Raw genomic sequence first — 55,612 nt, 5'->3', positions numbered from 1 at the left:
CATTTCCAGACGGCCAAAGGCTTGGCACACTAGGCGCCTCGTTCCAAGGATGCTGGCAGATGTACTACTACGAACCCGCCAAAGGCCACGGCCTGCCCCACGACCCATTCAATGCCATCGTCGGCCCGCGCCCGATCGGCTGGATCTCCTCACAGAGCCGTGACGGCCAGCTGAACCTCGCGCCGTACAGCTTCTTCAATGCCTTCAACTACATTCCACCGATCATCGGGTTCTGCAGCGTCGGGCGCAAAGACAGCCTGAACAACATCGAGCAGACCGGTGAGTTCGTCTGGAACCTGGCTACCCGCCCGCTGGCCGAACAGATGAACCAGAGCTGCGCGGCCGTTGCCGCCGATATCAACGAGTTCGAACTGAGCGGCCTGACTGCAGTGGCATCGAACATCGTCAAGGTGCCGCGCGTGGGCGAAACGCCAGTGGCCTTCGAATGCAAGGTGAGCCAGATCGTCCAGCTCAAGCGCGCCGATCAGGCACTGGTGCCGAGCTGGTTGATCCTGGGTGAAGTGGTGGCGGTGCACATTGCCGAACACCTGCTGAAGAACGGTATCTACGACACCGCTGCCGCCGAACCGATCCTGCGTGGCGGTGGCCCGGCGGATTACTTCGAGTTGGGCAACCTGTTCAAGATGGCTCGCCCACAGGCCTGATCACCAGATCAGTTCGCCTTCCTCGCCCACGCCCTGCAGGCGTGCGAGCTCGGCGCAGGCGGCTTCGTCAGCCGCCACGGCGCTTTTGAACACTTGCTCGTCGAGTACTTTGTGAAAGCGCGGTGCGCCGCCCATGCCCAGGGCCTTGACCGCGATGGCGGCGTTGTAGCCACCGCCTTCCACCGGGACCATCGCCGAAACCGCTTCGAAATGCGGGAATTCTCTACGTGCCATGTTGCCTTCCGCCTGTTGATCGAGGGGCGGCATTCTAACCGTGTTTCAATCGAAGGTATGCAAGTCGAGGCTGCTGACGACCTGCGCCTGGACCAGTTCGCCGAACACATTGAGGGTGGGCGAGGCAAAGTAGCCACTCATCGCCTGCTGATCCTGCCAGCTACCGCTGAGCAGCCACAGGTCGGCATCCGCCTGGGAGCGCTGCACGCTGAAGCTCAGGCAACCCGGGGTACGTAATGACGGCTCCAGCAGGTCGCGCAGGCGGGCGCCGAGTTCTGCGGAGCGACCGCTGCTGGCACGGATGAAAGCCAGATGGGTGACCGGTTGTCGTAGGGTCATTGCACGATCTCCTTGAAGCAAGCGGGCGGAAATACCAGGCTGCCAAGATTAGGGGCTGGCGCACGCGACGCGTTAGGCCATTACTGCACCGCGATTGCCTGATCCTGCAGCGCGGCAGGATCAGGCAATCGACGTGCAGCTTTCGACTAGCGCCTGTCATTGCCCAAACCTATGCTGCGTCGGTCAGCAGAGGAAAGCCATCATGACCACAGCCCCGTCCATCGACCCGACACTGGAAGTACAACGCCAGGAACTGGCCGACCTGATCCGCAGGCACGCCGGTGAACCCTTCGGCCCCGCCTCGGCCATCGACGACCTGTATCTGGTGCGCTACACCGAAAACGTCCGATCGGTGCCGACCCTGGCACAACCGGCGTTGTGCATCCTGGCGCAAGGCAGCAAGAGCCTGTTCCTCGGCGACGAGCAATACGCCTACGACCCGTTGCATTACATGGTGGTGTCGGTGACCCTGCCGCTGAGCGGCGTGAGGCTGGACGCCAGCCCGGAGCACCCCAGCCTTGGCTTGCGCATGGACCTCGACCCGGCCGAAATCAGCCAGCTGATCGCAGAGAGCGGGCCGATGCTGGTGCCCAACCTGCCCTCCGGTCGCGGCCTGTATGTGGAACGCACCGATCCGCAGTTGCTCGATGCGCTGCTGCGGCTGGTCCGCTTGCTGGATTCCCCGCGCGACATCGGCATGCTGGCGCCGCTGATTCGTCGCGAGATTCTTTACCGCCTGCTACGCGGGCCGCAGGGTTATCGCCTGTACGAAATCGCCTTGGCCAACAGCCAGACCCACCGGGTGAGCCAGGCCATCACCTGGCTCAACCAGAACTTTCAGCAGCCGCTGCGCATCGAGGACCTGGCCCGCGAGGTCAACCTCAGCACCTCGACCCTGCATCACCGCTTCAAGGCCGTGACCTCAATGAGCCCGCTGCAATACCAGAAGCAACTGCGCCTGCAGGAAGCGCGGCGGCTGATGCTCAACGATGGCCTGGAAGCGGCGGTGGCGGCCTACCGGGTGGGCTACGAAAGCCCTTCACAGTTCAGCCGGGAATACAGCCGGCTGTATGGCGCACCGCCGATTCGTGACGTCGCCCGGTTGCGGGCCAGCGCCGGCTGATCTAGCCCGCTACTGCCGCCTGCCACTGGTTCTGGTCGACCTGGATCAAGGTCGGCCCCTTGCGCGCCACCGCCTTGCCCAGCGCAGCCTGCAGCTGCACGACATCGGCCACGTGCGCGGCCTCGGCCCCCAGCGCCCGTGCCACGCCGATGAAGTCTGGGGTATGAATATCCACCCCGACCGGCTCGATCGCCCGATTGACCATGTACTTCTTGATTTCCTCGTAACCCTGGTTGTTCCACAGCAGCACGATCAGCGGCACCTGCGCCTCCACCGCGCTGGCAAGCTCTGGCAAGGTGAACTGCAGCCCGCCATCACCAATCAGGCAGACCGTCGGCGCACGCTCGGCCGCTTGCTCGGCGCTGCCCAGCCAGGCGCCCATCGCCGCTGGCAGGGCATAACCCAAGGTGCCGTAGCCGGTCGAAGCATTGAACCAGCGGCGCGGCTGATCCATGTCCAGGGTCAGGTTGCCGGTGTACACCGGCTGCGTCGAATCACCGACCAGGATGGCGTTGGGCAGGCTTTGCAGAATGCTGCTCAGCAGGCGCGTCTGGCTCAGCGTCGGCTGGTCCCAACCCGTTGCCAACGTGTCACGCAGGCGCTGCGCACGGCCAATGCCCCAGCCCTCGGCGTGCACCGGCGCGGGTAGCTGGCGCAACGCCTCGAGCAGGGACTGGGCAGCCAGTTCGGCATCCGCGACCAGCGCCAGCTCCGGCAGATAGTTGCGCACTGTCTGGTCCGGGTCGATGTCGATGCGCAGCAAGCTGCCGGGAATCTTGAAACCGCCCTTGAAGGTGACGTCATAGTCGGTCTCGGCCAGCTCGGTACCAATCGCCAGCACCACATCAGCTTCTTCCACCAGCTCACGGGTAGCCACCAGCGATTGGGTCGAACCAATCTGCAACGGGTGGCTGGCCGGCAGCAGGCCCTTGGCATTGATGGTCAGCGCCACCGGTGCCTGCAAGTGCTCCGCCAGCAGCGCCAGTGGCGCTCCGGCAGCCAGTGCACCGCCACCCGCCAGGATCAACGGGCGGCGGGCCATGGCCAGGCGCTCGGCCATGGCGGCTACGGCCTGGGGCGCGGCACCTGCGCGGGCACTGCGCACAGGACGGCCAGGCAGCAGATGGTCGGCGGGCTCGACCAGCACGTCCAGCGGGATCTCGATATGCACCGGCCGTGGGCGGGCGCCATCGAACACGGCAAAGGCCCTCGCCAGCACCTGGGGCAGGTCATCGGCGCTCATCAGCGTCTGCGAGAACGCCGCCACGCCCGCCACCAGCGCGGCCTGGTTCGGCAGTTCATGCAACTTGCCACGGCCCCCGCCCAGTTGATCGCGCGACTGTACGCTGGAGATCACCAGCATCGGGATCGAGTCGGCATAGGCCTGGCCCATCGCGGTGGTGATGTTGGTCATGCCCGGGCCGGTGATGATGAAGCACACGCCTGGCTTGCCGCGGGTACGCGCATAGCCATCAGCCATGAACCCGGCGCCCTGCTCATGACGCGGGGTGATGTGGCGGATCGACGAGCCCGCCAGGCCGCGGTAGAGCTCCACGGTATGCACGCCGGGAATGCCGAAGACATGGTCCACACCATAGCCTTCAAGGAGTTTGACCAGTACTTCGCCGCAGGTTGCCATCGGGTTTCACCTAAAATCTTGTTGGGGAGAATCGTGTTGCAATCTAGGCCCATTGGACCCAAGGCAGTGCTACCGCCACAAGGCAAAAAAACACATACTAGCCATGTCCTGTAATCATGGCTCAGCGCAATGAAACGGCTACCGCCCCTGCCCGCCCTCTACACCTTTCTGGTCACCGCCCAGCATTGCAACTTCACCCGCGCCGCGCAGCAGCTACACATCACCCAGGGCGCCGTGAGCCGGCAGATCGCTGGGCTTGAGGAACACCTGGGCTACGCGTTGTTCCAGCGTCAGGCGCGAGGCCTGAGCCTGACCCGCGAGGGCCAGGACTGGCTGCCACGGGTGCAGCAGATCTTCAGCCTTGTCGAACAGGGCGTGCGTGAAGTGGGTGGGCGCAGCGCTACCTTGCAGCTCAAGGCACCGACCTGCGTGATGCGCTGGCTGTTGCCACGGCTGATGGAGTGGCAAGCGCTGCGGCCGGACGTGCCGGTCGAGCTGACCACCACGGTGCAGCACGGTGTGGACTTGCGCCGTGAGGGGTTCGATGCCGCTGTAGTCTATGGCGATGCGCCAAACCACGGGCTGCGGGTGCGCAAGCTGTTCGATGAACAACTGACCCCGGTGTGCGCGCCTTCGCTGTTGAAGGGGCCCGTTGCGCTGCAACGGATCCAGGACCTCGCCCGCCACATGCTGTTGCATCCATCACGGGACGAGCATGACTGGCGGCTGTGGCTACAGGCAGCAGGCGTGGACCTGCAGGCGCAGGGGCCGAAACAGCATTTCGAGACGCTGGACATGGCGATGGCCATGGCTTCGCAGGGAACCGGGGTGGCGATTGGTGACTGGGCGCTGATTGCGGATGACTTGCGCGGGGGGCGGCTGTGCACGCCGTTTGCGCTGAAAGTACAGACCGGCAAGGGGTATTACCTGGTGAGTCAGGCCAAGGGCTTGCCGCCAGGCTTGTTGGAGTTGCTGGATTGGCTGGAAAACCGAGCCCGCCTTTGATGGCCTCTTCGCGGGCACGCCCGCTCCCAACGCAAAGTCTTCAAGACATGTGCCGAACCTGTGGGAGCGGGCGCGCCCGCGAAACAGACAACTCAGTAGCCGACGGTGAAACGCTGGCGTGAGTGCGCAGGCTTTTCCAGCTCATCGAGCATGGCAATGGCGAAGTCGGCAAAGGTGATCGTGCTTTTGCCATCCGCACCGATCAGCAGATGGTCCTTGCCCAGCTTGTAGTGCCCGCTGCGCTCGCCTTCGACGAATTCCGCCGATGGCGACAGGAAAGTCCAGTCAAGCGTCGTCTCCTGGCGCAGCACGTCGAGAAAGCGCACGCCGGCACTGGCTTCAGCCTTGTAGGCTTCGGGGAAGTCCGGGCTGTCGATTACACGGTGCCCGGAAGGCAACAGCAGGCTGCCCGCCCCTCCCACGACCAGCAGGCGCTTGACCCCGGCACGTTTGACCGGTTCGATGATGGCGTGAGGTTCGAGGGTGGAAAAGTGTGCTGCACTGAGCACCGCATCGGCCCCCGCAACCGCCTGCTGCAAGGCCGCGCTGTCCTTGGCATCCAGCGCCTGGATGGTGACACCCTCACGCCCCTGCAACTTCGACGGGTCGCGGGCGATAGCCACCACGCCATGGCCACGGCGCAGGGCTTCTTCAAGCAATTGGCTGCCGGCACGGCCGGTGGCTCCGATGATTGCGATTTTGCTCATGGATCGATTCTCCAGCAGTTGAACAACGAGTGCACACAGCTTAGTTGCCCGATCCATGACAAAAAATGCGATGCTCAGACATAGTTTGTTTCTGAAATCGGGCAAATCATGGACCGTCTCAACGCCATGCGCGTTTTCGTCACCGTTGTCGACCTGGGCAGCCAGTCGGCAGCGGCAGAGCACCTGCAGCTGTCGCGGCCTGTGGTGTCGCGCTACCTGGCCGAACTGGAGGACTGGGTTGGCGCACGGCTGATGCAGCGCACCACGCGCAAGCTCAGCCTGACCGCCGCCGGCCAGGAAACCCTGCCCCGCTGCCGACAGTTGCTGGAACTGGCGGGCGACCTGCAGGCCGCTGTGCAACAACCGGAAGATGCGCCAAAGGGTGCCCTGCGCATCAGCGTCAGTACGTCGTTTGGCCAGGCACAGCTGGTGAATGCGGTTGCCGATTATGTTCAGCGCTACCCAGCCGTGAAGGTTGAACTGCAAATGCTCGACCGCACGGTCAACCTGGTGGACGAGCGGATCGACCTGGCGATCCGCACCAGCAACGATCTGGACCCGAACCTGATTGCCCGGCGCCTGACCGTGTGCCGCTCGGTGGTCTGCGCATCGCCCGCCTACCTGCGCGAGCATGGCACGCCGCAACGGGTCGAAGAACTGAGCCAGCACAACTGCCTGACCCATGCCTATTTCGGCCACAGCCTGTGGCATTTCGAGGTGGGCGGCCAGCAGATCGCGGTGCCGGTGCACGGCAACATCAGCGCCAACGAGGTCATGACCCTGCAGAACGCGACCCTGGCAGGCGCCGGTATTGCCATGCTGCCTACCTACCAGGCGGCCACCGCCCTGCGCAGTGGCGCGCTGCAACGCCTGCTGCCCGAAGCACGGCCACGGGAGCTGAACCTGAACGCGGTATACACCTCGCGCAAGCATATGCCGGCAACCTTGCGCAGCATGCTGGATTTTCTGGTGCATCGGTTCAAGGACGAACCGGAGTGGGACCGCGACCTGTACTGACCTTCTCGCAGGTTCAGCTGCCGCCCGTCACTTGAGCGGCGCCACGCCGATCATTCCTCGACGCTCATGTACTCCTTGGCCCAGCGAATATAGTCCTCAGGCTGGGTGTAGGTGTGCGAAAGCTCAGTGGCGCTCAGGTTCTCGGACTTGTTCTGCTGGCCGCGCTGCAGGCGCAGGCAGTCATAGGTGGCCTTGATCGCGGCAAAGTAGGCGGCATGGCCATCGACCACGATACGCACGCCCAGGCGAGCGAGGCGCTCGTCGTCGCGCAGGGCAGGGTTGGCGTAGGTCACCAGCATCAGCGGCACGGTCAGGTGTTCGGCAATCTGCTCCAGCTGCTCGAAGTCCTTCACACCGACCATGCAGATACCGTCGGCACCCGCCTTCTGGTAGCTCTGGGTGCGGACGATGATTTCCTCGGTGGAGAGCACCCCGGCGTTGGTCCGGGCGATGACCGACAGCGACGAGTCGACACGCGCTTCCAGGGCCGCACGGATCTTGCCCACCCCCTCCTCGACCGAGATCAGGTCAGTGGACTTGCGCCCGAACTGGGCAGGCAACAAGGTGTCTTCGATGGTCAGCGCAGCTACACCGGCGCGCTCCAGTTCGATGACCGTGCGCATGACGTTGAGTGCATTGCCGTAACCGTGGTCGGCGTCGGCAAGCACCGGCAGTTGTGCCACGCGGCCAATGCGGGTGGCCTGCTCGACGAACTCGCTCAGGGTGATCAAGGCGAAGTCCGGTGCGGCCAGCACCTGCAATGAAGCCACCGAACCGCCGAGGATGCCGACTTCGAAGCCCAGGTCGGCAGCGATGCGCGCCGACATCGGGTCGAATACGGAGGCGGTGTGGTAGCAGGCCCCTGAAGCGAGCAGCTCGCGGAAGGCAAAACGCAGATCTTGATGGGAAGCCTTGGGCATGATCACTCCGCTTATATATGTAGAAATTGAACGGTTGCTACCGACCCCTGAATCGGGTCTACCTGACCTGTTCCAACCGTCGCCATCTGGGCGGTCATGCTCGACATGCAGGCAGAGGAATAAAAGGTGTGGGAGACAGTGGCCTGACAACCTGCGACAAATTGCTGCACCAAGCTGGTGCAGGCCGCGGCTTTCAGCCCCTGTGGCATACCAACGATATCACGCAGCCATGCTGCTCTGGATGAATGCGCCAATGCCGATCTTGCATAGGCGATGCAGATAGTACATAGGAAGCTACCTAACTCGGGTTACAATCGCCCTATCGCGTCACCCTTCCAGACAAGGTACTCCCGTGACAGCCGCCCTGCCCCCGACCGTCCTGCGCAACGTGCTGACCGCCCTGATGCTGGCGATCTTCCTTGGTGCCCTTGACCAGACCATCGTCGCCGTGTCGCTGCCGGCCATCTCGGCCCGGTTCAACGACGTCGGCCTGCTTGCCTGGGTGATTTCCGGCTACATGGTGGCGATGACCGTAGCCGTGCCGATCTACGGCAAGCTGGGTGACCTGTATGGCCGGCGGCGGATGATCCTTACAGGCATCAGCCTGTTCACCCTGGCCTCGATCGCCTGCGCACTGGCTCAGGACATGCAGCAGCTGGTCGTGGCGCGCGTGCTGCAAGGCATTGGTGCCGGCGGCATGGTGTCGGTGAGCCAGGCGATCATCGGGGATTTCGTGCCACCGCGTGAGAGGGGCCGTTATCAGGGCTACTTCAGCAGCATGTACGCCGTGGCCAGCGTGGCCGGGCCTGTGCTGGGCGGCTGGCTGACCGAATACCTGTCCTGGCGCTGGGTTTTCTGGATCAACCTGCCGCTGGGCCTGATCGCGCTGTGGGCGATTCGTCGCGCCCTGGCCGGCATGCCAGTGCAGCACCGCCAGGCCCGGGTGGATTACCTCGGCGCCGTGCTGCTGATTCTCGGCCTGGGCAGTTTGTTGCTGGGCATTACCCTGGTCGGCCAAGGGCAGCCCTGGACCGCCCCTCCCGTGTTGGCATTGTTCGCCTGCGCGGTGCTCGGCCTGGCCTTGTTCGTCGGCCACGAGCGTCGCTACGATGAACCGCTGCTGCCCATGGACCTGTTCGGCAACCGGGTGGCCGTGCTGTGCTGGGGGGTGATCTTCTTCGCCAGTTTCCAATCGATCTCGCTGACCATGCTGATGCCGCTGCGCTACCAGGGCATCACTGGCGCCGGTGCCGACAGCGCAGCATTGCACCTGCTGCCTCTGGCCATGGGCTTGCCCCTGGGCGCCTTCACCGGTGGCCGCATGACCAGCCGCACCGGGCGCTTCAAACCACAGATTCTGGCCGGTGCCGTGCTGATGCCCATGGCAATCTTCGCCATGGCCATCACGCCCCCTCAGTCTGCCTTGCTCAGTGCCGTGTTCATGCTGCTGACCGGTATCGCCTGCGGCTTGCAGTTCCCAACCTCGCTGGTGGGCACGCAAAGCGCGGTGCAAAGCAAGGATATCGGCGTGGCCACCAGCACCACCAACCTGTTCCGCTCGCTCGGCGGGGCCATGGGCGTGGCCTGCATGTCCAGCCTGTTGCTGGCGCTGCTGCAGCAAGGTGGTTTTGAATTGCTGGGCAACCCGCTGCTGGGGAGCCTCAAGGCCGGTGAGGCGGACCCGCTGACGCAGTTGAAGCTGCTGGAGACGTTCCGTCACCTGCTGCTGGGCAGTGCGGGGATCGCGCTGCTGGGGCTGCTGGCCGCCCTGGCGCTGCCGGACCGGCAATTGCGCGGCCGTTGAGGGCGGCGTAGCGGCTGAAAAGGTATTAATACCCACTTAATACGCAGGGGAAACACTTCCTCACAATCCTTAACAAAGTGTCATTTGCGCAACGCAGGGCTCAAGCGCAGCATATCCAGCCCGGCATCGACCCATTTTTCCGCGTCGGGCAGCAGTTCGAAACTGTCCGGCAGCAGCAACCAGCGCCCGATCAGGCCATCGACATAGGCGAACAAGGCCACGGCTGCTCGCTCTATATCCAGCTCCGTGGGTAGCTGGCCACGGCGCACGGCATTGGCCAATGCCAGCTTGATGCCCACATGGCAATCCAGTACTGCGCCTTGGCGCTGCTGGCGAATTTCACACATGTCATCGGTGAACTCGCACTTGTGATGCAGGATTTCATTGATACGCCGGGTACGGGCGTCCAGTACCAGCTCGTTGAGTACCTGCAGCAACAGCTTGCGCATGCAGCCGAGCGGGTCCAGTTCGTCTTCACTTTCGCTGGCCCGCGCCAGATGGTCATGGGTTTCATGCAGGCTGTCGAGCAGCGCCTGCACCAACTCCGCCTTGTTGTTGAAATGCCAGTAGATCGCCCCTCGGGTCACGCCCGCCAGTTCGGCGATGTCGGCCAATGTGGTGCGCGCGACGCCGCGCTTGTAGAAGGCCCTTTCCGCTGCCTCGATAATCTGGGCGCGGGTCTCCTGGGCTTCTTCTTTGGTTCGACGGACCATGGCAGTGCAACCTCATCTGGGCCCGCTGCGCTGTGCAGGCGGGGAAAACCGCCGGGGTCACCTCTGCAGGGTGACTCTCGGATGGGCTAATCAAGGGCTGCGGTAGTAGCCAAGTACTACCCAGCGGTATTTACAAACAACCGTGAATGTAAGTATATTCGTTAGTAAGCTATTTATCCACCGGATAGTTTTTTTCTGACAAGACTCTTCCATTACTCTTGAGCGTCTCCCTGCTCTTGCGACCCGAGGATCCTATGCAATTCAAGCCAGCCGTTACCGCTCTGGTTTCCGCCGTCGCCCTGGCAACCCTGCTAAGTGGCTGTAAGAAAGAAGAAGCCCCGCCCGCAGCGCAGGCTCCTCAGGTCGGCGTCGTGACCATCCAGCCACAACCCTTCACCCTGACCTCGGAACTGCCGGGGCGCACCAGCGCCTACCGCGTCGCCGAAGTGCGCCCGCAGGTCAATGGCATCATCCTCAAGCGCCTGTTCAAGGAAGGCAGCGAGGTCAAGGAAGGCCAACAGCTGTACCAGATCGACCCGGCCGTGTACGAAGCCAACCTGGCCAACGCCCAGGCCAACCTGCAGTCCACCAAGTCGCTGGCCGAGCGCTACAAGCAGCTGGTCAACGAGCAGGCGGTGTCGAAACAGGAATACGACGACGCCAATGCCAAACGATTGCAAGCCGAAGCTTCGCTGAAAAGCGCGCAGATCGACCTGCGCTATACCAAGGTCCTCGCACCGATCAGCGGTCGCATCGGCCGTTCCGCGTTCACCGAAGGCGCCCTGGTAAGCAATGGCCAGGCCAACGCCATGGCCACCATCCAGCAGCTCGACCCGATCTACGTCGACGTCACTCAGTCCACTGCCGAGCTGCTCAAGCTGCGCCGTGACCTGGAACGCGGCCAGTTGCAGAAGGCCGGCGACAACGCCGCCTCGGTGCAGCTGGTGCTGGAAGACGGCAGCCTGTTCAAGCAGGAAGGTCGCCTGGAATTCTCCGAAGTCTCGGTCGACGAGACCACCGGCTCGGTGACCCTGCGCGCGCTGTTCCCCAACCCCGACCACACCCTGCTGCCTGGCATGTTCGTGCACGCGCGGCTCAAGGCCGGGGTCAATGCCAACGCCATCCTGGCCCCGCAACAGGGCGTGACCCGCGACCTCAAGGGCGCGCCGACCGCGCTGGTGGTCAACCAGGAGAACAAGGTCGAACTGCGCCAGCTCAAGGCCAGCCGTACCCTGGGCAGCGACTGGCTGATCGAGGAAGGCTTGAACCCGGGCGACCGCCTGATCACCGAAGGCCTGCAGTACGTGCGCCCAGGTGTCGAGGTCAAGGTCAGCGACGCCACCAACGTCAAGCAGTCCGGCAAACCTGATCAGGCCAGCGCGGCCAAAGCAGACGCCAAAGCGGAGTAAACCATGTCGAAGTTCTTTATCGATCGCCCGATCTTCGCCTGGGTGATCGCCTTGGTGATCATGCTGGTCGGCGCCTTGTCGATCCTGAAGCTGCCGATCAACCAGTACCCAAGCATCGCGCCACCGGCCATCGCCATCGCCGTGACCTACCCGGGCGCCTCGGCGCAGACCGTGCAGGACACCGTGGTGCAGGTCATCGAGCAGCAGCTCAACGGTATCGACAACCTGCGTTACGTGTCGTCGGAAAGTAACTCCGACGGCAGCATGACCATTACCGCCACCTTCGAGCAGGGCACCAACCCTGACACCGCCCAGGTCCAGGTGCAGAACAAGCTGAACCTGGCCACCCCGTTGCTGCCGCAGGAAGTGCAGCAGCAAGGTATCCGCGTCACCAAGGCAGTGAAGAACTTCCTGCTGGTGATCGGCCTGGTGTCCGAAGATGGCAGCATGACCAAGGACGACTTGGCCAACTACATCGTTTCCAACATGCAGGACCCGATTTCGCGGACTGCCGGCGTGGGTGACTTCCAGGTGTTCGGTGCGCAGTACGCCATGCGTATCTGGCTCGACCCAGCCAAGCTGAACAAATTCCAGCTGACTCCGGTCGACGTCAAGACCGCGGTGGCTGCGCAGAACGTGCAGGTGTCCTCCGGCCAGCTCGGCGGGCTCCCGGCCATGCCTGGCACCCAGCTGAACGCCACCATCATCGGCAAGACCCGTCTGCAGACCGCCGAGCAGTTCGAAAAGATTCTGCTCAAGGTCAACAGCGACGGTTCGCAGGTGCGTCTGGGTGATGTTGCCCAGGTCGGCCTGGGCGGTGAAAACTATGCGGTCAGTGCCCAGTTCAACGGCAAGCCGGCTTCCGGCCTTGCAGTCAAACTGGCCACCGGCGCCAACGCCCTGGACACCGCCAAGGCCCTGCGCAAGACCATTGCCGACCTGGAACCGTTCTTCCCGCCTGGGGTGAAAGCAGTGTTCCCGTATGACACCACCCCGGTGGTCACCGAATCGATCAGCGGCGTGATTCACACCCTGATCGAAGCGGTGGTCCTGGTGTTCCTGGTGATGTACCTGTTCCTGCAGAACTTCCGCGCCACCATCATCACCACCATGACCGTACCGGTGGTGCTGCTGGGCACCTTCGGCATCCTTGCCGCTGCGGGCTTCAGCATCAACACCCTGACCATGTTCGCCATGGTCCTGGCCATTGGCTTGCTGGTGGACGATGCCATCGTCGTGGTGGAAAACGTCGAGCGGGTGATGTCCGAGGAAGGCCTGCCACCCAAGGAGGCAACCAAGCGCTCCATGGAGCAGATCCAGGGCGCCCTGGTGGGTATCGCCCTGGTGTTGTCGGCGGTACTGCTGCCCATGGCGTTCTTCGGCGGCTCCACCGGTGTGATCTACCGGCAGTTCTCCATCACCATCGTATCGGCCATGGGCCTGTCGGTGCTGGTGGCGCTGATCTTCACCCCGGCCTTGTGCGCAACCATGCTCAAGCCGCTGAAGAAAGGCGAGCACCACACCGCCAAAGGTGGCTTCTTCGGCTGGTTCAACCGCAACTTCGACCGCAGCGTCAACGGTTATGAGCGCAGTGTCGGCGCGATCCTGCGCAACAAGGTGCCGTTCCTGCTGGCCTATGCGCTGATCGTGGTCGGCATGATCTGGCTGTTCGCCCGCATCCCTACCGCGTTCCTGCCTGAAGAAGACCAGGGCGTACTGTTCGCCCAGGTGCAGACGCCGGCTGGCTCCAGTGCCGAACGCACCCAGGTGGTGGTCGACCAGATGCGTGAGTACCTGCTCAAGGACGAAGCCGACACCGTATCCTCGGTCTTCACCGTGAACGGCTTCAACTTCGCCGGTCGCGGCCAGAGTTCGGGCATGGCGTTCATCATGCTCAAGCCGTGGGATGAACGTTCCAAGGAGAACAGCGTGTTCGCCCTGGCCCAGCGTGCCCAGCAGCACTTCTTTACCTTCCGTGACGCGATGGTGTTCGCCTTTGCCCCGCCTGCGGTGCTGGAGCTGGGTAACGCCACCGGCTTCGACGTGTTCCTGCAGGACCGCGGCGGCGTCGGCCATGCCAAGCTGATGGAAGCGCGCAACCAGTTCCTGGCCAAGGCCGCACAGAGCAAGATCCTCAGCGCCGTGCGCCCGAACGGCCTGAACGACGAACCGCAATACCAGCTGACCATCGATGACGAACGTGCCAGCGCCCTCGGCGTGACCATCTCCGACATCAACAACACCCTGTCGATTGCCCTGGGTGCCAGCTACGTCAACGACTTCATCGACCGTGGCCGGGTCAAGAAGGTGTACATCCAGGGTCAACCCAACTCGCGGATGAGCCCGGAAGACCTGCAGAAATGGTACGTGCGCAACGGCGCCGGCGAGATGGTACCGTTCTCGTCCTTCGCCAAGGGCGAATGGACCTACGGTTCGCCGAAGCTGTCGCGTTACAACGGCGTCGAGGCCATGGAAATTCTGGGTGCCCCGGCCCCAGGCTACAGTACCGGCGACGCCATGGCCGAGGTCGAGCGCATTGCCAGTGAACTGCCAAGCGGCGTCGGTTTCTCCTGGACCGGCACGTCCTACGAGGAAAAACTCTCCGGTTCGCAGATGCCGGCGCTGTTCGCCCTCTCGGTACTGTTCGTGTTCCTCTGCCTGGCAGCGCTGTATGAAAGCTGGTCGATCCCGATCGCCGTGGTGCTGGTCGTACCGCTGGGTATCATCGGTGCACTGATCGCCACCAGCCTGCGCGGGTTGTCCAACGATGTGTACTTCCTGGTCGGCCTGTTGACCACCATCGGCCTGGCGGCGAAGAACGCGATCCTGATCGTCGAATTCGCCAAGGAACTGCATGAGCAGGGCCGCAGCCTGTACGACTCGGCCATCGAAGCGTGCCGCATGCGTCTGCGCCCGATCATCATGACCTCGCTGGCGTTCATTCTCGGCGTGGTACCGTTGACCATCGCCAGCGGCGCCGGCGCCGGCAGCCAGCACGCCATCGGCACGGGTGTGATCGGCGGCATGATCAGTGCGACCGTGTTGGCAATCTTCTGGGTACCGCTATTCTTCGTCGCAGTGTCGTCGCTGTTCGGCAGCAAAGAGCCGGAAAAGGACGCCACCCCTGAAACTCCACGTTATGAGGCTGGGCAATGACCAAGTCTTTGTTGTCCCTGGCGGTAACCGCTTTCATTCTCGGCGGCTGCTCGCTGATTCCTGACTACCAGACCCCGGAATCGCCGGTGGCTGCGCAGTGGCCGCAAGGCCCTGCGTACTCGCCGACCCAGTCGGCCGAAGTCGCCGCCGCCGAACAGGGCTGGCGCCAGTTCTTCCACGACCCGGCACTGCAGCAGCTGATCCAGACCTCGCTGGTGAACAACCGTGACCTGCGTGTGGCGGCGTTGAACATCGACGCCTACCGCGCCCAGTACCGCATCCAGCGGGCCGACCTGTTCCCGGCGGTTTCGGCCACCGGCAGCGGTAGCCGCCAGCGCGTGCCGGCGAACATGTCGCAAACCGGTGAATCCGGCATCACCAGCCAGTACTCGGCCACCCTGGGTGTCAGTGCCTATGAGCTGGACCTGTTCGGCCGCGTCCGCAGCCTGACCGAGCAGGCCCTGGAAACCTACCTGTCCAGCGAGCAGGCGCGCCGCTCCACGCAGATCGCCCTGGTGGCCAGCGTGGCCAACGCCTACTACACCTGGCAGGCCGACCAGGCCCTGTTCAAGCTGACCGAAGAGACGCTGAAGACCTACGAGGAAAGCTACAACCTCACCCGTCGCAGCAACGAAGTCGGTGTGGCTTCGGCGCTCGACGTCAGCCAGTCGCGCACCGCCGTGGAAGGCGCACGGGTCAAGTACTCGCAGTACCAGCGCCTGGTGGCGCAGGACGTCAACAGCCTGACCGTGCTGCTGGGTACCGGCATTCCAGCCGACCTGGCCAAGCCGCTGGATCTCGATGCCGACCAGCTGGCCGAAGTGCCGGCCGGCCTGCCGTCCGAGATCCTGCAACGTCGCCCGGACATCCAGGAAGCCGAGCACCTGCTCAAAGCGGCCAATGCCAATATCGGTGCGGCCCGTGCTGCGTTCTTCCCGAGCATCAGCCTGACCGCCAACGCCGGCAGCCTGAGCCCCGACATGGGCCACCTGTTCGCCGGCGGCCAGGGCACCTGGCTGTTCCAGCCGCAGATCAACCTGCCGATCTTCAACGCCGGCAGCCTGAAGGCCAGCCTGGACTACTCGAAGATCCAGAAGGACATCAACGTCGCCAAGTACGAAAAAACCATCCAGACGGCCTTCCAGGAAGTCTCCGATGGCCTGGCGGCGCGCAAGACCTTCGAAGAGCAGCTGCAGGCGCAACGCGACCTGGTGCAGGCGAACCAGGACTACTACCGCCTGGCCGAACGCCGCTACCGCATCGGTATCGACAGCAACCTGACCTTCCTCGATGCCCAGCGCAACCTGTACTCGTCCCAGCAGTCGCTGATCACCGACCGCCTCTCGCAGCTGACCAGCGAGGTCAATCTGTACAAGGCGCTTGGCGGTGGCTGGTACGAGCAGAGTGGCCAGGCCAACCAGCAGGCTTCGGTGGACACACCAAAGGGCTGATCGACCCGCAACAGCCTCAAGCCCAGCCTCGTGCTGGGCTTTTTATTGGCCACCATTAACCAACTGGAACATAGCGTTCGATTATCGCCCAATACCGTTTGCGGCGAATTGCCTCACCCTCCCCCAGCCCCGCACCATCCCCCACGCAACGCTTCGCACGTTCATCAAAGACCCGCACCTGCAGGCCGCATCCTGCCGAGTAGCGGGTCGCCCATAAAAACAAGAGATTTACGACAGATGAGCACTTCGCAACCCGCACGCCAGCTGCTGCCCGGCCTGTTGGCCATTTCTTGCGCCTTGCCCGTATACGCCGCCGACAATGGCGGGTTCCTGGAGGACGCCAAGGCCAGCCTCAACCTGCGCAACTTCTACATCAACCGCAACTTCGTCGACCCGGCTCATCCGCAAGGCAAGGCTGAAGAATGGACCCAGAGCTTCATCCTCGATGCCCGCTCCGGTTTCACCCAGGGCACCGTCGGCTTCGGCATTGACGTGCTCGGCCTGTACTCGGTCAAGCTGGACGGCGGCAAAGGAACCACCAACACCCAGCTGCTGCCCGTGCATGACGACGGCCGCCCCGCCGACGACTTCGGCCGCCTGGGCGTGGCCTTGAAAGCCAAAGTCTCGGAGACCGAACTGAAAGTCGGCGAATGGATGCCGGTACTGCCGATCCTGCGCTCGGACGACGGTCGCTCGTTGCCGCAGACGTTCCGTGGTGGCCAGCTCACCTCGAAAGAGATCGAAGGCTTGACCCTGTATGCCGGCCAGTTCCGCGGCAACAGCCCGCGCAACGACGCCAGCATGGAAGACATGTCGCTCAATGGCCGCGCGGCCTTCACCTCCGACCGTTTCAACTTTGGCGGCGGTGAATACACCTTCAACGACAAGCGCACCATGATCGGCCTGTGGGACGCCCAGCTCAAGGACATCTACCGCCAGCAGTACCTCAACGTGGTGCACAGCCAGCCATTGGGCGAGTGGACGCTGGGGGCCAACCTGGGCTATTTCTGGGGCAAGGAAGATGGCGCCGAACGCGCAGGCCAGCTGGACAACAAGACCGCCTCGGCGATGCTGTCGGCACGCTACAAGGGCAACACCTTCTACGTCGGCCTGCAGAAAGTCAGCGGAGACAATGCCTGGCTACGGGTCAACGGCACCAGTGGCGGCACCTTGGCCAACGACAGCTACAACTCAAGCTTCGACAATGCCAAGGAGCGCTCCTGGCAGGTACGCCACGACTTCAATTTCGTCAGCGTCGGTATCCCCGGCCTGACCCTGATGAATCGCTACATCAAGGGCGACAATGTCACCGCCGGTGGCGTGACCGACGGCAAGGAATGGGCACGGGAAAGCGAGCTGGCCTATGTGATCCAGTCCGGCACCTTCAAGGATTTGTCGGTGAAATGGCGTAATTCCACCATGCGCCGGGATTTCAGTACCAACGCGTTCGATGAGAACCGCTTGATCGTGAGCTACCCGCTGAACCTTCTCTGAGCCTGCTGGCCTTTTCGCGGATAAATCCGCTCCTACAGGTACCGCACAGCTTCCGAAAACGGTGCGGTACCTGTAGGAGCGGATTCATCCGCGAAAGGCCAGCAGCCCTCACAAATAACCAGTAGGCATAAACAAATCAAAAAACCTTCTTTGACGACATAAGAAACAATCGCTTAAATCGAACCCTGTTCCACCGCAGAGCCTCGACATGGACCTTCGCCAACTGCGCTACTTCATCGCCCTCACCGAATACCGCAGTTTCGTCCGCGCCGCCGAAGCCATGGGCATCACCCAACCCGCTTTCAGCCGGGCCATCCAGAGCCTCGAACAAAATTTCGGCTGCCCTCTGGTCGACCGCGCCAGCAAAGCCCTGCACCCTACTCCCGAGGGCCTGGTGGTGCTGCAGCACGCCCGCCGCCTGGTGCAAGGCGCCAATCAGCTGAGCAATGAAGTGCTGCAGATGACCAAGCTCGACGCAGGTGAACTGCATTTCGGCAGTGGCCCGGCCCTGGCCGTACGCCTGGTCCCGCAAGCACTGCAGCATTTCATCGCCAGCCACCCCGGCATCCGCACGGCGCTGATGGTGGACAATGCCGAGCGCCTGGGCCAGGCCCTGCGCCGCGAACAGATCGAGTTCTTCGTCGACGACATCCGCCCCTTCGAAGCCGACCCCAACTTCCATACCGAACCGCTCACCCCGCGCCCCGGGCTGTTCTTCTGCCGCCCCGGCCACCCGCTGCTGGCCAAGGACAGCCTGTCGACCAACGACCTGTTCGCCTACCCCTTGGCCAGCGCCCTGCTCGCCCCCGGCGTGCGCAAGCGCCTGGCCAACCTCAGTGGGCGCAGCGACTTCATCCCGCACCTGCAGACCGAGCACCTGGCGGTATTGCGCAGCGTGGTGCTGGCCAGCGATGCCGTGGGCACGGCCAGTGAAGAGGCCGTGGCCGAGGACCTCGCCAGCGGGCGCCTGGTGCGCCTGCACTGGCGCAACCTGCCACCGGCACTGGAAGTGCTGAGCGTGAGGTGTGGCGTGGTCAGCCGCAGCGGCTACCGATTGTCACCGGCGGCACGGGCCATGATCGAGACCTTGGTGGGGCTGGATGCCCCCCCTGCGCGCTGCTGCCATTCGCTAAGCTGATGATGGTGGCGGTCACGCCTGTTCTCGGCTATATCGAGGCATCGGCCATCCAGGGAGGCACAACAATGAAAAACCTCGTCGAACACCTGAGCCAGTACGCCAACTATCACCGTGATCCGCGCAACATCGCGACCCACTTCGTCGGCATTCCGCTGATCGTGGTGGCTGTCACGGTCCTGCTGTCGCGCCCCGGCTGGGACGTTGCCGGTATCTGGCTGTCACCTGCCCTGCTCGCCGCAGCCGCTGCCGTGCGCTTCTACCTGCGCCTGGACCTGCGCTTCGGCCTGGTCATGGGCCTGCTGCTGGGCCTGTGCCTGTGGCTCGGCCAGGCACTGGCCACGCAAACCACCGGCCTGTGGCTCGGCGCCGGGCTGGGTGCGTTCGTGGTGGGCTGGATCATCCAGTTCGTCGGGCATCATTACGAAGGCCGCAAACCGGCATTCGTCGACGATATCAGCGGGCTGATCATCGGCCCGCTGTTCGTGGTGGCTGAAGCGGCATTCATGCTGGGCCTGTGCCCGGCTCTGAAACAGGCCGTGGAAGCCAATGCCGGGCCGGTGGCCGTGCGCGGGGTTTAACCCCGCGACTCTACGCCCAGCTCATCCCACACCGACTCGGCCAGGTGGAAGGTGGCATTGGCTGCCGGGATGCCGCAGTAGATCGCGCTTTGCATCAGCACTTCTTTGATCTCGTCGCGGGTCACGCCGTTGTTGGCTGCCGCGCGCAAGTGCAGCTTGAGCTCGTCGTTGCGGTTCATGCCGATCAGCATGGCGATGGTGATCAGGCTACGGGTGTGCCGCGGCAGGCCCGGGCGGGTCCAGATGTCACCCCAGGCATGCCGGGTGATCATTTCCTGGAATTCGCCGTTGAAGTCGTTGAGCTTCTCCAGGCTGCGGTCCACATGGGCATCGCCCAGCACCGCACGGCGAACCTGCATGCCAGCGTCGTAACGTTGTTTCTCATCCATGGCCAAATCCTCAGCGAGCCAGCAGGAAGTCGAGCACGCGGCGGCTGAATGCCTCACCGATCTCGACGTTGGACAGGTGCGCGGCCGGGAACTCGGCGTAGGTGGCACCGATGATGCCGGCTTGCAGGAAGCGGCCGTGCTCCGGCGTGGTGACGACGTCTTCGGTACCGGCGACGATCAGCGTCGCCACCTGGATGCGACCCAGTTGCTCGCGGAAGTCGGCGTCACGCACAGCCGCGCAGTTGGCGGCATAACCTTCTGGGCTGGTTTGCGCCAGCATCTGGCAGATGCGCTGGGCTTCTTGCGGCTGGTGTTCGGCAAATGCGGGGGTGAACCAGCGGGCGATGGAAGCATCGCGCAGGCCGACCATCGCTTGCTGGCCACCCTTGAGCACGGTGTCGATGCGGGTGTTCCACACCTCGTCGTTGGCGATCTTGGCTGCGGTGTTGCACAGGGTCAGGCTGTGCAGGCGCGCGCCTGCATGGATACCCAGCCACTGGCCGATCAGGCCGCCCATGGACAGGCCGACGAAGTGCGCGTGCTGGATGTCCAGCGCGTCGAGCAGCGCCAGTACATCCCGGCCCAGTTGCTCGATGCTGTACGGGCCCTCGGTGACCTGCGAAGCGCCGTGGCCACGGGTGTCGTAGCGCAGCACGCGGAAGTGTTCGCTCCACAGCGGGATCTGGCTGTCCCACATGCCAAGGTCGGTGCCCAGCGAGTTGGACAGGACCAGCACCGGAGCATCGGCCGGGCCGTCGAGTTGGTAGTTCAGTACGCCATCGGCCAGTTGCAAGTGCGCCACAGCGGTCTCCTTCAGGCAATCAAACGTTGATGTTCGGCCACGGCGCGCGCCACCCAGACGCGCGCCTGGCCGAGGTAATGGGCAGGGTCGAGCAAGCGGTCGAGTTCGTCCGCGCTCAGTTCGGCGCTGACCTGCGGCTCGTCACCCAGTACGGCGCGCAGATGACGCTGTTCGGCCACGGCCCGCTGGCAGCATTGCTCCAGCAAGTGATGGGCGCGGTCACGGCCCAGGCGCTGGGCAAGCACGATGCTGACCGCTTCGGCCAGCACCAGGCCCTGGGTCAGGTCGAGGTTGCGGCGCATGCGCTCGGCATCCACTTGCATGCCTTCGGCGATCACCTGGGCCTGGCGCAGGGCACCAGAGACCAGGCAGCAGATATCCGGCAAGGTTTCCCATTCGGCATGCCAAAGGCCGAGGCTGCGCTCATGCTCCTGGGGCATGGCGGCGAACAGCGTCGACAGCAGGCCCGGCACGCGGGTAGCGGCGCCGATCAGCACCGCCGCACCCACCGGGTTGCGCTTGTGCGGCATGGTCGAGGAGCCACCTTTGCCCGGTGCGGAAGGCTCGAACACCTCCCCGGCTTCAGTCTGCATCAACAGGCTGACATCACGGCCGAACTTGCCCAGGCTGCCGGCAACCAGGCCCAGTACCGAAGCGAACTCCACCAGCCGATCCCGCTGGGTGTGCCAAGGTTGCTCGGGCAAGCTCAGCTTGAGTTGTTCGGCCAGCGCTTCAGCCACCGGCATGGCCTTGCTACCCAGGGCCGCCAGGCTGCCCGAAGCACCGCCGAACTGCAGCACCAGCAGACGCGGGCGCAGTTCCTGCAGGCGCTGGCGATGGCGAGTCAAGGCCCCGAGCACACCCGCCAGCTTCATGCCCAGCGTCACAGGCGTGGCATGTTGCAGCCAGGTGCGCCCCACCAGTGGCGTGTCGGCATGCAGCAAGGCCTGGCGAGCCAGGGTCTCGGCCAGCTTGCCGAGATCGGCTTCGATCAGCTCCAGTGCAGCGCGCAACTGCAAGACCAGCCCGGTATCCATCGCATCCTGGCTGGTGGCGCCCAGGTGCACGTAGCGTTCGGCTTCGGGCACACCACTGGCGATCACCTTGCCTAGCGCCTTGACCAGCGGGATCGCCGAGTTGCCGGCAGTGGCGATGGCATCGGCCAGGGCCTGCACGTCATAGCGCTCGGCCTGGCAAGCTGCCTCGATGGCCGCCACGGCGCTGTGCGGTACCAACCCGGCGGCGGCCTCGGCACGCGCAAGCGCGGCTTCGAAATCGAGCATGCCCTGCAGCCGGCCACGGTCGGAGAACACATCGCGCATGGCCGGCGCGGTGAAGTAGGCGTCGAACAATTGGTTGCTCATGCAACGTCCTTAATCATCGTGGTGCAGGTACTCCGCCTGCTTGGGCAGGCGCAAGCTGAACAGGAAAGCGATTGCCATCATGGCCGTCACGTACCAGTAGAACGTGTTTTCCATGCCCATGGTCTTCAGGCCCAGGGCCACGTACTCGGCCGAGCCACCAAATGCCGCGTTGGCCACTGCATAAGCCAGGCCCACGCCCAGCGCACGGACCTGCGGCGGGAACATCTCGGCTTTCACCAGGCCACTGATCGAGGTGTAGAAACTGACGATGCACAGCGCCAGGGTGATCAGCACGAAGGCCATGAACGGACTGCTCACGGTCTTCAGCGCCATCAGCAGCGGTACGGTGAAGAGCGTGCCCAGCGCCCCGAACAGCAGCATCGAGTTACGCCGGCCGATGCGGTCGGAGAGCATGCCGAAGAACGGCTGCATCACCATGTACAGGAACAGCGCGCCGGTCATCACGAAACTGGCGGTCTTCGCCGGCATCCCGGCCGTGTTGACCAGGTATTTCTGCATGTAGGTGGTGAAGGTGTAGAAGATCAGCGAACCGCCGGCCGTATAACCCAGTACGGTGATGAACGCTGCGGTGTGGTGACGGAACAGCCCTTTGATGGTGCCGGCGTCCTTGTCCTGGCGGGTTTCGGCGCTGCTGGTCTCGTGCAGCGAGCGGCGCAGCATCAGCGAAATCAGCGCGGCGATGGCGCCAACCACGAACGGAATGCGCCAGCCCCAGGCGCGCAACTCTTCATCGCTGAGCAGTTGTTGCATGATCACGACCACCAGTACCGCCAACAACTGGCCACCGATCAAGGTCACATACTGGAACGACGCGAAGAAGCCGCGCTGGCCGCGCAGGGCCACTTCACTCATGTAGGTCGCGGTGGTGCCGTACTCGCCTCCCACCGACAGGCCTTGGATCAGCCGGGCGAGCAGCAGCAGCGCCGGTGCCCAGGCACCGATGCTCGAATAGGTCGGCAGGCAGGCGATCATCAGCGAGCCGAAGCACATCATCAGCACCGAGATCATCAGGGAATTCTTGCGGCCATGGCGGTCGGCCAGGCGGCCGAACAGCCAACCACCGATCGGGCGCATGAGGAAACCGGCAGCGAAGACACCGGCCGTGTTGAGCAACTGGACGGTGGGGTCGTCGGAGGGGAAGAACGATGCGGCGAAGTAGATCGCGCTGAAGGCATAGACGTAGAAGTCGAACCATTCAACCAGGTTGCCCGATGAGGCCCCGACGATAGCGAAAATGCGCTTGCTGCGCTCTTCACCGGTGTAATAGGTTGAGGTCATGGTGTGTTTACTCCTGAGGGGTCACAGGTAAGTCTAGACATACCCGGTAACACACTCGTTCAGCTTGCGGGCTGGCAATTGGCCTTGTGTCGAAAGTGCCGGCCTCTTCGCGGGTAAACCCGCTCCCGCAGAGGGAGGCGTGGTTCCCCTGTGGGAGCGGGTTTACCCGCGAAGAGGCCGGCACTGATCACACGCGCTCGATGGCCAACGCCAGGCCTTGGCCAACGCCCACACACATGGTCGCCAGGCCCTTGCGGCCGCCGCTCTTCTCCAGCTGGTGAAGTGCCGTCAGCACCAGGCGCGCACCGCTCATGCCCAGCGGGTGGCCGAGGGCGATGGCGCCGCCGTTGGGGTTCACCTGCGGTGCATCGTCGGCCACGCCCAGCTCACGCAATACCGCCAGGCCTTGGCTGGCAAACGCTTCGTTGAGCTCGATCACATCGAAATCACTGACCGCCACACCCAGGCGCTCGGTCAGCTTGCGCACCGCCGGCACCGGGCCGATGCCCATGACACGCGGCGCAACGCCGGCGCTGGCCATGCCCAGTACCCGGGCCCGTGGGGTCAGGCCGTGTTTCTTCACCGCCTCGGCCGACGCCAGGATCATTGCCGCAGCGCCATCGTTGACGCCCGAGGCATTGCCGGCGGTCACCGTCTTGTCCGGGCCGTTGACCGGCTTGAGCTTGGTCAGCGCTTCCAGCGTGGTTTCCGGGCGCAGGTGCTCGTCACGCTCGACGATGGTTTCACCCTTCTTGTGGGCGATACGCACCGGCACGATCTCTTCGGCGAAGAACCCGGCGGCCTGGGCCGCAGCCGCCTTCTGCTGGCTGCGCAGGGCGAAGGCGTCCTGGTCAGCGCGGGACACTTTGTAGTCGTCAGCCACGTTGTCGGCGGTTTCCGGCATGGCGTCGACGCCATACTGGCTTTTCATCAGCGGGTTGATGAAACGCCAGCCGATGGTGGTGTCTTCCAGCTTCATGTTGCGCGAGTAACCGCTTTCGGCCTTGCCCATGACGAACGGCGCACGCGACATCGACTCGACGCCGCCGGCAATCACCAACTCCATCTCGCCGCTGGCAATGGCACGGAAGGCAGTGCCGATGGCATCCATGCCCGAAGCGCACAGGCGGTTCAGGGTCACGCCCGGCACGCTCTCTGGCAGGCCGGCCAGCAACAGGGCCATGCGCGCGACGTTGCGGTTGTCTTCACCGGCCTGGTTGGCGCAGCCGAAGAACACTTCGTCGAGCTCGCCCCACTGTACCGACGGGTTGCGTTCGATCAGCGCCTTCAGCGGCACGGCCGCCAAGTCGTCGGCACGCACGCCGGCCAGGGCGCCGCCGAAGCGGCCAATCGGGGTGCGGATGGCGTCACAGATAAATACTTCACGCATCAGGCTTCTCCTGCCAGGGGTGCTACGTTGAGCCCAGATTAAGGAGACAAAGGGGTCGCTTACAATTCGATAATCGACTATATGTGCGATTATCGAACTAAATGTTGCTCTGCTATCCATCACCGCTTACGGGGCCGCAGTGCAGCCTCGCCGGATCAGGTCGCGTCGGCGTGGCTCACCAGCCCTTTGACGATCACCCCCACCGTCGCCAGCGCCGCCGGCACCAGCAAGGCGGTCAGGACCTGCTCGAAGTTCCAGCCCAGGCCCAACAGCGTTGCACCACTCCAGGCCCCAAGGATGGCGCCGAAGCGGCCGATACCCAGCATCCACGATACGCCTGTGGCGCGGCCTTGGGTCGGGTAGAAGCGTGCGGCAAGCGACGGCATGGCCGACTGCGCGCCGTTGACGCACATGCCAGCCACCAGCACCAGGGTCGCGAGCACGGTGATATTGCCCAGGCTCTGGCCCACGGCGTAGGCAAACACCCCGGCCAACAGGTAGAAGATGCCAATGACCTTGTGCGGGTTGAAGCGGTCCATGGCCCAGCCTACCGCTACAGCGCTGAGCACGCCGCCGAACTGGAACAGCGCACCGATGAACGCAGCCTGCTCCATGCTGGCGCCGCTGTCGCGCATAAGCGTCGGCAGCCAGCTGGTCAGCAGGTAGACGATCACCAGGCCCATGAAGTAGGTCAGCCACAGCAGGACCGTGCCCAGGCCATAAGTACCCGAGAAGATCACCGCAAACACGTTGCGCGCAGCCACGGCCTTCTGCTCCGGCACGCTGAAGCTGGCCGCCTGGGCCACCACCGCCGGCGCGATCGGCGCCAGGGTCTTGCGCACCTTGTCGTTACCGCGGTTGCGCACCACCAGGAATCGCGCCGACTCCGGCAACCAGACCATCAGCACCACGGCCAGCAGCAGCGGCAACACGCCACCGACCACCAGCAGACTGTGCCAGCCGTAGGCCGGGATCATCTTCGCCGAGATGAAGCCACCGCCGGCCATGCCCAGGTTGAAGCCGCAGAACATGCTGGTCACCAGCAGCGACTTGAGGCGCTCCGGGGTGTATTCGGACAAGAGCGTGGTGGCATTGGGCATCCCCGCCCCCAGCCCTAGGCCCGTGAGGAAGCGCAGCACCAGCAGCTGGTCAACGTTGCTGGCATAGGCCGAAGCCAGGCTGAAACCACCGAACACCAGCACCGCACCGACCAGCACGCCCTTGCGCCCGAAACGGTCGGCCAGCGGCCCGGAACCCAGGGCACCGAAGACCATGCCGATCAATGCGGCACTCATTACCGGGCCGAGGCTGGCACGGTCGATCCCCCACTCTTGCGACAGGGCTGGCGCGATGAAGCCCATTGCAGCCGTGTCGAGGCCATCGAGGAAGACAATCAAAAAGCAGAGGATCACCACCCGCCACTGATAGCGCGACAGCGGTTGTTCATTGATGAAGGACTGAACGTCGAGAGTGTTCCCGACAGACTGTGGTTGGTTCATTGTTGTTATCCAGAAAGGGGGCACGGTCCGGCCACTGCACCAGGGTCAACAGTACAGGGCTTGATAGCGATGAAATGCGGCCTGAGTCAGCCTGGATACAACGGTACTGCGAACGGGTGCGGCCGCGGCAGTCGAGTGACAGTGGTCATGGGATGCGCCTCTTATGTTTTTCTTGTATCGGTCGGCTGAGCCGACCGTTGCGAGAGACATTAATCAGCGATCGGAGGAGGCGCAATTGACCCGGAGCGACACTGTGCGTTTATCGAACAGGAAACAGTGTCGCCAATGGCATCAGCCGAACAACTGATGACAAAGATCGCGGCTGGCCGCCAACAGGATCGGCAGGAAGCGTTGCTCCAGTTCACTGCGCGTCACCCGCCCGACGTGAGTGCTCACGTTCAGCGCCGCCAGCACCTGCCCGGACGCATCATAGATAGGCACGGCGATCGAGCGCAGCCCTTGTTCCAGTTCCTGGTCGACCACGCACCAACCCTGTTCCCGCACTTGCTGAATGCAGGCGAACAATGACTCCGGGTCATTCAGGGTACGACTGGTGCGCGCCTTGAGGTCGGCGCGGTCGAGGTATTCGCGCAGGCTGGTGTCGTCCATCGCCGCCAGCAGGATACGGCCCATGGACGTGCAATAGGCCGGCAACCGCCCGCCGACCGACAGGTCGACCGAAATCAGCCGCTCCACCGTAGCCGAGCGGGCTATATACAGGATGTCGTCGCCTTCGAGGGTTGCCATGTTGGCAGCCTCGTGCAACTGGTCGCTGATGCGGTCCAGGTATGGCTGGGCCGACACCGCCAGCGGTGTTGACGACAAGTAGGCGTGGCCCAGGGTCAACACTTTCGGCAACAGCGAATAGGTACGCCCATCGGTGGTGGCGTAACCCAGCTTGATCAACGTGTGCAGGCAGCGGCGCACGGCAGCCCTGGGGATTTCCGTGCGATGGCTGATCTGGGCGATGGTCAGGTGGCGCTTACGCTCCTGGAAGGCCTGGATCACCGCCAGGCCACGCGCCAGGGAGGTCATGAAATCAGGGTCACCGGTAAACGCCTGGATACGCTTGGCCGGCGAAGCCACGATCGGCGGTGCCAGCGCAGGTGCGCTCGGGCGGGCCGCTTCTGGGCTGGCAGTTTCGTTGGCCGTGGTTTCGTCGTTCATCGCTCACCTCAAATAAATCGCTGGCTCGTGCGATTATCGAACGAACGGCCGATAATCGCAATTGACCGCCGACAAATTTACTTATACCTTTCTCCTGCCACATGTGGCTTCTTTGGAGAGACTGGTCAGGTACCCACCGTAGAAGTCCCCAGGCAACGGCCTCGCCTCGTGCGGGGCCGTTTTATTTCTGCTTTTGGTTTAAAAAAAACAGTGAACTGCTGCAGGTATTGTTTGCTCAAAGTTTGTACGAACCGCCAAGGTTATTGAAACTTTGCACGCCATTGCATAAACAGCCCCTGTTTGACGATTTACTGATTGCTATAATCGATTCCGCTGGCCCGGATCGACACGCTGCCATGCAACCCTGGCCCGGTTTCGTTCGCCCACCAGCACGTCGCATGTATGGACAATTCGTCCTGTGCACAACACCCACCCACGACTACTCATTCAGGTATTACTGTGACGAAAGATGAACTGCGCGCAGAACTCGAGCGCCAGGCAGAACGTTACAAGGAAGTTTACGGTGGTGAAGTCACCACCTATGCCGCGCAACCGGAACCGGAACGCAAGCCGTGGCGCAAACGTGCCACTGTCCAGGACCAGGCGTTCAGCCAGGAACTGGAAAAAATGGAAAAGGAACTGCGCAGCGAGCAATCCTGATCTGCCCGCTGCACGGCCATCACGTCGCGGGCGCAGCGCCCTCGACGCGGCTTATCTTTACTGAAAAGCCGAGGATGAAATGGAATCACACAAATTTCATACAACCGTTTTAAGCCTGGTCGCTGCGGAATTTTCGCAGACTTTTGACGTTTTTCTGCCTTTTTCTCGTTTTTTTGTGGCATTTATTTCGCCAGATCTCGCCGCCTGCCAGGCTGAGAGGGCACTCACAACGCTGCCATCGGTCAGCAGTGGGTGCATCGATTGCCAAGGTTTTCTGGCATAATCCCGCCCCCCTATGACCGCCAGACAACCTTCATGATCGATTTATTCAGCGGACTGGATGCCTGGGTATTGGTGAGCCTGCTGCTCGCCCTGACCTTCGTGCTCGCATTCGAGTTCATCAATGGCTTTCATGACACCGCCAACGCGGTAGCCACCGTCATCTATACCAAAGCCATGCCACCTCACCTGGCCGTGTTCTTCTCCGGGGTGTTCAACTTCCTCGGCGTTCTGCTCGGTGGTGTCGGGGTGGCCTATGCCATCGTGCACCTGCTGCCGGTCGAGCTGCTGATCAATGTGAATACCGGGCATGGCCTGGCCATGGTCTTCTCGTTGCTGGCCGCCGCCATCACCTGGAACCTCGGGACCTGGTACTTCGGCATCCCCGCCTCCAGCTCGCACACCCTGATCGGCTCGATCCTCGGGGTGGGCCTGGCCAATGCACTGATCAACGACATCCCGCTGGGCGATGGCGTCAACTGGCAGAAGGCGATCGACATCGCCATGTCGCTGGTGGTCTCGCCGATCGCCGGCTTCGCTGTCGCAGCCCTGGTGCTCATCGGCCTGAAATGGTGGCGCCCGCTGTCGAAGATGCATAAGACGCCTGAACAGCGGCGCAAGCTCGACGACAAGAAGCACCCACCGTTCTGGAACCGCCTGGTCCTGGTGATTTCGGCCATGGGCGTAAGCTTTGTGCACGGCTCCAACGATGGCCAGAAAGGCATCGGCCTGATCATGCTGGTGCTGATCGGTATCGTTCCGGCCAAGTTCGTCCTCGACCTGAACAGCACTACCTACCAGATCGAGCGCACCCGCGACGCCACCTTGCACATGAGCCAGTTCTACCAGCGCAACGCCGCCACCCTCGGCGAGTTCCTGGCACTGGGCAAGGCCAAGTCGACCGACTTGCCGGAGCAGTTCAGCTGCAACCCGCAACAGACCGAACCGACCATTGCCGCCCTGCAGTCGTCGCTGCAAGGCGTGACCGACTACCATGCGCTGGATGCCGAGAAGCGTGTTGAAGTGCGCCGCTATTTGCTGTGCCTGGACGACACTGCGAAGAAAGTCGGCAAGCTGCCTGGCCTGGAAGCCCGTGAAAAGGCCGACCTCGAGAAGCTGCGCAAGGACCTGACCGCCACCACCGAATACGCCCCGTTCTGGGTGATCGTGGCCGTTGCCCTGGCCCTGGGCCTGGGCACCATGGTCGGCTGGAAGCGTGTGGTACTGACCGTCGGCGAAAAGATCGGCAAGCAGGGCATGACCTATGCCCAGGGCATGTCGGCCCAGATCACCGCAGCCTGCGCCATCGGCATGGCCAACGTGTTCGCCCTGCCGGTGTCGACCACCCATGTACTCTCGTCCGGCGTTGCCGGCACCATGGTCGCCAACAAGAGCGGCCTGCAGGGTGGCACCGTGAAGACCATCCTGCTGGCCTGGGTCCTGACCCTGCCGGCCTCGATGGGCCTGGCGGCCGGGCTGTTCTGGTTAGCCTCCAAGGCACTGGCCTGAGTGATCCTGCTGTACTGAAAAAGGCCCAGTGGGAGCGGCCTTGTGTCGCGAAAGGGCCGCTAAGCGGCCCCAGCAATTTGTGCTGTAGCATAGATCCTGGGGCCGCTGCGCAGCCCTTTCGCGACGCAAGGCCGCTCCCACAAAAGCCGCGCTGCCTTCACTTCTTCTTGCCCCCCAGCAACGACCCCATCAACCCGCGCACCAACTGCCGCCCCAACTGGTTGGCCGCCTGGCGCACCGCCGACTTGATCGCCTGCCCCGCCGCACTCTGCAAAAAGTCCCCTGCCTTGTCGGCGAAACTCTCTTCATCCGCTTTCGGCACCGGCACCGGCTCCACCGCTTCACCTTTGCGCTGAGTCAGCATTTCATAGGCCGACTCCCGATCGATCGCTTTGTCATAGCGCCCCAACAAGGGGGAAGCCGCAATCAACGCACTGCGCTCCAGCCCACTCAACGGCCCGATCCGCGATTGCGGTGGCGCGATCAGCACCCGCTGGACCATCGCCGGCGTGCCCTTGTCTTCCAGGGTGCCCACCAATGCCTCGCCAATCCCGAGTTCGGTCAGCACCGTCAGGCTGTCGAACGCCGGGTTGGGGCGAAAGCCATCAGCCACGGCCCTGAGTGACTTCTGCTCCTTGGCGGTAAAGGCGCGCAAGCCGTGCTGGATACGCAAACCCAGCTGGGCCAGGACACTGTCGGGCAAGTCCCCCGGCGACTGAGTGACGAAATACACGCCAACGCCCTTGGAGCGGATCAACCGCACCACTTGCTCCAGACGGTCCTGCAGCGCCTTCGGCGTGCCATTGAACAACAGGTGGGCCTCGTCGAAGAACAGCGCCAGTACCGGCTTGTCGGCATCACCGCGTTCCGGCAACTGCTCGAACAACTCGGCCAGCAGCCACAGCAGGAAGGTCGCGTACACCTTCGGCGCCTCATGCACCAGCCGGCTGGCGTCGAGCAGGTGGATACGCCCGCGGCCATCGGCATCCGGCCGCAACAGGTCCTCCAGTTGCAGCGCCGGTTCGCCAAACAGCGCCTCGGCCCCTTGCTGCTCCAGCGTTGCCAGCCGGCGCAGCAAGGCCTGAGTCGAGCCAGTGGTCATCAACGCACTGTCTTCGCCGAGCAGTTGCGGATTGTCCTTCAGGTGCGCCAACAAGGCCTTGAGGTCTTTCAGGTCGAGCAGCAGCAAGCCTTCGCGATCCGCCACCTTGAATGCCGCATACAGGGCGGCCTGCTGGCTGTCGGTCAACTCCAGCAGGTTGCCAAGCAGCAGCGGGCCCATTTCGCTGAGCGTGGTCCGCAACGGGTGGCCGGACTGCCCCGCCACATCCCAGAGCGTTAACGGATACGCTTTGGGGGTATGCCCAAGCCAAGGCATGCCAGCGATCCGCTCGGCCACTTTGCCTTGTGGCGCGCCTGCAGCACCCAGGCCGCACAGGTCGCCTTTGACGTCTGCCGCGAACACCGCCACCCCGGCATCGCTGAACACCTCCGCCAGGTGCTGGAGCGTCACGGTTTTGCCAGTACCCGTAGCACCGGCGACCAGGCCATGGCGATTGGCCAGGCGCATGGCTTGCTGGACTGGCTGACCGCTTGGGTCAGCACCTACAACTATGGTCGAAGTATCCGACATCTCTCTCATCCCCCGCTCAAGCTTTGGCTTAATTCGGCCGATACCATTGGGTGATATTCGCCTTAATAGACAGGAGCAACCGAAAAGGACTTTTCGGGATGTTGCACTGTTTGCAGCGATACCGTGCGAACGCCCGATAAAACCTTAGCGGAATCGATTACGCCATGAACAAAAACCTGCGTTTCAGCCACAAGATCCTTCTGGCTGCATCATTGATCGTGATACTCGCCTTCAGCCTGTTCACCTTTTACAACGATTACCTTCAGCGTAATGCGATCCGCCAGGATCTGGAGAATTATCTGGCTGAAATGGGCGAGTCCACTTCGACCAACATCCGCAACCTGTTCGATGGCCGAATCAAACTGGTCGAAAACCTGGCGCAGAACATTGCCCAGCAACCGGCCAGCGCTGAAACACTGATGGGCCAGAATGCCCTGATCTCGAGCTTCCTCACGGTCTACCTGGGCAAGGTCGATGGTGGCTTCAGCGTGCGCCCTGATTCCAAGATGCCCGATGGCTACGACCCACGCACCCGCCCCTGGTACAAGGACGGCATGAACGCGCAGGGCACCATTCTCACCGAGCCGTACATCGACATGGCCACCAACAAGATGGTCATCGGCATCATCAGCAAGGTTTCCGCCAGCGTCGGCGTGGTCGGTGGCGACCTTGCCCTCGATGGCCTGGTACAGATCATCAACTCGCTGAACTTCGGCGGCATGGGTTATGCCTTCCTGGTCAACGACCAAGGCAAGATCCTGGTCCACCCGGACAAGGATCTGGTGATGAAGTCGCTGTCGGACCTGTTCCCACAGGACACGCCGAAACTGTCCGGCGCGCTGACCGAAGTCAACGCCAACGGCCAAGCCCGGCTGCTGACCTTCACCCCGATCAAGGGCCTGCCCTCGGCCAACTGGTACATCGGCCTGTCGGTGGACAAGGACAAGGCCTTTGCCATGCTCAGTACCTTCCGCACCTCGGCGGTGATCGCCACGCTGGTGGCGGTGGTGATCATCATCGGCCTGCTCGGCCTGCTGATCCGCGTGCTGATGCAGCCGCTGCTCACCATGACCCGGGCCATGGAAGACATCGCCGAAGGTGAAGGCGACCTGACCAAACGCCTGAGCATCCACAGCGATGACGAGTTCGGCATCCTCGGCAAAGCCTTCAACCGCTTCGTCGAACGCATCCACGGCTCGATCCGCGAAGTGTCGTCGGCGACCGAGCAGGTCAATGAAGTGGCCCTGCGCGTGATCAGCGCCTCGAATTCATCGATGGCCAACTCCGACGAGCAGTCCAACCGCACCAACAGCGTCGCCGCAGCCATCAACGAACTCGGCGCCGCTGCCCAGGAAATCGCCGGCAATGCCGCTCAAGCCTCGCAGCACGCCAGCTCCGCACGCCTGCTGGCCGAGGAAGGCCAGCAGGTGGTGGAGCGCAACATCGCCGCGATGAACCGCCTGTCCGACCTGATCGTCACCTCGAGCGCGCACATCGAGACGCTCAACAACAAGACCGTGAACATCGGCCAGATCCTCGAAGTGATCACCAGCATTTCCCAGCAGACCAACCTGCTGGCGCTCAATGCTGCGATCGAAGCGGCCCGCGCCGGTGAGGCCGGGCGTGGTTTCGCCGTGGTTGCCGACGAGGTACGCAACCTGGCGCACCGCACCCAGGAGTCGGCACAGCAGGTGCAGACCATGATCGAGGAGTTGCAGGTCGGCGCCCGCGAGTCGGTCGATACCATGAGCCAGAGCCAGCGCCACAGCCAGGACAGCATGCAGATCGCCAACCAGGCCGGCGAGCGCCTGGACAGCGTCACCGTACGTATTGGCGAAATCGACGGCATGAACCAGTCGGTGGCCACTGCCACGGAAGAGCAGACCGCAGTGGTCGATTCGATCAACATGGACATCAACGAAATCAACATGCTCAACCAGGAAGGTGTCGAGAACCTCCAGGCCACCCTGCGCGCCTGCTCGGACCTGGAGCAGCAGGCCACCCGCCTGAAGCATCTGGTCGGCAGCTTCCGGATCTGACCGTCAGACCGCGTCGCCTGCTTCGCGGCTGAAGCCGCTCCTACAGGATTGGGCAATTCCCTGCAGGAGCGCGGCTTGAGCCGCGAAGAATCCACCCCTGCCCTGCCGCCCAACCCGATCGAACAAACTATCCTTCTGGTAGGTCAACCTTTAGGCGCGTCATCGCCAGATGACAAACCCGAAGACGATCCCGGAGGGATGCTGATCGTGCACATCGCCGACATCACCATGTTCTACGCCCCGGCCAGCGGTGGCGTGCGGACTTACCTCGACGCCAAACACCATCGCCTCGACGCGCTTGCGGGCGTACGCCACAGCCTTCTGATCCCCGGCCCCAGCGCCAGCCATGCCGATGGCATCTACCAAGTCCCTGCACCGCCCCTGCCTTTCGGAAACGGCTACCGCTTCCCGGTGCGCCTGGCGCCCTGGTGCAACGTGCTGCGCAGCCTCAAGCCCGACCTGATCGAAGTCGGCGACCCTTACCTCACCGCCTGGGCGGCGCTGGAAGCCCGGCGCAAGCTCGACGTGCCAGTGATCGGCTTCTACCACTCCGACCTGCCACTGCTGGTGAGCAACCGCATGGGTAACTGGTTCACACCCAATGTCGAAGCCTATGTGAGCAAACTTTATGGCAATTTCGACCGAGTGCTGGCGCCGAGCCTGGTGATGGCCGACAAACTGCGCCGCCTCGGCGTGCGTGACGTGCACGTACAGCGCCTGGGTGTCGACCTGCAGACCTTCCACCCTGACCGGCGCGACCCGCAACTGCGGGCCCAGCTGGGCATCGCCGATACCAGCCGCCTGCTCATCTATGCCGGGCGTGGCTCACGGGAGAAGAACCTGCCCGTGCTGCTCGAATGCATGCAACACCTTGGGCAGCCCTACCACCTGTTGCTGGTCGGCTCGAACATGCCGGCCAGCGTGCCCGGGAACGTCACCGTCATCGACCATTTCCGCCCGCCGCAAGAAGTTGCCCGGCTGATGGCCAGCGCCGACCTGCTGGTGCACGCCGGCGACCAGGAAACCTTCGGTCTGGTCATCCTCGAAGCCATGGCCAGTGCCACGCCGGTGGTCGCGGTTCGCGCCGGGGCGTTCGGCGAGATCGTCAACGAACAGTGTGGCCGCCTGTGCCCGGCCAACGATGGCCGGGCCATGGCCTTGGCGGTGCGCGAAGCGTTCGAAGCCGGCGTGCGCAAGCTGGGTGCCCAGGCTCGCCGCCATGTGGAGCAACATTATTCATGGGACAACGTGGTCTCCGGCCTGCTGCAACACTACCAGGCAGTGCTCGGCCACCAACCTCAGGTCCGCGCCCATGGCTGAGGCCGCTATCGCCTCGGGCAGCCTGATGCTGGTGCTGCACGATGTGGCGCCCGAGACTTGGCCGGACTACCAGCCGTTCGTGCAGGCCGTGGACGAGAGAGGTGACGTGCCAATGACTTGGCTGGTGGTGCCGGACTTTCATCACCGCAACCCGCTGACCCGCTCACCCACCTTCTGCCGCCTGCTCGAACGGCGCCTGGCGCGGGGTGACGAGTTGGCCCTGCACGGCTTTTACCACGCCGACGATGGGCCCACCCCGCGCAGCCTCGGCGAGTACTTCATGCGGCGTATCTACACCCACGAAGGTGAGTTCTATGGCCTGGACCAGGCGCAAGCCCTCCAGCGCCTGGAACGAGGCCTGGCACTGTTCGCCGGGCAAGGCTGGCCGGTGGCCGGCTTCGTCGCCCCGGCCTGGCTGATGAGCCAAGGCACCCGGCAGGCCCTGAGCCAGCTCCCCCTGCGTTACACCAGCACGCCCCAGCACCTTTACCGCTTGCCGGACTTCACCGCGTTCGAGGCGCCGGGGCTGGTATGGAGCGCACGCAGCGCGTGGCGCCGGGGGCTGTCGAAGGTAGTCTGCGACTGGCAGTGCCGGCGCTGGCGCAGCGCTGACACCCTGCGTCTGGGTTTGCACCCTGTCGACATGCGCCACCGCTCATCGCGCAATTACTGGCTGCGCACCCTCGATCACTTGCTGCAGCAAGGCCGCGAGCCACTGACCAAGTCGGCGTGGCTGGAGCGCCAGGTGAGCGCATGAACCGCTTCGGCTGGCTGGCCCTGGCACTGGCCGGCGCCCTGCTGGTGCCGGCATGGCTCGGCGGCGACGAACTGCTGCCCAGGCTGGCGGCCTTCGACACCCGGTTATTGCTGGCCCTGCTCGGCATGATCCTGCTGTGCTGGGTGATCAATGCCATGCGCCTGCGACTGCTGCTCGGCCAGCAGGCGGCGCAGCTGGGTCGGGTGCGCAGCCTCGGCGTGGTGATGGCCACCGAGTTCGCCATCTGTACCACCCCAGGCGGCAGCGGCGGGCCGATCACGCTGATGGCCCTGCTCGCTCGCGACCGCATTGGGCCGGCTCGCAGCGGTGCGGTGTTCGCCATGGATCAGTTGAACGACCTGCTGTTCTTTTTCTGCGCAATGCTCGCGATCGCCGGCTATGCGCTGTTCCACAGGCTTGGGCACAGCCAGCAAAGCATGCTGCTGGGCAGTGCGCTGCTGCTGTGCGCTGCCCTGGCCATCATCGTGGTAGTGCTACGTTATCGCCGGGCGCTGATGCGCTTCAACGGGCGCCTGCTGCGACGCCTGGGCATGCCTGGCAAACGCAGACGCCGCTGGGCCCGCAAGGTCTTGCATTTCATCGATGCGCTGGCACAGACCTGGCAGTTGCCAAAACGCACCCTGGCGCTGGTGTTCACGCTCACCTGCCTGCACTGGAGCCTGCGCTACAGCGTGCTGTACCTGGTGCTGCAAGGGCTGGGGGTGGAGCTGTCGTGGATCCCGAGCTTCCTGGTGCAGATGCTGGCGCTCAGTGCCGGCCAGTTCAGCCTGCTACCCGGTGGCGCCGGTGCCGCCGAGCTGACCTCGGCCAGCCTGCTGACACCGCTGGTGGGCAGTTCGACCGCCGCCGCGGCGATCCTGGTCTGGCGGGCGGTCACTTACTATTTTTATCTGCTGGCGGGGGGGCCGGTGTTTTTCTGCCTGCTGGCGCGTCCGTTGCTGGAGCGCTGGCGGCGTCAGGCGGGTTGAGCTGGCGCCACAATTGGGCGGCATCGGGGAAGTCGGTACCGTCGTCGTCGCTCAAGGCTTCGGGGTCGTAGCGGGCCAGGCAGCCTTCGCCGAGGGTGGGGGGAGCTGAAGCGGTGGGTTTATTGCGCTTGGCCATGAATCCCTCCCGTTGAAAACGAGGGGCCGCTGCGCAGCCCCACTCAGATCAGTCGAATACCACTGTCTTGTTGCCATGCACCAGCACGCGATCTTCCAGGTGATAGCGCAGGCCACGGGCCAGCACCATCTTCTCGACATCACGGCCGAAGCGGACCATGTCTTCGATGCTGTCGGCGTGGCTCACACGCACCACGTCCTGCTCGATGATCGGGCCGGCGTCCAGCTCCTCGGTCACGTAGTGGCAGGTTGCACCGATCAGCTTCACGCCACGCAGGGCTGCCTGGTGATACGGCTTGGCGCCGACGAACGACGGCAGGAAGCTGTGGTGGATGTTGATGACCTTTTCGGCATAGTCCTGGCACAGTTGCGGCGGCAGGATCTGCATGTAACGCGCCAGCACCACCACGTCAGCCGCGTGCTCCTGAACCAGGCGCGACACTTCGGCAAAGGCCGGGGCCTTGTCCTTGGGGTCGACCGGCACGTGGAAGAACGGAATACCGTGCCACTCGACCATGCTGCGCAGGTCGTTGTGGTTGGAAATCACACACGGGATCTCGCAGTCCAGTTCATCGGTATGCCAGCGGTGCAGCAGGTCAGCCAGGCAGTGCGATTCGCGGCTGGCCATCAAGACCACACGCTTCTTCTGCGCCGAGTCGGTAATACGCCAGGTCATGGAGAACTCTTCGGCGATCGGCGCGAAGGCCTCGCGGAAAGCCTCGATACCGAATGGCAGCGATTCGGCGCGGATTTCATGGCGCATGAAGAACCAGCCGCTCTGTTCATCAGAGTGGTGGCTGGCTTCGTTGATCCAGCCATTGTACAAGGCCAGGAAATTACTGACTTTCGCCACGATGCCAACACGGTCGGGGCAGGCGATCACCAGACGATAGGTGCGCATGAATTAAGACTCCAGAACTTCGCAAAGGCGCTCATTCTAGCGGCCCGACCAGAAAAACGCAGTAATCATCGCGCCCGCCGGCCGTGACATGCCCGGCCGCCCTGGCCGTGAGCCCGGCGGCTACAGCCTGATGGCAACCAGGGCAAAGTGCAGGGGCCATATGTAAATTTTTCTTAATCTTGAGATGTTTTGTCACAGGGTTAATAACAGTTAAGTACTGAATAATATGTTTACTTGAGAGTATCGCCTGTCTATTATTGCCTCACACATTTCTGAACACGCATTAAAGGAACACTCCATGTCCCTGATCAACGAGTACCGCGCTACCGAAGAAGCCATCAAGGAACTTCAGGCCCGCCTGGCCAACCTGTCGCAGGATGACAAGCTGAAGAAAGAACTGGAGTTCGAAGGCAAACTGCGCAACCTGATGGGCGAATACTCCAAGTCGCTGCGCGACGTCATTGCCCTGCTCGACCCAGAGTCGAAACTGAGCAAAGGCCCACGCGGTGCAGCGAAACCTGTTGCTACCAAGCGTGCGCGCAAGGTCAAGCAATACAAGAACCCGCACAACGGTGAAGTGATCGAAACCAAAGGCGGCAACCACAAGACCCTGAAAGAATGGAAAGCCAAATGGGGCGGCGACGTGGTTGAAAGCTGGTCGACCCTGCTGGACTGATTGTCCGCCGCAACGCGCTACATATACCAACAAGAACGCCGGCATGATGCCGGCGTTTTTGTTTGTTCACTCGACGCTGATGGCAAACTGCTCAGCCAAGTTGCGGGCATGCGCCTGCCACGCCTCCAACACCCGCCGTCCGGCCTCGTCGGCGTTGGCCCAGGCGCTCAGCCTGGCCTGCTCGAAATCCCCCAGCGTGTTCGGGGCGCCCCACTGCGGGTCGCTCAGGCGTTGCTGGCAGAAGCCATACCAGCGTTGGCGCTCTTCGCTGTTCAAGGTCTCCGGGAAGTTACGGGCGCGATACCGGAACAGCAACTCCGGCAGGCGCGGATCATCGAACATCCAGTGGCCATGCGCTAATTGGGCAGGGTCCAGCGTGCGAACTTGCTCGCACAAGCGACGGTCGCGATCACCGACGAAACCGGCATACAACTGCTGTTCCGGGTCTTCCACCGCAGCGAAATCTTCCTGGCCATAGATAAACTCCAGCTTGTCTTGCCACAGCGCCTGTTGTTTAGCCAATTGTTCAGCACGTGATTGCAGCAGTGGCAAATCGATGCCCAGTCGCTGCTGATCGGCAGGGCGCAATACCGAAAGCGGAGCCACTACCGGGCAGCGATTGATCTGCACCAACTTGAGCGGAACCGGTAATTGCCCCTCGGACAACTCCTCATGCCGCGTGTACAAACGCTCGCGCAGTACCTCGGCACTTTCCCTTATTAACGGTAGGGTTTCCTGATGCAGGTCGCACACAATCAGTGCATTGCGATTACGCGGGTGCCAGGCCAACGGCAAGACCACGCCCAGATAATTACGCGCCGCAGAAAAGCGCCCGGATATATGCACCATCGGCTGCAACAGGCAGATCTGTTCCATCACTTTGTGCTTGCTGCGCAACTGGAACAGCCATTCGTACAACTTGGGTTGTTTCTGCCTGATCAGGCGTGCCAGAGCAATGGTGGCCCGTACGTCGGAAAGCGCTTCATGGGCATGCCCGTGGTCGATGCCATTGGCCTGGCTGAGCAATTCCAGGCGCAGGCTGGTGCGCCCGTCCTGTTGTGGCCAGACGATCCCCTCCGGGCGCAGGGCATAGGCAGTGCGCACCACGTCGATCAGGTCCCAGCGGCTGTTGCCGCCCTGCCACTCGCGGGCATAAGGGTCGAAGAAGTTGCGGTACAGGCTGTAGCGGGTGACTTCGTCGTCAAAACGCAGGGTGTTGTAGCCGGCGCTGCAGGTGCCGGGGCGGGCCAGTTGCGCGTGCACCCGGGTCATGAACTCGGCTTCGCACAAGCCCTGCCTGGCGAGTTGCTCGGGGGTGATGCCAGTGACCAGGCAGGCCGCCGGGTGCGGCAGAATATCGTCCGAGGGGCGGCAGTAGAGGTTGATCGGCTCTTCGATCTCGTTGAGTTCGAAATCGGTGCGCACACCTGCAACCTGCAGCGGCCGGTCGCAGCGCGGGTTGATGCCTGTGGTTTCGTAGTCGTGCCAGAAGATGCTGGAAGTCACGGGGTCGTCCTGTTTCAAGGTCGACCGATTCTAGCGGAGACAGGCTCAGGCGGAAGCGTTGGCGGGGCGGAAACTGAAATAGTCGCGCAGCGAGCGGACGAATTCATCGTATTCGCGCGGCGCCTGCAACAGCATGAAGCCAGAATCGTAGTGGCCCGGGGTCTGGTCTTCCCGGCACCACAGGCAGCTGGCGGTCAGGTTGATGAACTGAAAACCGCCACCCGCCAACGGCAGGCGCAATTGCAGTTCGAAGTCCGGCCCGACCAGCACAGGTAGCGAGCTGATCAGCATGATGCCGTCTTCGGAGGCATTGCCCAGCTGACCGATCGGCTGATCGGTGAAACGGTTGTAGACCGTCAGCACACAAGGCAACTGATGGCGTTCGATATGGCGCTGGATGAACATGATTGCGAGTGCAGTCCTGTACCTGATGCCAGGAATGCGAGGTACTGGCGGTTGCTGTAACGACTGAGTTACAGATTAGCGCAGCAGCCCGGGCAAATCCCGTGAAATTAAAGACACCTTGGTGTTAACGCCAAGTGGGGGTAGTCACCGGGTTGGCCACCGCCGCTTCCCCACTCCGGTAGTGACCGAGCTTCTGCAGGGTCTCCAGCCGCGCCTTGGCGCGATAGGCGTATTCATTGCCCGGGTACTGCTGGATCAGGTACTCGTAGGTTTGCGCGGCATCCACATAAAGCATGTCACGCTCAAGGCACTGACCGCGCAGCAGCGACACTTCCGGGTGGATGAACGGCCGCGCACGGCTGGTGCGGTCGACCTGCGACAACTCCAGCATGACCTTCGAACAATCGCCCCGGTCATAGGCGCGGTAGGCGTTGTTCAGGTGGTGGTCCATGGACCAGCGGGTGCAGCCGACGGTGCTGGCCGCCAGGGCAATGATGATCAGGGCGCGCATGGGGTATCTCCTTTGATGCCAGTGTATCGGCCATTGCCGGCAAATCTTCACAGCGTTTTGCAAGGATACTCCCGCCCGTTCAAATGCCACCCTGCATCGGTCGCAGGTAGTGCAACGGAACAATGACTACAGCGTAATTGAGGAGTAGCCTTTCGCTGCGCTTCACTATAGGAGTCTGTGCATGAGCATCCGCCGTACCAAAATCGTCGCCACCCTTGGCCCCGCCAGCAACTCGCCGGAAGTGATCGAACAGCTGATCCTCGCCGGCCTGGACGTGGCACGCCTGAACTTCTCTCACGGCACGCCGGACGAGCACAAGGCACGCGCCCGCCTGATCCGTGACATCGCCGCCAAGAACGGCCGCCATGTCGCACTGCTGGGCGACCTGCAGGGTCCGAAGATCCGCATCGCCAAGTTCGCCAACAAGCGCATCGAACTGAAGATCGGTGACAAGTTCACGTTCTCTACCGCCCACCCGCTGACCGAAGGCAACCAGGACATCGTCGGTATCGACTATCCCGACCTGGTCAAGGACTGCGGCGTCGGTGACGAACTGCTGCTCGACGACGGCCGTGTGGTCATGCGCGTCGAGACCGCCACCGCAGATGCCCTGCACTGCGTGGTGATCATCGGTGGCCCGCTGTCGGACCACAAAGGCATCAACCGCAAAGGTGGCGGCCTGACCGCTCCGGCCCTGACCGAAAAAGACAAGGCCGACATCAAGCTCGCCGCGGAAATGGACCTGGACTACCTGGCCGTCTCGTTCCCGCGTGACGCCAGCGACATGGAATACGCCCGCAAGCTGCGTGACGAATCTGGCGGCAGTGCCTGGCTGGTGGCCAAGATCGAACGCGCCGAAGCCGTTGCCGACGATGAAACACTCGACAAGCTGATCCTCGCCTCCGACGCCGTCATGGTTGCCCGTGGCGACCTGGGTGTGGAAATCGGCGACGCCGAGCTGATCGCCATCCAGAAGAAGATCATCCAGCACGCCCGCCGCAACAACAAGGCGGTGATCGTCGCGACCCAGATGATGGAGTCGATGATCCAGAACCCGATGCCGACCCGCGCCGAAGTGTCCGACGTGGCCAACGCCGTACTCGACAACACCGATGCGGTGATGCTGTCGGCCGAAAGCGCCGCAGGTGCCTACCCGATCGAAGCCGTACAGGCCATGGCGCGTATCTGTTCCGGTGCCGAAAAGCACCCGACCAGCCAGAAGTCCAGCCACCGCCTGCACACCACCTTCGAGCGCTGCGACGAAAGCATCGCCCTGGCGGCCATCTACACCGCCAACCACTTCCCGGGCGTGAAGGCGATCATCGCTCTGACCGAAAGCGGTTACACCCCGCTGATCATGTCGCGCCTGCGTTCGCACGTGCCGATCTTCGCACTGTCACCGCACCGCGCCACCCAGGCCCGCGCCAACATGTTCCGCGGCGTCTACCCGATTGCCTTCGACCCGGCTTCGCTGCCGGCCGACAAGGTCAGCCAGGCGGCCGTCGACGAGCTGCTCAAGCGCGGCCTGGTGGAGCAAGGTGACTGGGTAATCCTGACCAAGGGTGACAGCTACCACACCATCGGTGGCACCAACGGCATGAAGATCCTCCACGTCGGTGACCCGCTGGTGGGCTGATAGCCTTTGAGGCCTCATCGCGGCCTGCGGTCGCGATGAGGCCCGCACAGGCACCACACACACTTCAGGCATGCTCGACGAACACATCGGCAAACACCTGCCCCCGCGGCACCCCGGCAATGAACAGCCGCCGGGCAAACCGCTCGACACGCCCCGGCGCCCCGCACACCAGCGCCACTGTCTGCCGCGATGACGGCCGCAACCCCGCCAGCGCCTCCTCCATCTGCTCCGCCAGTACCAGCTCGACCGTCACGCCCTGCAGTTGCATCAGCGACTCAGCCATGTAGTGCCCAGCTTTGTCCCGCGCCACATGCACTACCCGGATCTCCGCCTGATGCCCCTGGCGCAACGCTTCGCGCAAGATGCCCCATAACGGCGCCAGGCCAGTGCCCGCTGCCAGCAGCCAGAGCGGCCGCGCCTGCCAGTCCGGGTCGTAATGCAGCGCCCCGCCCCGCAACTCGCCCAGGCGCAACTCGTCGCCCACCTGCAGCCCACGCGCCTTGTCGCAAAAGGCACCGGGATGCTGGCAATCGATATGAAACTCGAGGAAGTCATCCTCCCCCGGCAAGCTGGCAAGTGAGTAAGGCCTGGCAACAGCGCCATTCCACAACACCACATGCTGCCCCGCCTGATAACGCAGCGCCCGCTCCGGTCGCAGCCGCACGCGCAGCACGTCGCCAGACCAGTCCACCGCGCACACCTGTGCCGGCACCCCGTCCTGCTGTGGGTCGAACACGGCCACACGCAGGTCCTCTACCACCTGGCACTGGCAGGCCAGGCGCCAGCCCAGGGCATGCTTGTCGAGCGCCAGGGCCTCTGGCAAGGCATCCGCCGGCTGCCCTTCCAGGCAATGCACCAGGCAGGCGTGGCAACTGCCGGCACGGCAGCTGTAGGGCACATTCAGCCCGGCACCGTTGAGGGCATCGAGCAGGTTGCTGCCGTTCGGCACCGCCCAGCGGCGCTCGCCCACGCAAAGTTCGGGCATGGTAAGTCTGTCTCCGTCGATCATCGAGTCACTGTATGCCAAGCGCGCACCGGCAGCAAAAAGGATGCCTGCCAGCTGCCGACCATGGTCCTGACCACACGCAGGTGTTTCGCGCGGTGAGGCGCGCTATACTGCCGCGCCCTTTTGCGTCGGCCAGCCTGCCGGCGCGCCTTGCAAGGCGCTTCGACACGCTGGTCGGCACCGTCGAGCGTCTTTTTGAATGTTCCCGTCTTTAAGAGGAGCGCGCTGCATGACCGTGATCAAGCAAGACGACCTGATTCAGAGCGTCGCCGACGCCCTGCAATTCATTTCGTACTACCACCCCGTCGATTTCATCCAGGCGATGCACGAGGCCTACCTGCGTGAAGAGTCGCCTGCGGCACGCGATTCGATCGCCCAGATCCTGATCAACTCGCGCATGTGCGCCACTGGCCACCGCCCGATCTGCCAGGACACCGGTATCGTGACCGTGTTCATCCGCGTGGGCATGGACGTGCGCTGGGACGGCGCCACCATGAGCGTCGACGACATGATCAACGAAGGTGTGCGTCGCGCCTACAACCTGCCTGAAAACGTCCTGCGCGCTTCGATCCTGGCCGACCCGGCCGGTGCCCGCAAGAATACCAAGGACAACACCCCGGCCGTCATCCACTACTCCATCGTCCCTGGCGACAAGGTCGAAGTGGACGTTGCAGCCAAAGGCGGCGGCTCGGAGAACAAGTCGAAGATGGCCATGCTCAACCCGTCCGACTCGATCGTCGACTGGGTGCTGAAGACCGTTCCGACCATGGGCGCTGGCTGGTGCCCGCCTGGCATGCTCGGCATCGGCATCGGCGGTACCGCCGAGAAGGCTGCGGTCATGGCCAAGGAAGTGTTGATGGAGTCCATCGACATCCACGAACTGAAAGCCCGTGGCCCGCAAAACCGCCTCGAAGAGATCCGCCTGGAGCTGTTCGAGAAGGTCAACCAGCTGGGTATCGGTGCCCAGGGCCTGGGCGGCCTGACCACCGTGCTCGACGTGAAGATCATGGACTACCCGACTCACGCCGCCTCGCTGCCGGTGTGCATGATCCCGAACTGCGCCGCCACCCGTCACGCCCACTTCGTGCTCGACGGCAACGGCCCGGCCGAGCTGGAAGCGCCGTCGCTGGACGCCTACCCGGAAATCGTCTGGGAAGCCGGCCCAAGCGCCCGTCGCGTCAACCTCGACGACATCACCCCGGAAGAAGTCGCCAGCTGGAAACCGGGCGAGACCATCCTGCTCAACGGCAAGATGCTCACCGGTCGCGATGCGGCCCACAAGCGCATGGTCGAGATGCTCAACCGCGGTGAACAACTGCCGGTCGACCTCAAGGGCCGCTTCATCTACTACGTCGGCCCGGTCGATCCAGTCGGTGACGAAGTGGTAGGCCCTGCTGGCCCGACCACCGCTACCCGCATGGACAAGTTCACCCGCCAGATCCTTGAGCAGACCGGTCTGCTGGGCATGATCGGCAAGTCCGAGCGTGGCCCGACCGCGATCGAAGCGATCAAGGACAACAAGGCCGTGTACCTGATGGCCGTTGGTGGCGCTGCCTACCTGGTGGCCCAGGCCATCCGCAAGTCGAAGGTCCTGGCCTTTGCCGAACTGGGCATGGAAGCGATCTACGAGTTCGAGGTCAAGGACATGCCGGTGACCGTTGCTGTCGACAGCAACGGTGAGTCGGTACACATCACTGGCCCTGCCCTGTGGCAGAGCAAGATTGCCCAGAGCCTGGCCGTCGAAGTGAAGTAAACCTGATGCAGTGGCGTCGCCTGCTATGCGGGCAACGCCGCTCTCACAGCAGCCTCTCGAACTGCTCCGGCCAGTCCCTGCGGGTAAACACCTGCCCTTCCCGCCTCACTCGCCGCACTTGCTCAAGATCCACCTCACACACCAGCCACCGGCTGCTCTGCGGGCTCAACGTCTCGCTCAACGCGACCACGCCGTCCCCCGGCATCCCGTGATCCGGCGGAACGAACAGCCCAGCCCGGCCAATGTTCTCATCCAGTGCCGGCGACCAGGGCGCCCCCCCTACCGTCGGGCTTTGCAACACGGCTACCTGGTTTTCCAATGCCCGTGCCTGTGCGCCAATGCGCACCCGGTGGTAACCCGCCTCGGTGTCGGTACAGCTCGGCGCCAGGATCAGGTCGGCACCCCCTTCGGCCAGGCGCCGCGCCAGCATCGGGAACTCGTTGTCGTAACAGATCAGGATGCCCAGGCGCCCAAGATCAGTGTCGAACACCTGCAGCCCCTCTCCGGCGGCAATGCCCCACTGCTCCCGCTCGAAGCGGGTCATCATCAGCTTGTCCTGATAACCGAGTTTGCCCTTGGGACCGAACAGCCAGGCCCGATTACGGTACTGCCCATCAAGGTCGAGCACCGGCAAGCTGCCCGGCTGCAGGTAGACGCCCCAGCGCCGGGCAAGCCCTTCGCACAGCGCCAGCCACGGCTCGATGAGCGGCTGGATGCCGGCGATCGAAGCCTGGAGATCACCCCGCTGCTCGGCCGGCAACTGGCCGCTGAGTACCAGCCCGGCGTATTCCGGCAACAGCAGCAACCGGGCGCCCGCTTCCACCGCCTCCGCGCACAACGCCTGCAGATGGTCGGCATAGGCATCCCAGGTTTCATGCAACCCGATTGCGTACTGGCAGGCCGCGAGACGGATCAAATCGGCAGCTCCTTGGTCCAGAACGACAGGATCTTTTCCGAGCTTTCCTGCTCGTCCAGGTCCCGCCAGGCATAGCGGGTGCGCAGGGAGGGGTCGTGCAGGAAGCCACGATTGCGCCAGAACCCATGCAGCGGCTTGTAATCCGCAGGCCGACGCGGGTGTCCTCCCGGTCGCTCGACGGCACAGAACGCGCAGAAGTCGAACTCGGCCAGCTTGTGGGCATAGGATTCGCGCTCGATGAAAAAGCGCACGCCCAGGCCGCGGCCACGGTATTCGGGCAGCACCAGCGACTCGCCGAAGTAGTAGACGCTCGCCGGGTCGCGCCCCAGGGCCAGGAACGGCTGCTGGAACTCCGGGGCTACGTCCACCAGCGGCAGGGCGGTCGAGGCGCCAATGACCTGGCCCTCATCCAGGGCCAGCACCACCAGGCTGCGCCCGGAACGGGCATAGCTGGCCAGGTAGTCGGCCTCGTACTCCGGGGTACCGTCGTACAGGTAGGGAAACTCGCGAAACACGGTCAGGCGCAGGCGAGCGAGGTCATCGATGTAAGGCGCGATAGCGGCGCCGTGCAACAGGCGTATTTCCATGCTTGGCGGTCGTTTTGTCGATGTGGATGACGCGCTCGGCTAAGCCGGGCTTGAGGGGAAACCCTATCATCCGAGCCAACGCACCGCCTTTTCCCTACACGACAGGTATTGTTCCATGACCGCTACCGAACTGGTAAATGCTTACTACGCAGCCTTCAATGCTGGCGACATGCCTGCCTTCCTGGCACTGCTCAGCGAAGACGTGATCCACGACATCAACCAGGGCGAGCGGCAGATGGGCAAGGCCAGGTTCGCTGCGTTCATGGACAAGATGAACCGCTGCTACCGCGAGCGCCTGGCCGACATCGTGGTGATGCAGAACGCCGACGGCAGCCGGGCGGCTGCGGAGTTCACCGTGCATGGCCAATACCTGGCCGACGACGAAGGGCTGCCGGCAGCCAATGGCCAGACCTACGTGCTGCCGGCGGGGGCCTTCTTCTACATTCACTGCGGCAAGATTGCCCGGGTGACCAATTACTACAACCTCAACGACTGGGTCGAGCAAGTCGGTTAAGCGATACGGGTGCCCAGTACCTTGAGGAAAGCGGCCAGCCATGCCGGGTGCGCCGGCCACGCCGGCGCGGTCACCAGGTTGCCATCGACGTGCGCCTGGTCCACCGCGATATCGATGAACGTGCCACCGGCCAGGCGTACTTCCGGCGCACAGGCCGGATAGGCACTGCACTGGCGCCCTTCCAGCACACCCGCTGCCGCCAGCAACTGCGCGCCATGGCACACTGCGGCAATCGGCTTGCCCGCCTGGTCGAACGCCCGCACCAGTTCCAGCACCCTCTCGTCCAGGCGCAGGTATTCCGGCGCACGGCCACCCGGGATCAGCAACGCGTCGTAACCCTCGGCCCGCACCCGCACGAAATCATAGTTGAGGGCAAAATTGTGCCCGGGCTTTTCGCTGTAGGTCTGCTCGCCTTCGAAATCATGAATCGCCGTGCGCACGGTCTGCCCCGCGACCTTCTCCGGGCACACCGCATGCACCGTGTGGCCGACCATGCTCAGTGCCTGGAACGGCACCATGGCTTCGTAGTCTTCGACATAGTCGCCCACCAGCATGAGAATCTTCTTAGCCGTCATCGCACCCACTCCTTCGATTGCCTTGGACAGTCACTGCACGATAGCCGCTCTCAGTCGCGTCGGTCGAGCAAGTTGACCACCAGCCGGTCCAGCCAGCCCCATACGCGCTGCTTCACCCGTCGCCACAGCGGGCGGGCATGCCAGTGGTGAAGGTCGACCACCTCGCTCAAGGCGAAATCGCGCTCGAAGCTGGCCTGCACGGCAGCCGTCAACGGCGGGTCCAGGGCCTCGATGTTGGCCTCCAGGTTGAAGCGCAGGTTCCAGTGGTCGAAATTGCACGAGCCAATACTGACCCAGTCGTCGATCAGCACCATCTTCAGGTGCAGGAAGCACGGCTGGTATTCGTAGATGCGCACCCCGGCGCGCAGTAAGCGGGGGTAATAGCGATGCCCGGCATAACGCACAGAAGGGTGGTCGGTGCGTGGCCCGGTCAGCAGCAGCCGCACATCGACGCCCTTGCTGGCGGCGCGGCGCAACGACCGGCGCACGCTCCAGGTCGGCAGGAAATAGGGCGTGGCCAGCCACACCCGCTGTTTGCCACTGTTGATCGCCCGCACCAGCGAATGCAGGATGTCCTGGTGCTGACGGGCGTCGGCATAGGCCACGCGGCCCATGCCTTGGCCCTGCGCCGGTACCTTGGGCAGGCGCGGCAGGCCAAAGCCTTCAGCCGGGCGCCAGGCGGTGCGGCGGTTGTTGGCTTGCCACTGGCGATCGAACAGCAACTGCCAGTCGCTCACCACTGGCCCTTGCATCTGCACCATCACTTCGTGCCAGGCGCTGGCCGGCTCACCTGGCGTCCAGAACTCGTCGGTGACGCCCGTGCCGCCCACCACCGCCCAACGTTCGTCCACCAGCAAGAGCTTGCGATGGTCGCGGTACAGGTTGCGAAATCCCCGCTTCCAGCGCAGGCGGTTATAGCAGCGCAAGTACACCCCGGCTTCCACCAGGCGCTGGCGCAACGCTGCGGTAAAGGCCAGCGAGCCATAGTCATCGAACAGGCAGCGCACGCGTACCCCACGCAAAGCCACCTGCTCCAGCGCCTCCACCACAGCCTCGGCACACGCACCCGCCTCGACCAGATACAGTTCGAGGTCGACCTGAAACTCGGCGCCCATGATCGCCTGGAGCATGCGCGGAAAGAACTCGGGGCCGTCGATCAGCAGTTCGAACTGATTGCCACCCCGCCATGGGAAGACCGGCCCCGACATGTCAGCGGGCGTTGAAGATCAGTACCGCATTGACCGGTACCGACGGGTTGATGGATTTCAGCTTGGCGAACGTGCGCAGGCTTTCCAGCCCCGGCAGCAGGCCGAAGTCCGAGGCCCGCAATACCAGCGGTTCGAGGGTCACCACCTGAAAGCGCCGCTCATCCAGGCGAGTGGCCAGCAACAGCGCGTTATAACTGTGCGACTGGCCATGCAGGGTGACCGTCAGCGGCAGGCGCAGCTCGATTTGTGCGCCATCGGCCAGGTCGTTGATCGGCCGCAGGTCGATCTGCGCCTTCACGTTCGCCTCGGCGAAGCGCTGTACCTCGAACAGCTTGTCGCGCATCTGCTCGTCACGTAGCGGGATGCCGCTGCTCACCGAGTCCATCTCGATACGCAGCGCTGCCGCACCTTTGCGGTCGACGCTGCCGTGCAAGACCAGGAAGCGATGCACCTCGGCAGTGTCACCGTTCTTGCCGGTGACGAACGACAGGCGTGAGGACTCGCCATCGAGGTGCCAGTTGGCGTGGGCGGGCAGGCACAAAGCCAGCAGCAGGGCAGGCAGGATACGGGGCAGCTTGAACATGGCAGGTCTCGTGAAACTTGACCGCCAACCTTACCCGCCCGTCCTCATGGCAGCAAGCGGCAGCCCGCCTGCGCGCCCTGCCAGGCCGCCTGGTTGCGCTGGCCAAGGCCTTCGGCGCGGACACGCCGTTGTGGGCCGTCTTCCTCCAGCCGGCTCAGGGGCAACCATTGCTTCACATATCCCCGGCAATAGGCTTCGTCGAAGCCCATCACGAAGCGGCACGAGCAATACTCCTTGGCCGAATAGGCCGAGAGGATGCCCGGGAAGTCCGCCAATGCCTGGCGCTCCAGCCATGCCCAGCCAAGCAAGGCGACGATCATCAGCAACAGCACGCGCTTCATGCGCCCTCCCTGGTCAGGGCTGCGAGCACCCGCTTGAGCAGTTCGTTGTGGCGGTAGCTGCCGTCGCGGTCATCGGCATAGCGCACGATCACCAGCTTCTGCGACGGCACGATATACAACGCCTGGCCCCAGTGGCCGAGCGCCGCATAGGTATCGGTCGGGGCGTCGGGCCACGGTGTCGGGCTTCCTGCCAGTGGCAGGTTGAGCCACCAGTGGCCGCCCGGGGTGGGTTCACCGGCTACTGCGGCGGCCTGGGTGAACGCTGTGCGGTTGAACGCAACCCAGCTTGCTGGCAACAGCGGGTGCCCTTGCCAGCGACCATCGCGTTGCATCAACAAACCGATGCGCGCCAGGTCGCGGGCACTGAGGTAGAGGTAGGAAGAGCCGACGAACGTGCCCGCGCCATCACGCTCCCATACCGCGCTGTCGATGCCCAACGGGGTGAACAGCGCTTGCCAGGGGTAGCCGGCATAGGTACTGGCATCGAGCATGCCGCGCAGTGCGGCAGCCAGCACGTTGCTGTCGCCGCTGGAGTAGAGAAAGCGCTGGCCAGGCTTTTCGGCACTGGCGCGGGCAGCGGCATAGGCCGCCATGTCGTCGCGCCCGCGGGTATAGAGCATGGCCACCACCGAAGACTTCAGCGGTGCGTACTCGTAGTCTTCCTGCCACTCCAGGCCGCTGGCCCAGTGCAGCAGGTCAGCCAGCTGCACATCAGGGTGGGCCTGCATCGGCGGGTAGAAGCGTGCGGCCGGGTCGTGCAGCTGAAAGCGGCCTTCACCCTGGGCCACGCCGAGCACGGTGGCCAGCACGCTCTTGCTGACCGACCAGGTCAGGTGCGCGGTATTGGCGGTGGTGGGGGCGGTGTAGCGTTCGTGGAGGATGCGACCGTCACGGATGATCAACAAGGCGTCGGTGCGGATGCCGCTGCGCTCGCTGGCGTTGCGCTCCGGGAAAGCGTAGGCATCGACGGCTTGCCAGTCGAGGGCAATGTCGTCGACTGGCCAGTCCGGTTCCGGCCAGACCTCGGCCCAGGCAGGGCACACAGCTAATGCAAGGCTCAGAAGCAGTGCTTTCATCGTTATCGCCCAAGGAGGGCTGCGAAGCGGCCCCAGAATCTGAAAGATCCCCCAGTTTTTCAGGCTTTCATGACAGCCCTGCTGCCAACCAGGCCTTGGCCAGGCGCTTTTCCCGCGCCGCAGTGGCCAGTGCCAGCACCCCCTGATCGCGCTGCCAAAGTTGCGCCCACTGCTCCGGCCCTGCCAGCAGCGCCTTGTCGACTGCCCCGCGCAGCTCCTGAAACTGCGAAAACAATCCCCCCAGCAGCAGGTGGCAGCCGACGCTGTCAGGGCACTGTCGGCTACCCTCGGCGCATGCCGCCAACAGCGCCAGTAGACGCAGGCGCAGCTCCTGCGGCCAGCCACACTCTTGCCCTACCCCGTAAAGCCAGGCGGTCAGCGCCGCGAGCACGTACAAGTCTTCCAGCGAGCGGAACGGTTTGACGTAAGCGTCCCAGCCATCGCCAGCCAGCAGCTCGCACGCCGCGTCCTGCAAGTGCAGGCGACCATGCCCGACTTCGGGCATCAGCGGCAGGGTCGGCAATGCATCCAGCGTAACCCCGGCCTCCCCCGGGTAGACCACCGCCAGACTCAACCGCGGCGCTTCACCCAGCGCTTCGCTGCGTGCGGCCACCAGCAGCCACTCGGCATCCAGGCCGGCGGTGACGAAATCCTTGGCGCCATTGAGGCGCAAACCGACCAGCCGGGTAAGCATGTCTGCCGGGCGCACGCTACGCCGCTCGGTGGCGCACAGCGCACCCAGGCTGGCCGGTGCACTGGGCCAGAGCACGCGCAAGGCAGCCTGGTAACCGATGAGGAACGCCAGGCCCGGCGTGGCCATGGCGCGGCCGCCCAGCACCGCCAGTTCGAACGGGGCTACCGCGCCAAGGCGTTCGAGCTGCGCGGCATAGGCCTCGCCCAAAGTGCCGGCAAGGGGCTGGCGGAGGGGGTCATTGAGTCGTTGCAACCAAGCCATCGGACGCTCCTTCACGGGGGGCTGTCGGGGTGTGTCATGCAAGCATCACCAAAGGTTCACGGGGGTGACACCGCGCCTACCTAGGCTGACTTTGCACAACAAAGCCGACCGGCCGCAACCTTTCATGGCTGGCTTATGGAGACTCGTAATGACTCGGATCGCTCACTCTGGCGACAACAGCACTGAACGCCGTCTGCAAGCCGAACGCCTGGTCGGCGCTGCGGCCCTGCAGGAAGCCCAGGCCCTGCGCTACAAGGTGTTCAGCGCGGAGTTCAAGGCCAAGCTCAAAGGCGCCGAACTGGGCCTGGACATGGATGACTACGACGTACACTGCCGCCACATCGGCGTACGCGACCTGAGCACTGGCGAGTTGGTGGCCACCACGCGCCTGCTCGACCACCAGGCAGCCAGCAGCCTGGGGCGTTTCTACAGCGAAGAAGAATTCAGCCTGCACGGCCTGCTGCAACTGCAGGGCCCGATTCTCGAACTCGGCCGCACCTGCGTCGCCGCCAACTACCGCAACGGCGGCACCATCGCCGTGCTTTGGGGTGAGCTGGCGGAGGTGCTCAACGAGGGGCGCTACAGCTACCTGATGGGCTGCGCCAGCATCCCCATGCAGGACGGCGGCATGCAAGCCCACGCGGTCATGCAGCGCCTGCGCGAGCGCTACCTGTGCACTGAGCACCTGCGTGCCGTGCCGAAGAACCCGCTGCCCAGCCTGGCCCTGCCGAACAACGTCATCGCTGAAATGCCGCCACTGCTCAAGGCCTACATGCGCCTGGGCGCAAAAATTTGCGGCGAGCCGTGCTGGGACGAGGATTTCCAGGTCGCCGACGTGTTCATCCTGCTCAAGCGCGACGACCTCTGCCCGCGCTACGCCCGCCACTTCAAGGCAGCGGTCTGATGCCTGGCCTGCGGGTAGTCGCCCGCCTCTCGCGGCTGCTGCTGGTGTTGTCGCTGGGCATGCTCATGGCCGGTGTCATTGCCGTGGGCGAACGCTTGGGCATCAAGGCCTCGATCGACCTTCGCCAGCGCTGGTCCTGCTGGTTCATGAATCGTCTGGTCGCCGCCTTGCCCTTCGAGGTGCGGGTAATCGGTGAGCTGCCGCAACAGCCGATGTTGTGGGTCAGCAACCACGTTTCCTGGACCGACATTCCCCTACTCGGCATGCTGCTGCCGCTGTCGTTCCTGTCCAAGGCCGAAGTGCGTCACTGGCCGGTGGCCGGCTGGCTGGCGGAAAAGGCCGGCACGCTGTTCATCCGCCGCGGTGGCGGCGATGGCCAACGCCTGCGCCAACAGATCAGCGAGCAACTGGGCCAGGCACGGCCGCTGCTGATCTTTCCCGAAGGCACCACCACCGACGGGCGCCAGTTGCGCACCTTCCACGGCCGCTTGCTGGCCGGAGCCATCGATCGAGGTGTGGCTGTGCAGCCGGTGGCCATTCAGTACCTACGCCATGGCGAAGTGGACCCGGTTGCGCCGTTCATTGGTGACGATGATCTGGTTTCGCACTTGCTGCGCTTGTTTGCCGAGCCTCCGGGTGAGGTGTGCATTCACTTGCTGAAGCCAATTGGCAGTGGCGGGAAGGAACGTGCGGCGCTGGCGTTTCAGGCGCAGCAGGCGATTCACATGGCGTTGTTCGGGGCTGAGGAAGTGGCGGTAGCGCCACGGCGTCAAGCGCGGGCTGCGTGAACCTGACGTTGGAGCAGCGTGGAATGCGAGATCGAGCGCCGCCCGCGCGGCGCTCGATCCAACAGACGCCAAAGCGCTGACCTCATGCCCTCCCTGCCGCCGCAAACGCCTGCAGCTGTGGGTAAAACTCGCGAAAATCCGCCAGCAACGGCTCATACAACCGCTCCAGCTCATCCATCACCCCAGCCATACCTTCAGGCCGCGACAAGCGCCGGGCAATGCCGTTGAATACCTGCTCCAGCGTGGCGAAATCGCCATACGCCCCCAGCCAGTCGTCCGCCGCCATGAACGGCGCAATCCGTGCCAGCCGCCCTGGCAGTTCGGGCTCGGCGAGCAGCACCCGGTAAAAATCTCGGGTGAACTGCCCCAGCGGCTGCTCGGCGTATTCCCCCCAGTGCCGCGCCAGGCAATGGTCGAAAAACACATCCATGACGATCCCGGCAAAACGCCGCCGCTCCCGTGGGAAGCGCGCCATTGCCGCCAGCACCACCGGATGCTGGTCGGTGTAACTGTCGATATGCCGATGCAGCCGGATGGCCGCCTCCAGCGCAGGCGGAAAGCGCCCCTCCAGCGAGCCTTTGACGAAATCGCCATACAGGCTGCCAAGCAGTTGCTGCGGCGCCGGGCCGCCCAGGTGCAGGTGTGCGAGGTAGTTCATGGGCGCAGTCTAGCACTCCCGGCACATATATCGTTATAACGCGATATAGCGATTCGCGCTCAGCTCAGAACTTCTTCATATTTGTATATCGCGAAATAACGATGTTAGTTTCGCCCTATCGCGATATACCGCTACAGCACGAGCCTCCACCCATGCCACTCGATCTCGACGAAATCATAAAAGCACTGGCCCACCCGGTCAGGCGAGAAATCCTCAGCTGGCTGAAAGACCCGGCAACGCAGTTTCCCGACCAGTACCACAGCACCGAGAACGGTGTCTGTGCCGGGCAGATCGACCAGCGCTGCGGGCTCTCGCAGTCGACCGTCTCTGCCCACCTGGCCACCTTGCAACGGGCCGGCCTGATCAGCAGCCAGAAGGTCGGCCAGTGGCACTTCTTCAAACGCAACGAAGCCACCATCGAGGCGTTCCTCGAACAACTGCGCCAAGCGCTTTGACAAGGCAGGTAACCGTTATGACCACGCTTTTCGATCCAATCCAACTGGGCGACGTACAACTGCCCAACCGCATCATCATGGCCCCGCTGACCCGCTGCCGCGCCGACGAAGGCCGCGTGCCCAATGCGTTGATGGCCGAATACTACGTACAGCGCGCCAGTGCCGGCCTGATTCTCAGCGAGGCGACATCGGTCAGCGCGATGGGCGTCGGCTACCCCGACACGCCCGGCATCTGGAACGACCAGCAGGTGCGCGGCTGGCATAACGTCACCCAGGCCGTGCACGGCGCTGGCGGGCGCATTTTCCTGCAGCTGTGGCACGTTGGCCGTATCTCCCACCCTAGCTACCTCAATGGGGAGCTGCCCGTAGCGCCCAGCGCGATCCAGCCCAAAGGCCACGTCAGCCTGGTGCGCCCGCTGAGCGACTACCCGACCCCGCGCGCCCTGGAAACCGAAGAGATCGCCGACATCGTCGAGGCCTACCGCAGCGCTGCCGAGAACGCCAAGGCCGCCGGTTTCGACGGCGTGGAAATCCACGGCGCCAATGGCTACCTGCTGGACCAGTTCCTGCAGAGCAGCACCAACCAGCGTACCGACCAGTACGGCGGCTCACTGGAAAATCGTGCGCGGTTGCTGCTGGAAGTGACCGATGCGGCTATCGACGTGTGGGGCCCAGGTCGCGTCGGCGTGCACTTGGCGCCACGTGCCGATGCCCATGACATGGGCGATGCCGACCGCGCCGAGACCTTCACCTACGTGGCGCGCGAACTGGGTAAACGCGGCATTGCCTTTATCTGCTCGCGGGAGAAGGAAGCCGACGACAGCATCGGCCCGCTGATCAAGGCGGCATTCGGTGGCCCCTATATCGTCAACGAACGCTTCGACAAGGCCAGCGCCAACGCTGCCTTGGCGGCGGGCAAGGCCGATGCGGTGGCGTTCGGCGTGCCGTTCATAGCAAACCCGGACCTGCCGGCGCGGCTGGCGGCGGATGCTCCGCTGAACGAGGCACATCCGGAGACGTTCTATGGCAAAGGGC

At 63.6% G+C, this 55,612-nt stretch carries 54 protein-coding genes and 1 pseudogene; 26 read left to right on the top strand and 29 right to left on the bottom strand.

The features are described from left to right. Positions 1–59: 59 nt before the first annotated feature. The gene (locus HU738_RS14560; protein WP_054885033.1) at positions 60–665 is read left to right on the top strand and encodes a flavin reductase family protein; all 606 of its coding nucleotides are present in this window, start codon (positions 60–62) and stop codon (positions 663–665) included. On the opposite strand, the gene HU738_RS14555 is transcribed toward HU738_RS14560, so the two are convergent. Next, entirely contained in the window at positions 666–899 is a 234-nt protein-coding gene (locus tag HU738_RS14555; RefSeq protein ID WP_159409050.1) for a hypothetical protein, read from the bottom strand. A 45-nt stretch (positions 900–944) separates the two neighbouring features. Continuing rightward, positions 945–1,238, bottom strand: a complete 294-nt coding sequence (locus HU738_RS14550) for a putative quinol monooxygenase (RefSeq protein WP_176505963.1) — start codon at positions 1,236–1,238, stop codon at positions 945–947. A 202-nt stretch (positions 1,239–1,440) separates the two neighbouring features. Here HU738_RS14550 and HU738_RS14545 point away from each other — a divergent pair, with 202 nt between their 5' ends. Then, the gene (locus tag HU738_RS14545) at positions 1,441–2,361 is read left to right on the top strand and encodes an AraC family transcriptional regulator (protein ID WP_186601309.1); all 921 of its coding nucleotides are present in this window, start codon (positions 1,441–1,443) and stop codon (positions 2,359–2,361) included. Between the two features lies 1 nt (position 2,362). Here the strand turns inward: HU738_RS14545 and HU738_RS14540 are convergent, their stop codons facing one another. After that, positions 2,363–4,000 (bottom strand): 5-guanidino-2-oxopentanoate decarboxylase, encoded by a 1,638-nt coding sequence (locus tag HU738_RS14540; protein ID WP_186601308.1) that lies wholly within the window; start codon positions 3,998–4,000, stop codon positions 2,363–2,365. A 129-nt stretch (positions 4,001–4,129) separates the two neighbouring features. On the opposite strand from HU738_RS14540, the gene HU738_RS14535 reads away from it, so the two are divergent. Beyond that, positions 4,130–5,005, top strand: coding sequence for a LysR substrate-binding domain-containing protein (locus HU738_RS14535; RefSeq protein WP_186601307.1), 876 nt, complete (start codon positions 4,130–4,132; stop codon positions 5,003–5,005). 92 nt (positions 5,006–5,097) lie between these two features. Here the strand turns inward: HU738_RS14535 and HU738_RS14530 are convergent, their stop codons facing one another. Continuing rightward, the gene (locus HU738_RS14530; protein WP_186601306.1) at positions 5,098–5,712 is read right to left on the bottom strand and encodes an NAD(P)-dependent oxidoreductase; all 615 of its coding nucleotides are present in this window, start codon (positions 5,710–5,712) and stop codon (positions 5,098–5,100) included. 108 nt (positions 5,713–5,820) lie between these two features. Here HU738_RS14530 and HU738_RS14525 point away from each other — a divergent pair, with 108 nt between their 5' ends. Continuing rightward, positions 5,821–6,729, top strand: coding sequence for a LysR family transcriptional regulator (locus HU738_RS14525; protein ID WP_186601305.1), 909 nt, complete (start codon positions 5,821–5,823; stop codon positions 6,727–6,729). A gap of 50 nt (positions 6,730–6,779) precedes the next feature. Here HU738_RS14525 and HU738_RS14520 read toward each other — a convergent pair whose 3' ends face one another. Then, positions 6,780–7,649 (bottom strand): isocitrate lyase/PEP mutase family protein, encoded by an 870-nt coding sequence (locus HU738_RS14520; protein ID WP_176505957.1) that lies wholly within the window; start codon positions 7,647–7,649, stop codon positions 6,780–6,782. Positions 7,650–8,001: 352 nt separating this feature from the next. Between HU738_RS14520 and HU738_RS14515 the strand changes: the two genes are divergently transcribed. Beyond that, positions 8,002–9,453, top strand: a complete 1,452-nt coding sequence (locus HU738_RS14515; protein ID WP_186601304.1) for an MDR family MFS transporter — start codon at positions 8,002–8,004, stop codon at positions 9,451–9,453. Between the two features lie 80 nt (positions 9,454–9,533). On the opposite strand, the gene ttgR is transcribed toward HU738_RS14515, so the two are convergent. Further along, positions 9,534–10,166 carry an efflux transport transcriptional regulator TtgR gene (gene ttgR, locus HU738_RS14510; RefSeq protein WP_176505955.1) on the bottom strand — a complete coding sequence of 211 codons (633 nt, stop codon included), beginning with the start codon at positions 10,164–10,166 and terminating at the stop codon, positions 9,534–9,536. Positions 10,167–10,420: 254 nt separating this feature from the next. Between ttgR and ttgA the strand changes: the two genes are divergently transcribed. The 6 genes from ttgA (at position 10,421) to HU738_RS14480 (ending at position 19,392) form a co-directional block, all read left to right on the top strand. Then, positions 10,421–11,575 carry a toluene efflux RND transporter periplasmic adaptor subunit TtgA gene (gene ttgA, locus HU738_RS14505; protein ID WP_186601303.1) on the top strand — a complete coding sequence of 385 codons (1,155 nt, stop codon included), beginning with the start codon at positions 10,421–10,423 and terminating at the stop codon, positions 11,573–11,575. A gap of 3 nt (positions 11,576–11,578) precedes the next feature. Then, on the top strand, positions 11,579–14,731 hold the full coding sequence (gene ttgB, locus HU738_RS14500; protein ID WP_176505953.1) for a multidrug efflux RND transporter permease subunit TtgB: 3,153 nt from the start codon (positions 11,579–11,581) through the stop codon (positions 14,729–14,731). Then, a complete protein-coding gene (locus HU738_RS14495) occupies positions 14,728–16,182 on the top strand; it encodes an AdeC/AdeK/OprM family multidrug efflux complex outer membrane factor (RefSeq protein ID WP_176505952.1) in 1,455 nt (484 codons plus the stop codon). Before ttgB ends, HU738_RS14495 begins: the two co-directional genes overlap by 4 nt. A 237-nt stretch (positions 16,183–16,419) precedes the next feature. Beyond that, the gene (locus HU738_RS14490) at positions 16,420–17,676 is read left to right on the top strand and encodes an OprD family porin (protein WP_176505951.1); all 1,257 of its coding nucleotides are present in this window, start codon (positions 16,420–16,422) and stop codon (positions 17,674–17,676) included. A 208-nt stretch (positions 17,677–17,884) separates the two neighbouring features. Beyond that, positions 17,885–18,814, top strand: coding sequence for a LysR family transcriptional regulator (locus HU738_RS14485; protein ID WP_186601302.1), 930 nt, complete (start codon positions 17,885–17,887; stop codon positions 18,812–18,814). A gap of 65 nt (positions 18,815–18,879) precedes the next feature. Then, complete coding sequence (locus tag HU738_RS14480) at positions 18,880–19,392, top strand: Mpo1 family 2-hydroxy fatty acid dioxygenase (RefSeq protein WP_054885050.1); 513 nt, start codon at positions 18,880–18,882, stop codon at positions 19,390–19,392. Here HU738_RS14480 and pcaC read toward each other — a convergent pair. The 7 genes from pcaC to pcaR all read right to left on the bottom strand — a co-directional run bounded on the left by pcaC (position 19,389) and on the right by pcaR (position 27,302). Further along, positions 19,389–19,781, bottom strand: coding sequence for a 4-carboxymuconolactone decarboxylase (gene pcaC, locus HU738_RS14475; protein WP_028635111.1), 393 nt, complete (start codon positions 19,779–19,781; stop codon positions 19,389–19,391). The two genes, HU738_RS14480 and pcaC, sit on opposite strands and share 4 nt — an antisense overlap. A gap of 10 nt (positions 19,782–19,791) precedes the next feature. After that, positions 19,792–20,583, bottom strand: coding sequence for a 3-oxoadipate enol-lactonase (pcaD, locus tag HU738_RS14470; RefSeq protein ID WP_176505948.1), 792 nt, complete (start codon positions 20,581–20,583; stop codon positions 19,792–19,794). Positions 20,584–20,594: 11 nt separating this feature from the next. After that, the gene (locus tag HU738_RS14465; protein ID WP_176505947.1) at positions 20,595–21,947 is read right to left on the bottom strand and encodes a 3-carboxy-cis,cis-muconate cycloisomerase; all 1,353 of its coding nucleotides are present in this window, start codon (positions 21,945–21,947) and stop codon (positions 20,595–20,597) included. 9 nt (positions 21,948–21,956) lie between these two features. Then, positions 21,957–23,246 carry an MFS family transporter gene (locus HU738_RS14460; RefSeq protein WP_176505946.1) on the bottom strand — a complete coding sequence of 430 codons (1,290 nt, stop codon included), beginning with the start codon at positions 23,244–23,246 and terminating at the stop codon, positions 21,957–21,959. A 187-nt stretch (positions 23,247–23,433) separates the two neighbouring features. Further along, the gene (pcaF, locus tag HU738_RS14455) at positions 23,434–24,639 is read right to left on the bottom strand and encodes a 3-oxoadipyl-CoA thiolase (protein WP_176506044.1); all 1,206 of its coding nucleotides are present in this window, start codon (positions 24,637–24,639) and stop codon (positions 23,434–23,436) included. A 152-nt stretch (positions 24,640–24,791) separates the two neighbouring features. After that, positions 24,792–26,135 carry a 4-hydroxybenzoate transporter PcaK gene (pcaK, locus tag HU738_RS14450; protein ID WP_186601301.1) on the bottom strand — a complete coding sequence of 448 codons (1,344 nt, stop codon included), beginning with the start codon at positions 26,133–26,135 and terminating at the stop codon, positions 24,792–24,794. Between the two features lie 291 nt (positions 26,136–26,426). Further along, positions 26,427–27,302, bottom strand: a complete 876-nt coding sequence (gene pcaR / locus HU738_RS14445) for a pca regulon transcriptional regulator PcaR (RefSeq protein ID WP_176505944.1) — start codon at positions 27,300–27,302, stop codon at positions 26,427–26,429. Between the two features lie 459 nt (positions 27,303–27,761). On the opposite strand from pcaR, the gene HU738_RS14440 reads away from it, so the two are divergent. Both HU738_RS14440 and HU738_RS14435 read left to right on the top strand, forming a co-directional pair. Then, positions 27,762–27,962 (top strand): hypothetical protein, encoded by a 201-nt coding sequence (locus tag HU738_RS14440; RefSeq protein WP_186601300.1) that lies wholly within the window; start codon positions 27,762–27,764, stop codon positions 27,960–27,962. 315 nt (positions 27,963–28,277) lie between these two features. After that, positions 28,278–29,750, top strand: coding sequence for an inorganic phosphate transporter (locus HU738_RS14435; protein WP_027917931.1), 1,473 nt, complete (start codon positions 28,278–28,280; stop codon positions 29,748–29,750). 157 nt (positions 29,751–29,907) lie between these two features. On the opposite strand, the gene HU738_RS14430 is transcribed toward HU738_RS14435, so the two are convergent. Continuing rightward, the gene (locus HU738_RS14430; RefSeq protein WP_186601299.1) at positions 29,908–31,383 is read right to left on the bottom strand and encodes a helicase HerA-like domain-containing protein; all 1,476 of its coding nucleotides are present in this window, start codon (positions 31,381–31,383) and stop codon (positions 29,908–29,910) included. A gap of 164 nt (positions 31,384–31,547) precedes the next feature. Between HU738_RS14430 and HU738_RS26385 the strand changes: the two are divergent. The 5 genes and pseudogenes from HU738_RS26385 to gpgF all read left to right on the top strand — a co-directional run. Then, a pseudogene (locus tag HU738_RS26385) lies at positions 31,548–32,564 on the top strand (HAMP domain-containing protein); the annotation flags it as partial. A gap of 93 nt (positions 32,565–32,657) precedes the next feature. After that, positions 32,658–33,422: a methyl-accepting chemotaxis protein gene (locus tag HU738_RS26380; protein WP_437182029.1), complete on the top strand. Its 765-nt coding sequence runs from the start codon at positions 32,658–32,660 to the stop codon at positions 33,420–33,422. Between the two features lie 198 nt (positions 33,423–33,620). After that, positions 33,621–34,742 carry an N-acetylglucosaminyl phosphatidylglycerol synthase gene (gene gpgS / locus HU738_RS14420; RefSeq protein ID WP_186601297.1) on the top strand — a complete coding sequence of 374 codons (1,122 nt, stop codon included), beginning with the start codon at positions 33,621–33,623 and terminating at the stop codon, positions 34,740–34,742. Next, positions 34,735–35,499: an N-acetylglucosaminyl phosphatidylglycerol deacetylase gene (gene gpgD, locus HU738_RS14415; RefSeq protein WP_186601296.1), complete on the top strand. Its 765-nt coding sequence runs from the start codon at positions 34,735–34,737 to the stop codon at positions 35,497–35,499. Before gpgS ends, gpgD begins: the two co-directional genes overlap by 8 nt. Further along, entirely contained in the window at positions 35,496–36,488 is a 993-nt protein-coding gene (gene gpgF, locus HU738_RS14410) for a glucosaminyl phosphatidylglycerol flippase (RefSeq protein ID WP_186601295.1), read from the top strand. Before gpgD ends, gpgF begins: the two co-directional genes overlap by 4 nt. Here gpgF and HU738_RS26000 read toward each other — a convergent pair. Continuing rightward, complete coding sequence (locus HU738_RS26000) at positions 36,394–36,624, bottom strand: hypothetical protein (protein WP_225923465.1); 231 nt, start codon at positions 36,622–36,624, stop codon at positions 36,394–36,396. The genes gpgF and HU738_RS26000 overlap by 95 nt on opposite strands. A gap of 48 nt (positions 36,625–36,672) precedes the next feature. Continuing rightward, positions 36,673–37,524, bottom strand: coding sequence for a formyltetrahydrofolate deformylase (gene purU / locus HU738_RS14405; protein ID WP_023378897.1), 852 nt, complete (start codon positions 37,522–37,524; stop codon positions 36,673–36,675). A 298-nt stretch (positions 37,525–37,822) separates the two neighbouring features. Between purU and mvaT the strand changes: the two genes are divergently transcribed. After that, positions 37,823–38,200, top strand: coding sequence for a histone-like nucleoid-structuring protein MvaT (gene mvaT, locus HU738_RS14400; protein ID WP_176505937.1), 378 nt, complete (start codon positions 37,823–37,825; stop codon positions 38,198–38,200). 66 nt (positions 38,201–38,266) lie between these two features. Here mvaT and sbcB read toward each other — a convergent pair whose 3' ends face one another. The 3 genes from sbcB to HU738_RS14385 all read right to left on the bottom strand — a co-directional run bounded on the left by sbcB (position 38,267) and on the right by HU738_RS14385 (position 40,622). Continuing rightward, complete coding sequence (sbcB, locus tag HU738_RS14395; RefSeq protein ID WP_186601294.1) at positions 38,267–39,706, bottom strand: exodeoxyribonuclease I; 1,440 nt, start codon at positions 39,704–39,706, stop codon at positions 38,267–38,269. Positions 39,707–39,751: 45 nt separating this feature from the next. Next, positions 39,752–40,111 carry a PilZ domain-containing protein gene (locus HU738_RS14390; protein WP_054885065.1) on the bottom strand — a complete coding sequence of 120 codons (360 nt, stop codon included), beginning with the start codon at positions 40,109–40,111 and terminating at the stop codon, positions 39,752–39,754. Between the two features lie 124 nt (positions 40,112–40,235). After that, positions 40,236–40,622 carry a tetratricopeptide repeat protein gene (locus HU738_RS14385; RefSeq protein ID WP_186601293.1) on the bottom strand — a complete coding sequence of 129 codons (387 nt, stop codon included), beginning with the start codon at positions 40,620–40,622 and terminating at the stop codon, positions 40,236–40,238. 181 nt (positions 40,623–40,803) lie between these two features. On the opposite strand from HU738_RS14385, the gene pyk reads away from it, so the two are divergent. Further along, positions 40,804–42,258 (top strand): pyruvate kinase, encoded by a 1,455-nt coding sequence (gene pyk / locus HU738_RS14380; protein WP_176505934.1) that lies wholly within the window; start codon positions 40,804–40,806, stop codon positions 42,256–42,258. Positions 42,259–42,322: 64 nt separating this feature from the next. Here the strand turns inward: pyk and HU738_RS14375 are convergent, their stop codons facing one another. Then, the gene (locus HU738_RS14375) at positions 42,323–43,243 is read right to left on the bottom strand and encodes an iron-sulfur-binding ferredoxin reductase (RefSeq protein ID WP_186601292.1); all 921 of its coding nucleotides are present in this window, start codon (positions 43,241–43,243) and stop codon (positions 42,323–42,325) included. A 250-nt stretch (positions 43,244–43,493) separates the two neighbouring features. On the opposite strand from HU738_RS14375, the gene HU738_RS14370 reads away from it, so the two are divergent. Beyond that, positions 43,494–45,017, top strand: a complete 1,524-nt coding sequence (locus HU738_RS14370) for a fumarate hydratase (protein ID WP_054885069.1) — start codon at positions 43,494–43,496, stop codon at positions 45,015–45,017. 43 nt (positions 45,018–45,060) lie between these two features. On the opposite strand, the gene HU738_RS14365 is transcribed toward HU738_RS14370, so the two are convergent. Together HU738_RS14365 and HU738_RS14360 are read right to left on the bottom strand one after the other, a co-directional pair. After that, positions 45,061–45,933 (bottom strand): carbon-nitrogen hydrolase family protein, encoded by an 873-nt coding sequence (locus tag HU738_RS14365; RefSeq protein ID WP_186601291.1) that lies wholly within the window; start codon positions 45,931–45,933, stop codon positions 45,061–45,063. Further along, positions 45,930–46,520, bottom strand: coding sequence for a GNAT family N-acetyltransferase (locus tag HU738_RS14360; protein WP_186601290.1), 591 nt, complete (start codon positions 46,518–46,520; stop codon positions 45,930–45,932). The genes HU738_RS14365 and HU738_RS14360 overlap by 4 nt, the downstream gene beginning before the upstream one ends. Before the next feature lie 115 nt (positions 46,521–46,635). Here HU738_RS14360 and HU738_RS14355 point away from each other — a divergent pair, with 115 nt between their 5' ends. Next, positions 46,636–47,034, top strand: a complete 399-nt coding sequence (locus HU738_RS14355) for a nuclear transport factor 2 family protein (protein ID WP_054885072.1) — start codon at positions 46,636–46,638, stop codon at positions 47,032–47,034. Here HU738_RS14355 and HU738_RS14350 read toward each other — a convergent pair. The 6 genes from HU738_RS14350 to HU738_RS14325 form a co-directional block, all read right to left on the bottom strand. Further along, complete coding sequence (locus tag HU738_RS14350) at positions 47,031–47,609, bottom strand: DJ-1/PfpI family protein (RefSeq protein ID WP_186601289.1); 579 nt, start codon at positions 47,607–47,609, stop codon at positions 47,031–47,033. The two genes, HU738_RS14355 and HU738_RS14350, sit on opposite strands and share 4 nt — an antisense overlap. A gap of 50 nt (positions 47,610–47,659) precedes the next feature. Next, the gene (locus HU738_RS14345; RefSeq protein ID WP_186601288.1) at positions 47,660–48,817 is read right to left on the bottom strand and encodes a phospholipase D-like domain-containing protein; all 1,158 of its coding nucleotides are present in this window, start codon (positions 48,815–48,817) and stop codon (positions 47,660–47,662) included. A 1-nt stretch (position 48,818) separates the two neighbouring features. Further along, positions 48,819–49,400 (bottom strand): YceI family protein, encoded by a 582-nt coding sequence (locus HU738_RS14340; RefSeq protein ID WP_176508356.1) that lies wholly within the window; start codon positions 49,398–49,400, stop codon positions 48,819–48,821. 44 nt (positions 49,401–49,444) lie between these two features. Continuing rightward, a complete protein-coding gene (locus HU738_RS14335) occupies positions 49,445–49,741 on the bottom strand; it encodes an amidase (protein WP_186601287.1) in 297 nt (98 codons plus the stop codon). Beyond that, positions 49,738–50,817: a serine hydrolase domain-containing protein gene (locus tag HU738_RS14330; protein ID WP_186601286.1), complete on the bottom strand. Its 1,080-nt coding sequence runs from the start codon at positions 50,815–50,817 to the stop codon at positions 49,738–49,740. The genes HU738_RS14335 and HU738_RS14330 overlap by 4 nt, the downstream gene beginning before the upstream one ends. A 67-nt stretch (positions 50,818–50,884) precedes the next feature. Then, positions 50,885–51,772, bottom strand: coding sequence for an acyl-CoA dehydrogenase middle domain-containing protein (locus HU738_RS14325; protein WP_186601285.1), 888 nt, complete (start codon positions 51,770–51,772; stop codon positions 50,885–50,887). A 148-nt stretch (positions 51,773–51,920) separates the two neighbouring features. Between HU738_RS14325 and olsB the strand changes: the two genes are divergently transcribed. Together olsB and HU738_RS14315 are read left to right on the top strand one after the other, a co-directional pair. After that, on the top strand, positions 51,921–52,676 hold the full coding sequence (gene olsB / locus HU738_RS14320; protein WP_054885079.1) for an L-ornithine N(alpha)-acyltransferase: 756 nt from the start codon (positions 51,921–51,923) through the stop codon (positions 52,674–52,676). Continuing rightward, positions 52,676–53,464 (top strand): lysophospholipid acyltransferase family protein, encoded by a 789-nt coding sequence (locus tag HU738_RS14315; RefSeq protein ID WP_186601284.1) that lies wholly within the window; start codon positions 52,676–52,678, stop codon positions 53,462–53,464. Before olsB ends, HU738_RS14315 begins: the two co-directional genes overlap by 1 nt. An 82-nt stretch (positions 53,465–53,546) precedes the next feature. Here the strand turns inward: HU738_RS14315 and HU738_RS14310 are convergent, their stop codons facing one another. Beyond that, entirely contained in the window at positions 53,547–54,122 is a 576-nt protein-coding gene (locus tag HU738_RS14310) for an acyl carrier protein phosphodiesterase (RefSeq protein ID WP_186601283.1), read from the bottom strand. Between the two features lie 152 nt (positions 54,123–54,274). On the opposite strand from HU738_RS14310, the gene HU738_RS14305 reads away from it, so the two are divergent. Together HU738_RS14305 and HU738_RS14300 are read left to right on the top strand one after the other, a co-directional pair. Further along, on the top strand, positions 54,275–54,577 hold the full coding sequence (locus HU738_RS14305; RefSeq protein WP_054885082.1) for an ArsR/SmtB family transcription factor: 303 nt from the start codon (positions 54,275–54,277) through the stop codon (positions 54,575–54,577). 17 nt (positions 54,578–54,594) lie between these two features. Then, positions 54,595–55,612 (top strand): alkene reductase (locus tag HU738_RS14300; RefSeq protein WP_217871459.1); only part of this gene is annotated, 1,018 nt, incomplete at its 3' end.

It is taken from the genome of Pseudomonas vlassakiae (assembly GCF_014269035.2).
In the GTDB taxonomy this organism is placed as follows: domain Bacteria; phylum Pseudomonadota; class Gammaproteobacteria; order Pseudomonadales; family Pseudomonadaceae; genus Aquipseudomonas; species Aquipseudomonas vlassakiae.
The sequence above is the reverse complement of the archived record's forward strand: the minus strand, read 5'-3'. Positions and strand labels throughout refer to the sequence as shown.

What these genes read in the sequence shown, in the direction of transcription:
- HU738_RS14325 (WP_186601285.1), bottom strand. Translation starts at nt 51,772, where the DNA reads ATGGCTTGGTTGCAACGACTCAATGACCCCCTCCGCCAGCCCCTTGCC.
- HU738_RS14330 (WP_186601286.1), bottom strand. Translation starts at nt 50,817, where the DNA reads ATGAAAGCACTGCTTCTGAGCCTTGCATTAGCTGTGTGCCCTGCCTGG.
- HU738_RS14485 (WP_186601302.1), top strand. Translation starts at nt 17,885, where the DNA reads ATGGACCTTCGCCAACTGCGCTACTTCATCGCCCTCACCGAATACCGC.
- HU738_RS14435 (WP_027917931.1), top strand. Translation starts at nt 28,278, where the DNA reads ATGATCGATTTATTCAGCGGACTGGATGCCTGGGTATTGGTGAGCCTG.
- HU738_RS14465 (WP_176505947.1), bottom strand. Translation starts at nt 21,947, where the DNA reads ATGAGCAACCAATTGTTCGACGCCTACTTCACCGCGCCGGCCATGCGC.
- pcaR (WP_176505944.1), bottom strand. Translation starts at nt 27,302, where the DNA reads ATGAACGACGAAACCACGGCCAACGAAACTGCCAGCCCAGAAGCGGCC.
- HU738_RS14460 (WP_176505946.1), bottom strand. Translation starts at nt 23,246, where the DNA reads ATGACCTCAACCTATTACACCGGTGAAGAGCGCAGCAAGCGCATTTTC.
- HU738_RS14385 (WP_186601293.1), bottom strand. Translation starts at nt 40,622, where the DNA reads ATGCGCGCCCTGATCATCATTGCCCTGGCGGCCAGCACCGTCGGCTGC.
- pcaC (WP_028635111.1), bottom strand. Translation starts at nt 19,781, where the DNA reads ATGGATGAGAAACAACGTTACGACGCTGGCATGCAGGTTCGCCGTGCG.
- gpgS (WP_186601297.1), top strand. Translation starts at nt 33,621, where the DNA reads ATGCTGATCGTGCACATCGCCGACATCACCATGTTCTACGCCCCGGCC.
- purU (WP_023378897.1), bottom strand. Translation starts at nt 37,524, where the DNA reads ATGCGCACCTATCGTCTGGTGATCGCCTGCCCCGACCGTGTTGGCATC.
- ttgR (WP_176505955.1), bottom strand. Translation starts at nt 10,166, where the DNA reads ATGGTCCGTCGAACCAAAGAAGAAGCCCAGGAGACCCGCGCCCAGATT.
- HU738_RS14550 (WP_176505963.1), bottom strand. Translation starts at nt 1,238, where the DNA reads ATGACCCTACGACAACCGGTCACCCATCTGGCTTTCATCCGTGCCAGC.
- mvaT (WP_176505937.1), top strand. Translation starts at nt 37,823, where the DNA reads ATGTCCCTGATCAACGAGTACCGCGCTACCGAAGAAGCCATCAAGGAA.
- HU738_RS14495 (WP_176505952.1), top strand. Translation starts at nt 14,728, where the DNA reads ATGACCAAGTCTTTGTTGTCCCTGGCGGTAACCGCTTTCATTCTCGGC.
- HU738_RS14525 (WP_186601305.1), top strand. Translation starts at nt 5,821, where the DNA reads ATGGACCGTCTCAACGCCATGCGCGTTTTCGTCACCGTTGTCGACCTG.
- HU738_RS14540 (WP_186601308.1), bottom strand. Translation starts at nt 4,000, where the DNA reads ATGGCAACCTGCGGCGAAGTACTGGTCAAACTCCTTGAAGGCTATGGT.
- HU738_RS14315 (WP_186601284.1), top strand. Translation starts at nt 52,676, where the DNA reads ATGCCTGGCCTGCGGGTAGTCGCCCGCCTCTCGCGGCTGCTGCTGGTG.
- HU738_RS14350 (WP_186601289.1), bottom strand. Translation starts at nt 47,609, where the DNA reads ATGACGGCTAAGAAGATTCTCATGCTGGTGGGCGACTATGTCGAAGAC.
- HU738_RS14345 (WP_186601288.1), bottom strand. Translation starts at nt 48,817, where the DNA reads ATGTCGGGGCCGGTCTTCCCATGGCGGGGTGGCAATCAGTTCGAACTG.
- HU738_RS14375 (WP_186601292.1), bottom strand. Translation starts at nt 43,243, where the DNA reads ATGCCCGAACTTTGCGTGGGCGAGCGCCGCTGGGCGGTGCCGAACGGC.
- HU738_RS14355 (WP_054885072.1), top strand. Translation starts at nt 46,636, where the DNA reads ATGACCGCTACCGAACTGGTAAATGCTTACTACGCAGCCTTCAATGCT.
- HU738_RS14520 (WP_176505957.1), bottom strand. Translation starts at nt 7,649, where the DNA reads ATGCCCAAGGCTTCCCATCAAGATCTGCGTTTTGCCTTCCGCGAGCTG.
- HU738_RS14480 (WP_054885050.1), top strand. Translation starts at nt 18,880, where the DNA reads ATGAAAAACCTCGTCGAACACCTGAGCCAGTACGCCAACTATCACCGT.
- gpgD (WP_186601296.1), top strand. Translation starts at nt 34,735, where the DNA reads ATGGCTGAGGCCGCTATCGCCTCGGGCAGCCTGATGCTGGTGCTGCAC.
- HU738_RS14545 (WP_186601309.1), top strand. Translation starts at nt 1,441, where the DNA reads ATGACCACAGCCCCGTCCATCGACCCGACACTGGAAGTACAACGCCAG.
- HU738_RS14430 (WP_186601299.1), bottom strand. Translation starts at nt 31,383, where the DNA reads ATGTCGGATACTTCGACCATAGTTGTAGGTGCTGACCCAAGCGGTCAG.
- HU738_RS14560 (WP_054885033.1), top strand. Translation starts at nt 60, where the DNA reads ATGTACTACTACGAACCCGCCAAAGGCCACGGCCTGCCCCACGACCCA.
- HU738_RS14370 (WP_054885069.1), top strand. Translation starts at nt 43,494, where the DNA reads ATGACCGTGATCAAGCAAGACGACCTGATTCAGAGCGTCGCCGACGCC.
- HU738_RS14530 (WP_186601306.1), bottom strand. Translation starts at nt 5,712, where the DNA reads ATGAGCAAAATCGCAATCATCGGAGCCACCGGCCGTGCCGGCAGCCAA.
- ttgA (WP_186601303.1), top strand. Translation starts at nt 10,421, where the DNA reads ATGCAATTCAAGCCAGCCGTTACCGCTCTGGTTTCCGCCGTCGCCCTG.
- HU738_RS14490 (WP_176505951.1), top strand. Translation starts at nt 16,420, where the DNA reads ATGAGCACTTCGCAACCCGCACGCCAGCTGCTGCCCGGCCTGTTGGCC.
- HU738_RS14555 (WP_159409050.1), bottom strand. Translation starts at nt 899, where the DNA reads ATGGCACGTAGAGAATTCCCGCATTTCGAAGCGGTTTCGGCGATGGTC.
- HU738_RS14340 (WP_176508356.1), bottom strand. Translation starts at nt 49,400, where the DNA reads ATGTTCAAGCTGCCCCGTATCCTGCCTGCCCTGCTGCTGGCTTTGTGC.
- HU738_RS14390 (WP_054885065.1), bottom strand. Translation starts at nt 40,111, where the DNA reads ATGTTCATCCAGCGCCATATCGAACGCCATCAGTTGCCTTGTGTGCTG.
- HU738_RS14305 (WP_054885082.1), top strand. Translation starts at nt 54,275, where the DNA reads ATGCCACTCGATCTCGACGAAATCATAAAAGCACTGGCCCACCCGGTC.
- pyk (WP_176505934.1), top strand. Translation starts at nt 40,804, where the DNA reads ATGAGCATCCGCCGTACCAAAATCGTCGCCACCCTTGGCCCCGCCAGC.
- HU738_RS14535 (WP_186601307.1), top strand. Translation starts at nt 4,130, where the DNA reads ATGAAACGGCTACCGCCCCTGCCCGCCCTCTACACCTTTCTGGTCACC.
- HU738_RS14335 (WP_186601287.1), bottom strand. Translation starts at nt 49,741, where the DNA reads ATGAAGCGCGTGCTGTTGCTGATGATCGTCGCCTTGCTTGGCTGGGCA.
- HU738_RS26380 (WP_437182029.1), top strand. Translation starts at nt 32,658, where the DNA reads ATGGCCAACTCCGACGAGCAGTCCAACCGCACCAACAGCGTCGCCGCA.
- ttgB (WP_176505953.1), top strand. Translation starts at nt 11,579, where the DNA reads ATGTCGAAGTTCTTTATCGATCGCCCGATCTTCGCCTGGGTGATCGCC.
- olsB (WP_054885079.1), top strand. Translation starts at nt 51,921, where the DNA reads ATGACTCGGATCGCTCACTCTGGCGACAACAGCACTGAACGCCGTCTG.
- HU738_RS14360 (WP_186601290.1), bottom strand. Translation starts at nt 46,520, where the DNA reads ATGGAAATACGCCTGTTGCACGGCGCCGCTATCGCGCCTTACATCGAT.
- HU738_RS26000 (WP_225923465.1), bottom strand. Translation starts at nt 36,624, where the DNA reads ATGGCCAAGCGCAATAAACCCACCGCTTCAGCTCCCCCCACCCTCGGC.
- gpgF (WP_186601295.1), top strand. Translation starts at nt 35,496, where the DNA reads ATGAACCGCTTCGGCTGGCTGGCCCTGGCACTGGCCGGCGCCCTGCTG.
- pcaK (WP_186601301.1), bottom strand. Translation starts at nt 26,135, where the DNA reads ATGAACCAACCACAGTCTGTCGGGAACACTCTCGACGTTCAGTCCTTC.
- HU738_RS14310 (WP_186601283.1), bottom strand. Translation starts at nt 54,122, where the DNA reads ATGAACTACCTCGCACACCTGCACCTGGGCGGCCCGGCGCCGCAGCAA.